A 57671-nucleotide genomic window follows, 5' to 3' on the forward strand; every position below is an offset into this window, starting at 1 on the left:
ATCAAAGAAAGGCTAGAATTATTTATCTTGTCTATCAATTCCATTATTTCTTTAAACGATATCATTCTTTAACCCCTCCATTTCTTGAAAAGCAACACAGCATTATGGCCACCAAAACCCAAAGAATTAGACATTGCGTAATTCACTTCTTTTTTAATACCTTTATTAGGAACATAATTTAAATCACATTCTTCATCTTTAACTAAATAGCTAGCCGTTGGATGTATAAAATCCTCTTCACAAGATTTTACACAAGCTATAGCTTCAACAGCCCCTGAAGCTCCTAAAAGATGTCCAGTCATAGATTTTGTTGAACTTATCTTAAGGTTATATGCATGCTCCTTAAAAACTTCCTTAATAGCAATAGTCTCAACAGCATCATTCATCTTCGTACTTGTTCCATGAGCATTTATATAATCAACCTGATCATAAGATATTCCTGCTTCATCTAAAACATTTTGCATAGCTTTAGCACTCATCTTACCATCTGGCATAGGAGCAGTAATATGATACGCATCAGTAGTAGAAGAATATCCAACTATCTCAGCATAAATATAAGCTCCTCTTTTCTGTGCACTTTCTAAAGTTTCCAATATTAATATACCTGCTCCTTCTCCCATAACAAATCCATTTCTTTCTTTATCAAAAGGTATCGATGCACGTTCTGGATTATCTGTCGTGTTTAAAGCTGTAAGTGCTGTAAAACCACCTAAAGCCAAGCTAGTTATTGCAGACTCACTCCCACCAGTTATACAAATATCCAAATATCCATGTTTTAATAATCTATACGCATCTCCAACTGAATGCGTTGATGTAGCACATGCAGTAACAACGGACTTACTTTCACCCCTAGCTCCATATTTAATAGCGATATTCCCAGCAGCCATATTTATAATTAACTTGGGTATAGTCAATGGAGATAATCTAACAGAATCAGTTTTTTTTAACTTATTTATAACTTCTTCTAAAGTATTGAATCCACCAACTCCCGATCCAACAATAACTCCAAATCTATCTCTATCAATACTTTCCAAATCTAACTTAGAATTTTGAATAGCTTCTTCTGCTGCGTATAATGCAAATGTAGAGTATGGATCCAATCTTGAACATTCTTTTGCATTAAGTCTATTAGATACATCAAAATTCTTTATTGGGGCTATTACCTTCACTTTATCATTACCAATAATTTTATCTCCTATTGCTTCTATTCCAATAACGCCTTCTTTTGCATTCTTCCAAAACTCTAATACATCATTTCCTATGGGTGTAATGGCTCCCATACCTGTAACAACAACTCTATTATCCATAAAGAACTTCCTCCTACATCACCATTCCGCCATCTACAGTTATAACTTGACCTGTTATATAATCAGACATATTACTAGCCAAAAACACTGCTAAATTTGATACATCTTCGGTTTTACCCATTTTTTTTAATGGTATATGAGATAAAATAGTTTCTTTGACATTATCACCTAATACATCTGTCATATCAGTTTCTATAAATCCTGGAGCTATAGCATTAACATTTATACCTCTTGAACCTAATTCTTTAGCTAAAGATTTAGTCATACCTATTATTCCAGCTTTAGAAGCAGCATAATTAACTTGTCCAGCATTTCCAATAATCCCTATTACTGAACTAATATTTATAATTTTACCACTCTTTTGTCTAAGCATAATACTTGATGCATGCTTAGCACAATTAAACGATCCTTTTAAATTCACATTAATTACACTATCAAAATCTTCTTCTTTCATCCTCATAACAAGTGCATCCCTTGTTATACCAGCATTATTAACCAGAATATCAATTCTCGAAAACTTTTCCTTACAGAAATTCATCAATTCCTCTGCTACATAAAAATCACTCACATCACCTTTATGTAATATTGCAACTCCACCGTTTTGTTCAATCTCTTGTTTTGTTGTTTCTGCACCATTATCATCACTTCTATAGTTTAAAACTACTTTAGATCCTTGCCTTGCAAAATTAATAGCTATAGACTTACCAATCCCTCTAGATGCTCCCGTAACAATAGCAACTTTATCTTTAAGCATGCTTACACCCCACTCAAAACTTTTAAAGATTTGTTCAAAGATGATTCATCTTCAATATTTAATACCGTTACTCTTCTATCTATTTTCTTAACAAAACTTGATAAACTTCTCCCCGGTCCTATTTCAACAAAAGTATCAATTCCCATTTCAATAATTTTCAATATACTATCTTCCCAAAGAACAGAACTCATAATCTGATTGGACAATAATTCACAAATTCTATTTCTATCCATCTTATCTGCCGTAACATTTGATATGACAGGAATATTAAACTCTATGTTAAATTCTGTGTTTTCTAATTCTTTTTTGAATTTCAATGCAGCCTCCTTAAGAAAGCTTGTATGAAATGGAGATTTAATTGGAAGTCTTACACTTCTCAAAGCTCCTCTTTTCTTAAACATCTCATCCGCTATATCAAGTGCAGAAGCCTCACCAGAAACAACGATTTGAGAAGGACAATTATAATTTGCAATTTCCAAATGTCCATAAGACTTAACATCATCTATAACTTGCAATATTTTATCCTTATTTAATCCAATGACTGCCGTCATACCATATGAATTTCCATCCAAAGAATTAACCATAAAATCTGCTCTTTTGTTAACTAATGGAATTGATTTATCGAAATCTAAGATACCAGAACATACAAGTGCTGAATACTCTCCTAGACTCAAGCCAGCAGTACAAGCTGGTCTTATATCTACTAAACCCTTCAAAGCCTCCATTATGGCAATACTAACTGCCAGTATAGATGGTTGCGTTATTTTTGTATCGCTTATTTCATCCATACTTCCATTAAATATTTTATCAGAAATAGAAAATCCTAAAATTTCGTTAGTTTTCTCAAAAACTATTCTCGATTCACTAAAATTTTCATAAAAATATTTTCCCATACCAACATATTGGGATCCTTGACCAGGAAACATAAATGCTACATTCTTCATTACCTATTTCTCCTATGTTACTAATTACCATTTAATTAATACTGAACCGTAAGTAAGTCCACCACCAAAACCAACAAGTATAACTAAATCTCCCTTAGATAAAGAACAAGAATTTCCTAATTCACTAAGTGCAATTGCAATACTTGCAGCTGAAGTATTACCATATTTACCTAAATTAGTAAAAAACTTATCTACATCAACTTTTAAACGTTTAGCAGCTGCTTCTATTATTCTTTTATTAGCCTGATGTGGAACAATAAACTTAATATCACCTATAGAAATATCATTATTTTTAAGTAATACATCAATTCCTTCAACCATAGATGAAACCGCAAATTTAAATACTTCTCTACCATCCATATGTATACTAAAATCTATGTCCAACTCTCTATCCATCATAAAATTAGATAAAGGAATAGCCTTAGATATTAAAGAATCTGATTTTTCTCCAACTGATCTCGTATATGTATCAATAATAGCAGACCCATTCTCGGAGCGCTCGATATAGATAGCACCTGCACCATCTCCAAATAATACACAGGTATTCCTGTCTTTCCAATCTATAATTTTCGATAGCACTTCACTTCCTATTACAATAGCATTTCTATATTTTCCACTGCTCAAAAGAGAATCAGTCACAACAATACCATAAATAAAACCTGTGCATGCTGCATTCAAATCAAAAGCTGTAGCATTTAAAGCACCAATACTTTTTTGAACTAAACACGCACATGAAGGTGTATTATTATCTGGAGTAATAGTACAAAAAATAATAAGGTCTATATCTTTAGGATCCTTATTTATTTTATTTAATAAATTTTCTACTGCTCTAATCCCTAATACAGATGTATTTTCTGTAGAAATACGCCTCTCTCTTATACCTGTTCTACTATATATCCATTCATCACTTGTATCAACCATTTTTTCTAAATCATTATTGGTTAAAATTTTATCAGGAACATACATACCCATACCCAAAATGCAATTACGTATATAACTCATTTAAAATCTCCTCAGATTGTAATTAGCATTTTTAGTATATTACATTATAAAATTCATGTCAACTCTCCCAAATTTTTACATTTAAAATTAATATCTAAATAGTGGAAAATGTTTTGTAATATTTTTAACACGTTTTCTAAAATTTTCAACATTATTTCCTTTGCTTTCGATTACACCATCTATTATGTCTGCTATTAATGGCATTTCATGTTCACTAAACCCTCTTGTCGTAATCGCCGCAGTACCAATTCTTATACCACTTGTAATCAATGCCCCCTGTGTGTCAAATGGTATACAATTTTTATTAACGGTAATCCCTACATTATCTAATAGTTTCTCACATTCTTTCCCTGTTATATCTTTATTTGTTAAATCAATCAAAATTAAATGATTATCTGTTCCATCAGATACTAGTTTAAAATCTCTCTCTTTTAATTCCTCAGCTAATCTTTGTGAATTCTTAATTATATTTTTTGTATATTCCTTAAAATTATCACTCATAGCCTCTTTAAAACAAACCGCTTTAGCTGCAATCACATGAATTAACGGACCTCCCTGAATTCCAGGAAATATAGACTTATCTACTTTTTCACCATATTCCTTTTTACAAAGTATTGCACCACCACGCGGACCACGTAAAGTCTTATGTGTTGTAGTTGTAACAAAATCTGCATATATTGTTGGATTTTCATGAACACCACCTGCTATAAGACCAGCTATGTGTGCCATATCAACCATCATATAAGCTCCAACAGCATCACAAATTTCTCTAAACCTTTTAAAATCAATTTTCCTAGCATAAGCACTATAACCACAAACAATCAACCTAGGTCTAACTTTTAAAGCTAAGGATTCAACTTCATCATAATCTATAACTCCTGTTCCCCTATTCACACCATAAAACTTAAAATTATAAGTTTTACCAGAAAAATTAACTGAACTTCCATGAGTTAAATGTCCACCATGACTTAAGTCCATAGATAAAATGGTATCATTATGTTTCAAAACTGAAGAATAAACAGCCATATTAGCTTGTGATCCAGAATGTGGCTGTACATTTACATGTTCAGCATCAAACAATAATTTCATTCTCTCTATAGCTAGACTTTCAATCTTATCTACAACTTCACATCCACCATAATATCTTTTATTTGGATAACCTTCAGCATATTTATTCGTTAAAATTGTTCCCATAGCATGTAAAACATCATTGCTAACAAAATTTTCAGATGCAATAAGTTCTATATTATTAATTTGCCTATCTTGTTCATCTAAAATCAAATTAGCTATTTCTCTATCTATTATCATTAATATCATCTCCCATATTTTGTTATAAAAAATAAATGCTATGCTAACATATCACTTTATTAAAGCAATTACATTAAACATAGCATTCTATTCAATAAATTTATAAACTTTATTCTTTTATATATATCCCTAGTTCATGTAGTTGAATATCGCCAACTCTACTAGGTGCATTTGATAACAAACACTCCGCTTTCTTATTCTTTGGAAAAGCCATAACATCTTTTATGTCAATAACATTAGCTAAAAACATGACAATCCTATCAAGACCAAAAGCAATTCCTCCATGTGGTGGAGTCCCATATTTCAAAGCCTCTACAAAAAAACCAAATTTTTCATTTATCTCACAATCTGACATACCCAATGCTTCAAACATTTTATTTTGAACTAAGTCATTATGTATTCTTATACTACCACCTCCAATTTCTTCACCATTTAAAACCAAATCATAAGCTTTAGCTCTAATCTTAGAATATTCTTTGGTATCAAAATATTTAATATCATCTTCATTAGGCATAGTAAACGGATGATGAGAAGCATAATATCTGCCATCTTCTTCGCTATATTCATATAATGGAAAATCTTTTACCCATAAAAACTTAAACTCCGTATTATTATTAAGTATCCCTAACATATTTGCAAGCTCAATTCTTAATGCGCCTAACGCACCTAATACAGTTTTCTTTACCCCTGGAATTATAAATAAACAATCATTATTTTTCAATTTATATTTTCCTACAATTTTAATTTTATCCTCATCACTTAAAAATTTATTTATTGAAGATATCACTTGATCTTCTTTATACCTTATATAGATTAATCCTTTAGCATTAAAATGATCTTTAACAAAACAATTAAGAGTATCTAATTGTTTCCTTGTAAAATCAACATTTTCAGCTTTTATAGCTCTAATTTCCAAATTATTTTCTATACACTCTTTAAACATTAAAAATTCTGAATTAATAAAATCATGTTTAACATCTATAATTTCCATATCAAATCTCAAATCCGGCTTATCTGTTCCATATTTTTCCATGCATTCATCATAACCTAACTCAATAAATTTATCTACAATATTTAAATTAAGTGTAGAATTAAAAACATGTTTGATAAGTAACTCCATTTTATTTTTAATATCTGTTTCATCAACAAAACTCATCTCAATATCAATTTGAATAAATTCAGGTTGCCTATTTGATCTAAGATCCTCATCCCTAAAACATGTAGCAACCTGATAATACTTATCAAATCCACTTACCATTAACAATTGTTTATATATTTGTGGAGATTGTGGCAAAGCATAAAAATTACCATTATTAATTCTACTAGGAACCAAAAAATCTCTTGCTCCCTCTGGTGTACTTTTATTTAATATTGGCGTACTCATTTCTATAAATCCATCATTATGTAAAAATTCTCTAAATGCATTAAGTGCTTCACTTCTAAGTTTAAATATTTCTTGATATTTATTATTCCTCAGGGAAATATATCTATATTTAAATTTCAAACTATCATTAACATCAAAACCATCTTCAATCATAAAGGGCAATTGTTCTGATTTTGAGTAAACTTCTATATTGTCGCATATAACCTCAATATCACCATTTTTAATCTGTGTATTTTTTGATTCCCTCTCCTTAACAATTCCTCCAACCTTTATACAATACTCCGACTTTAAAGAATCTCCAATGTCAAATATAGGACTACCTTCCTTAAATACAATCTGTACAATCCCTTCTCTATCTCTTAAATCAACAAATATAAGGGATCCTAAATTTCTCTTTCTATTTACCCATCCTTCTAATATTACTCGTTGATTTAAATATTGTTTATCAATTAATCCACAATATTCTGTGCGATGTAATTTCTCAAATTTCATAAAAGTGTAATCCCCTTATAAAAAATATTTTTGTATCTCTTTATCATTATTTAAATTTAAAATAGTTACTTCACTAGTATCCATATTCTTTATCTTAATCATACCAGTATACAATTCATCTCTACCTATAACTACTATATTTTTAGCATTTATCTTATTAGCATACTTCATCTGTTGCTTAAAACTTCTATTTAAACAATCTGTATCACATTTAATATTAAATTTTCTTAATTTATTACATATTTTTAGAGCATCAGTTTTATACTCTTCGCTATGATTAATTACAAATAAATCAATTCTATCATCTTTTACATACCTATATAAATTATCACCTAGCGATAGTAAAAGTCTCTCAATCCCCATTCCAAAACCAACAGCAGGACAATCCTTTCCACCAAGTTCTTCTATTAAATTATTATATCTTCCTCCACCGCATAGAGTTGTATTCGATTCATCTACTATCTCAAATACAGTTCTAGTATAATAATCCAATCCTCTAACAATACTACTTTTTACTTCAAAATCAACATTAAACATATTCAGGTATAGTTGAACATCATTAAAGTGTTTAGTGCAAGTTTGACATATGTAATCAAGTATACTAGGAGCATCTTCTAAAAGCATATTTTTACATTCTTCATTTTTACAATCCAATATCCTTAATGGATTTTTTTTCAATCTTTCTTGGCAAATACTACATAAATTTTCACTAATACCTTCCAAGAATTTTTTAAATTTTTGGTTATAAATACTTCTACATTCATCACACCCTAAAGAATTTATATATACCTTAATATTTTTCAAATTAAGGTCATCATATATACTATATGCCATACTTATAATCTCTGCATCAGATATAGGTGAATCAGTTCCAAATATCTCAACTCCAAATTGATGATGTTGTCTTAATCTTCCTTTTTGCACATTTTCATATCTAAATACAGGTGTTATATAAAATAACTTCGTTGGTTGAGGATTTGAATACATACCATGTTCAATAAACGATCTTATAGTAGGAGCAGTACCCTCAGCTTTTAACGTTATACTTCTATTTCCTTTATCATTAAAAGTATACATTTCCTTTTGTACTATGTCCGTTGTATCACCAACACCTCTTAAAAACAAATCTGTATATTCAAATATCGGTGTCCTTATTTCTTTAATACCATATATTCTAGCTTTATTCCTTAAAAAGTTTTCTATATATTTCCATATGTAAGTTTCCCAAGGCAAACAATCCTTTGTTCCCTTAGGTGATTTAATAATTTTATCCATCCAAATTTTCATCTCCTAATATGTCTCTTAAAAACCTATTATTAATTTTTTCTTCTCCTATGCTACTTTCCTCACCATGACCTGGATAAACTATCGTATCATCTGGTAAGCTAAATAATTTAAATCTAATGCTCTCTATAATCGTATTAAAATCTCCACCATACAAATCAGTCCTTCCTATTGTTCCCTTAAAAAGAGTATCACCAGTAAAAAGCAAATCATCAATCCTATAACTTACACTTCCGAGAGTATGCCCGGGAGTAGCTATTACTTCCACCTTAAAACTATCAAAATTTAATATCAAATTATCGTATACAGGATTTATATTATATAATTTTGTAAATAAGTATGGCTCATCATATTGAGATTGTAAATCTGGTAGAGACATAAAAAATGTTGTGTTAAAATGACGTTGTATATACTCTACTCCCATAGTATGATCAAAATGTCCATGTGTAAGTAATCCATATTTTATATTTAAATTAAAATTATTTTTCTCAATGTAGTTAACTAATTCTTTACCATCCCCACAATCAATAATGATTGTATTATTATCAGCTGTGTTATGAACCAAATAACAATTACACTCATAACTCCCTAACGGAACTCTATAAACATTAATACCACTCACAATTTGCCCTCCAAAATAGCATGATCAAAAATTTAATATTAATTATTATTATATATAATAACTAATTACTATTTGTATTCGGTCTAAAGACGTTAAATACTCCCTTAACCCCTCTTAAAGAAGCAATTAATTTGTCAAGTTTTTCTCTGGAATCAATATTAATCCTAATATCTGCCTTAGATATTTCGGAATCTACTTCTCTAAAATTAATACTTTTAATATATACATTAAAACTCTTAACAACTTTTGAAATGTCTTCAATTATAAATGATGTTACATTTCTAAAAGTCACACAAATATCTACATCATATTTTCCATTATTAATATAATACCACTCTATATTTATAATTCTTTCTTTATCTGAACATTTAATTGCATTTTGACAATCTTTTCTGTGTACAGTTATTCCCTTACCTCTAGTTATAAATCCAACTATATCATCTCCACAAACTGGAGTACAACATTTAGCAAATTTAGTTAATAAATTACTTTGCCCCTCTATTAATACTTCATTTTTATAACTAGATTTAGGTGAAGTATGGTGCTGCTTATATTCTATGTTAGAGTAATCTTTTTTATCAGTTTTCTTATCGATGAAATTTTCTGATGACAAATCAGTTATCTTAGATAAAACAGTATGAAATGTTATATTCCCTGTTCCTAAACTAAAGTATAACTCATCTAAGTTAAATACAGATAGAGACTTTAGAAGTTTATTAATATATACATCATTTAAACGTATAGACCTTTTCTTACATTCCTTTTCAAATAAATATTTACCTCTAGCTATATTGTCCTCCTTAGCTATTTTATTAAACCATTGACGTATTTTACTTTTAGCATGATTACTTTTAACAAACCCTAACCAATCTATACTAGGACCTTTCATTTGCTTAGAAGTAATAATCTCAACTATGTTTCCTGTTTCCAGTATATGATCTAAAGTAACCATTTTTTTATTAACTCTAGCCCCTTCACACCTATACCCCACATCCGTATGAATTCTAAAAGCAAAATCTACAGGAGTAGATCCAATAGGCAAAGATATAACTTTCCCTTCAGGGGTAAAAACAAATATTTCTTGGAATATCAAATCTGTTTTAAAATTTTCCATAACTTCTGTAGGATTTTTTGTCTCAGTAAGCCACTCTACAACTTCTCTAATCCATACAAATTTTTCATCAAAACTATCCTTTGTATCTGTTTGCTCCTTATATTTAAAATGTGCCGCTATTCCTAATTCTGCAACTTTATGCATTTGTTTAGTCCTAATCTGTATTTCAAAAGGTTTCCCGCTTTTAGTAAGAACTGTTGTATGAAGCGATTGGTAATTATTCGACTTAGGCATTGCTATATAATCCTTAAACTTATTAGAAATCGGATTATACTTTTCATGTGCTAAACCTAAAGCTATATAACAATTCTTTATATTATCAACAATAACTCTTATAGCTATCAAATCAAAAATTTCATCTATAGTTTTATTCTTCTGAATTAATTTTTTATATATACTATATAAATGTTTGGGCCTGCCTTCAATAATAGCATTTACATTAGATTCGCTTAAGACTTCTTTAAACTCCGTTATTATTTTATTAGTTAACTTTTCCCTATCATCCCTTTTTTCAGAAACCAATTTAGCTATTTTATAATATTCATCTGGATTCAAATATCTAAAAGATAAATCTTCTAATTCCCATTTTATTTTGCTTATTCCTAATCTATGTGCTAAGGGTACAAATATATTTAATGTTTCTTTAGACTTCTCCTGTTGTTTATGTTCAGATAAATATTTTAAAGTTCTCATATTATGAAGCCTATCAGCGAGTTTAATCAAAATAACCCTAATATCTTTTGTCATAGCCATTAACATTTTTCTAATATTCCCCGCTTGTGCTTCTTCTTTTGTCTTATAATTTATTTTATCTAATTTAGAAACACCTTCAACCAGAATAGCAACCTCCTCACCAAAAGTTGTCGCTATATCTGAATATGTGAATTCAGTATCTTCAATAACATCATGTAAAAGTCCACCTATTATAGTATTTACATCTAAATTCATTTCTGATAGAATATACGCAACTTCAAGAGGATGTACAATATAAGGCTCGCCATCTATTCTTTTTTGATTTATATGTGCATTAAAAGCAAAATTAAACGCTGTTATTATTGAATCTCTATTTTCACTGCTTAATCTACTTATTATAGATTCTAATTTCTGATACATAATAGCCCCCTTGAAAATATAGCAATTTAGGGAGATCAAATTCTATTGAAACTCCCTGAAAATATGTATTAACTTATAAACACAAACAATATTTATTTAGACAATTATAATATATATACTACAGAATTACAACTATACATCATACTTTACAAATGAATGTACATTATATCCTTTTAATATATCCCTGCCACCAATCTTCTCCAACTCTATGACAAAGTCTAACTCTACAACTTCTCCTCCAGCTTTTTCAACAAGTTCTGCCACAGCTTTAATTGTACCACCTGTTGCTAATAAATCATCAATTATAGCAACTCTAGGATTATTCTTCAACGCATCTTTGTGCATCTCTAATGTATCTTTCCCATATTCCAAGTCATAACTAACTCCTATAGTATCACCAGGTAGCTTACCCTTTTTTCTTACAGGTACAAATCCTATTCCTAAAGCATACGCAACAGGTATTCCAAATATAAATCCTCTAGCTTCTGGAGCAACTATTAAGTCTATCTTCTTATCTTTTAAATTACTTACCATTAAATCTATAACATACCTAAATATCTTACCATCCTGTATAATAGTTGTTATATCCTTAAAGCTTATTCCTTTTTTAGGAAAATCTTCGATAATTCTTATACTTTCCTTCAAATCCATGATTTTTCCTCCAATTTACAATTTACCTCTTTAATTAGATACTTACAAATTTGATTAGCCTTTAGAGAATTTGATACTGTAAGCAATTCAACTATTAATCTAGCATTTGTAACTTTATTTTTATTTATATACTCGGGGTCAATAAAATTAATTAACTCGTTAATAGTTATATTATTAGAACTAATTTTAACTAACTCACGCAATCCATAATTCTTAGTATTTTTCAAAAAATACGATCCTTCTTTTAAAAGTTTATAATTCTCACCATATACCTTAACATTGTCATTAAATAAACTTATAAAAACTAAATCCAAAAACTTAACCATACTTTTCAAATTATAAAATCTACTTATGCCCTCCAAAATTTTATAAGTTAAAGCTGGTAGTGTTAAATCCTTAAATGAATATACACAATCATCTGAATATGGGTTTATTAGTATATATTTTGAAGAATTTACTGTATCTTTCTCTTTATTGGAAATATTTATAATCTTTATAGGTGAATCTATTTCTATAATCTTATTTAATGAAAATACTATATCTACTCTCATAAGTTCGATGTGTTCATTAAATCCATCTATATCAAACTCTTGATCATCATCATAAATATAATGATACACATTCAATTTCAAATACCTCAATGCTAACATCAAAATAGATGTAGATAATACACCATCCAATGTTCCTGGAGCATAAATCAATATATTAGTATGCTTACTAATCACATCATCAATTATATCAATTACTTCTTTGATACCATTAATTTCAAAAGGATTATAATTATCACCAATATATCCCTTTTCCAAAACAAGATTACGATAATCTACCATAAATATAATCCTCCAAATCATTAGAAAAACAAATTTAATTATAGTTTACAACGTTAATTTTTACAATATATTTAACAAAAATAATAGATAGATTAATTTATTAAAATAATCTATCTATGTTACAACACTTATTTATTTAATTTATTATCTTTTTTAGAAGCTAACATCGACCACAATGGGGTAGCAATAAAAATAGATGAATATGTACCTGAAATTATTCCAATTAGTATAGGAAATGAAAACTCTCTTACATTAGGCACAAAAATATAAACGCAAAGTATAATAATAATCGTTGTAATAGATGTGTTTATACATCTAACTAAACTTTGTTTTACACTTAAATCTGCAATATACCTATTTGATTTTCCCGAATGCAATTTCTTATTTTCTCTTATCCTATCAAATATAACTATGGTGTCATTAATTGAATACCCAACTATTGTTAATATTGATGCTATAAATGGAGAATTTATAGGTACCATAAATATAGAATACGCACTTAATGTTATCAAAACATCATGTATTAATGCTACCACAGCAGCTATACCAAAATAAATTTCAAACCTAATAATTATGTATACAAGCATCACTATAGTTGCTATTAATAATGCTATTAATGCTCTTATAGTAAGTTCTTTACCAATAGATCCACTTATTTCTGTTTGAGATAATAATGCGGAATCTTCTAACGAATATTTATCTTTAAGTTCATTAAAAAAACTAGCTACCTCATCAGTTTCAAAATTCTTACCCCTCACTTCTATTTGAGTCCCATTCACTTTTTTCGAAACTGCATTTTGAGAATATTTCTTCAATATCTCATCTACTTCTAACTTATCAAATTCCTTACCAATATCTATTAATACCGTAGTTCCTCCAACAAAATCAATACCTATATTGATCCCTCTATAAAAAAATAGAGCAACCCCTATTAATATGGTAATTATAGATATAGAAAACCATACTTTATACTTTTTCGTTATGTTCATCTATAATCACTCCTTCACTTTTCTTATGTTCATTTTCATTAAATCCATAACTCCTTTTAGACCTTAATCCCATATTATAGAAAAGCTCAATCAAAAATCTAGTTATAACTATAGAACTAAACATACTTAGAACTATACCTATTAATAAAGTTGTTGCAAAACCTTTTACACTACCTGTACCAATAAAATATAAGACTAGACCAGCTATTATAGTTGTAATATTAGAATCCAAGATAGAATTCATAGCTTTATCAAAACCAATTTTGATAGATATTTTAACTGATTTTCCTTTTTTTAATTCTTCTCTTATCCTCTCAAATATCAAAATATTAGAATCAATAGCCATTCCCAAAGTTAGTAATATACCCGCTATACCTGGCAATGTTAAAACAGCACCTATAAGTGCAAATACAAATAAAAATAAAATCATGTAAATTGCTAAAGAAAATACAGAAAGAATTCCGGGAAACCTATATCTAATAAACATAATAATTAATATGAAAATGAATCCTATTAAACCAGCCTTTATTGTATTTGGGAGAGATTCTGCCCCCAACGTCGGACCAACCTTATTCACGGATATAGTCTTAAGTGTAACTGGCAATGCTCCTGATTGAATAATACTTGCAATTTTATTAGCCTCTTCGAAACTCATCGAACCTTCTATTATTGCTTCTCCATCAGTTATTTGAGTATTAACCACAGGTTTTGTTAATACTTGATCGTCCATGCTTATCTCTATAGTTTTATTTATATTATTCCCTGTAGCTTCAGCAAATTTCTTTGTTCCTTCATCCGTGAATTTTAATTGTATTATTGCTTTCCCATCCTGCGTTAAAACTGCAGTGGCATTTTTAACATCATTACCAGTAAGCAGTACATTTCCTTCTTCATTTTTAAAATTTAACTGACCTGTAGATGTAAGAGTTTTAACTATATCATTAGAATCAAATTCGCCTGCAAGATCGATTCTTATACGATTACTCCCCTCTATAGTAACAACAGGTTCACTCAATCCAAATTTATTAACTCTTAAAGATAATAACTCTCTAGTATTTTGAAGTGTTTCTTTAGTTATATTTTCATCAACTATCTCTTGTAAAACAGAAACTCCACCTTGAAGATCTAGTCCCTTTTGTATAGAATCATTAAAATTTTTAAATTTGTATCCTGAAATTTCAAATCCTTTAAATCCCCAAAATGTACAAAATAAAAATAATAATAACACTAAAATAAAAATAAATAGCGAGGATCCTTTCGAAGTAAGTTTATCTTTTTTCACAATATACCTCCTCAAATAAACTTATCTCTATAGTAATAATTTTATTAGTTAGTTACTTTTTCTTTAGATTTTTCATAGGCCTTCAATGCTATGGCCATTTCAATTCTTTTTTTCTGCAATGCACATCCTATCTTATATGGGCTTAATATTGAATTTGTAAATTCATGATTATTAGCCTGACAACCACCACTACAATAAAACCTTGCCCAACACTTATTACAATCTTCTTTTTTATATATGTTAGCATCTTTGAACTCACTTACAATCTGTGGTTCTGTTATTTTATCCTTATATAAAGAATTAATATTTCCAATAATAAACTCTTTCTTGCCAACAAATTGATGACATGGATAAATATCTCCACTTGGAGTAATAGCTATATATTCAAATCCAGCACCACATGCAGAAACTCTTTTATAAACACAAGGACCGCCTTGCAAATTTATATTATAATGATAAAAATTAACATTCTTACCTTTATCAATAGAGTCCCTTAAATATCTATAAATTTTATCATATTCATCATAAATTTGCTCTAAATCTTCAAAACGTATGGATATTTCTGTATCTTCCTTAACAACAACTGGTTCAAGAGAAATTTCTCTAAATCCCTTATCAGCTAGATGTAAAAAATCATTTGAAAAATCCAAATTTTGATGCGTATAAGTACCCCTTACGTAATACTCTTTCCCTTCCTCTCTTCCTTCCACAAGTTTCTTAATCTTATCAATTATAATATCATAAGAGCCTGTTCCTACTGCTGTTAATCTCATATTATCATTTACTTCTTTTCTACCATCTATTGACAATATTATATTTTTCATATTCTTATTTAAATATTCAATAATTTCATCATTTAATAAAATCCCATTTGTTGTTAAGGTAAATCTTATATTTTTATTGACCTTTTTCTCTATGCTTCTTGCATACTCAACTAATTGTTTTATCATATCAAATGCCATAAGCGGTTCACCACCAAATAAATCAACTTCAATATTATATCTTGGTCCACTTTGACTTATCAAAAAATCCAATGCTCTCTTGGCAACATCCAGAGTCATAATTTCCCTTTTACCCTTGTACTCTCCCTCATCAGCAAAACAGTATTTACACTTTAAATTACAATCATGAACAACATTTAAACACATGGCCTTCATATATTCTTGTTCATTATTTATTTTAACTTTTTCTTCATACATATCTTTAGTATATAATATATTATCACTAATTAACTCTTCTATCTCTGATAAAACTTCCTCTAAATCAGCTTCAGAATATTTATTTTCAAACCTTCTAACAGCCTCACTTAATGTAAGAGGCTCGTTCGCATCTAATACATCATAAGTAATCTCATCAATTTCCATAAGAGACCCTGTATTAACATCCAAAACATATCTGAAATCATCTATAAAAAATTTATGAATTAACTCCATAATACTATCTATTCCTCCATATCATATAAAAAATAAATAGACCGATCAAATCAGCCTATTAAAATAATCTCAAAAAATAATCTATATATACCTCACTTATTTTTCACAAACTATATTAGCTACTGTGCACGAAGTCTTACATGCAGATTGACAAGAATTTGCACATTCCTTACAATTTGTATCTTTTAATGTATCTTTTATTGTATTTTTAACCAAAATTTTAATATGTTTCACTAAACTTACCTCCCAAAATGAACTCCGGAAAATTATAACATATTTGTTTTCTAAAATCTAGAATTATTATTTTTTATAAAACCTCCTTATACCATAAAAAAGTTCGATAGAATTACAATTCTATCGAACTACGAACATTTATTTAAAATATCAATTCTATTATCTTACTCGATAAATTATTATTCAAATATTCGTCCTTTACTGAAAAAATCTTTGTTAAATAACTATTCACATCTTTTGGTAAATCTTTTATTATTTACCACATTCTCCTATCAATATTAGATTTAAATAATTCTTTACATCTATTGATAAATTCTTCTTCGTTAACCATTCTATTAGCAATTTGTGATAAAGATACTGATTCAGTATTTCCATTAGCAAGTAAAGAATTATACTCATCTAACCAAAATTTCAAACCTTCTTCATCAGGATTTCTTCCTAAAATTACTCCATAAAACGCTTCTATCTTTTCTTCTGCTGTATCGTATCTATCTATAAATTCTTTTTCAGTCAAAATATTCAATACAAAAGTTTGAGGAGATACAGTTTTACTTTCGATGTTTTTATACCAATATGCAAAACCCACTTCATCTGGATGTCTACCCATAGATTTTTTATACACATCTACTACAAACTCCCCAATTGAATTCCTAGGCATACCAGCTCTAAAAAATGTAATATTCACAATTTTTTTTACATTCTTATTATCTACATAAGTAAGAGACAAATTTTTATATTCCTTGTCTGGAACAAGACCTTCTAATTTAAGTATTGATCCGTCAAAAGATACGCTTATACCCTCAATACCAACTGAAAAATCTTTTCCTGTCTTAAAACTTTCTAGTAAAGATTCATCAGTAATATTAACTGCTATGCTTACATCATTCAATCTCACTACATCAGAAGATAGTATACTAATTATACGATTATTAGAACTTTCACTACCCATATCTGAAAGAGTTTCAAAAGTTTCTTTTGAAATCTCATTTCCTAAATTATCTCTTAAAGTAGCAGTATAAGTTGTATTAGGTAACAAATTATTTATCGTATAAGATTTTCTATCTCCTTCTTTTCCTTCTAATATAAGCATTTCTTTAATAATTCCTGAACCATCTTTAATCTCAAGAGTCAATGGATACTGCCTCTTCCCATTTTTATCATTACCATTTGTACCAAAAAAAACACTTAAACTTACACTATCATGCGTTAAATTTGCACGCTCTAAATTAAAAGTATTAAAATTTAAAATATTAGCATATATAATAAACTGATTTTCTTGTTCATCAGTATAGTCAATATCAGGTATTAAATTATAAGTATATCCCCCATCTAAATCGATTATTTTTCCATCTTCTACAGATTTAAATTCCATATTTCCTGATTTTTCAAGATCTAAGTTCATAGTACCCATATGTTTTTGAGTAGAAAGGAAACACTGAATAAGTAAATTCAAATTATTAGAAAAATCAACAGGTGATTTTAATACAGCAGACATATCTATATAATCTTGTCCAACAATCTTCGATGTGGATTCCACAACAAAATTATTATTACTAGATACTGGATTTAAAAAACCATTAAAAATTTTATTTGAAGTAAATACTAGCTGCACATTATCTACTCTATCAATTATAGGTTGATCTATTAAATCATTTTGAATCTCTATACCTTTAATATTAATAGGAGTATTCAAGGTTTCTGCTTTTAATAAAGATCCCTCTTTTCCCCCACCTCTAATTATTCTAAATCTATTCGGATCATTAACTATAAGATCAGCTTCTATTACTAAAATTCCTTTTCCATAAATTTCAAAATTGATATAATCTTCATTATTAATTTTTGCTTTAATAGCTTCTATAATCTTTTTAGTTAACTTAAACTGCTCGGTAACTGCAAATTCTGAATACTCACTCAAATATTTAATAAACTCTTCTTCTGTTGTAGCACTATTAATCGATATCGCACCCTCTTCACCCGGTAATGGTTTAGATTCTTCACTTTCATTACTATCTCCATCTCTTAATAGAATAGATCTAAGATTGACATTTTTAAAATCTTTTGATTCTACATTATGTGAAAAATTAGGACATAAAAACGCAATTGAAACAATAGCTAAAACTAATTTTAGAATTTTTTTAGATAACATATATCTTCTCCTTAAACTAAAATATAAATCACATAAATATTGTAATATATTTGTAAACTTTTTTCAATAACAATTTAAAACACTTATAAAATAAAAGAGGACATTAAAACAACAAACATCCTCTTTTAAACTACGAATTATCAGATTTAATATCAATCTTTTCTACAGACTCAACTACTATAGTTCCTATAGAATTTTTCAAAAAAGTCATTCTTGTCTTATCAGGAGCAGTCTCTAAAACAACCTCATTTTTATCATTATCTATAGATATAACCTTAGCAACAACTCCACCTCTAGTAATAACCTTATCATTAACTTTTATATTATCAAGCATCGATTGATACTTCTTTCGTCTTCTCGTCTCTGGAAGTATCATTATTACATACAAGATTATTAAAAATCCTATAGGTATAAGTAGATTAACAAAAGAACTCATAAAAAATCTCCTTTTAGCGTATTCCCCATTCTCTAAACTTTTGATTCTTAAATGCAGAGAATTGATTTAATTCAATAGATTTTCTAATTTCTTCTAATAGTTTATTATAAAAATTCAAATTATGCAATACACATAATCTCATAGCAAGCATTTCTTTAGCCTTAAATAAATGGCGTATATATGCTCTAGAATAATTTTTACATGCCTCACAAAAACATTTTTCATCAATAGGATTATCATCAAGTTCAAATTTTTTATTAATTAAATTAATTTTACCTGTACTAGTAAAAACTTGACCATGTCTACCATTCCTTGCCGGCAATACACAATCAAAAAAATCGACACCTCTATATACTGCCTCTAAAATATTTTCAGGTGTACCTACACCCATTAAATATATAGGCTTATTTATCGGTAAATATGGTACCACTTCTTCTATAACGTCATACATTTCTTCTTTGGTTTCGCCAACTGCTAATCCACCTATAGCATAACCAGATAGATTAAGATCAGATATCTTCTTTGCATGTTCAATTCTTATATCTTTATATATTCCACCCTGATTAATTCCAAATAACAATTGTTCACTATTAATAGTATCTTTTGTGTTATTTAATCTATTTAATTCAGTTATACATCTCTTCAACCATCTAGTAGTACGAGAAACCGAACTAACAACATAGCTTCGATCAGATGGGTTTGGTATACATTCATCAAAAGCCATAGCTATAGTTGAAGCTAAATTACTTTGTATTCTCATGCTCTCTTCTGGACCAATAAAAATCTTTTTACCATCTAAATGCGAATTAAACTCTACTCCATCTTCTGTTATTTTTCTTAAATTAGAAAGCGAAAAAATCTGAAAACCACCTGAATCAGTTAAAATCGGCTTATCCCAATTCATAAATTTATGTAAACCACCTAATTTTTTCACATTTTCATCACCAGGTCTAATATGTAAATGATAAGTATTAGATAATTCTACTTGACAATTTATTTTATTTAAATCTACTGTCGAAATAGCCCCTTTAATCACACCCAAAGTTCCTACATTCATAAAAACTGGAGTCTGTATTATACCATGTACTGTTTTAAATTCACCACGTCTAGCCCTACCATCTACATTTAACAATCTATACATAATCATCCTCCAAAGATACATCAATCAAATTATAATCATACTATCACCAAAACTAAAAAATCTATAATTATTTAATATTGCTTTTTCATATATAGTTAATATTTTTTCTCTATTATAAAATGCGCTAATTAATATGATGAGTGTAGATTTAGGTAAATGAAAATTAGTTATTAATGAATCAATAACTTTAAATTTATATCCTGGTTTTATAAATATATCTGTATATCCCTTATCCCCTATACATTTACCATTTCTAGTAAATACAGTTTCGAGAACCCTAACAGTAGTAGTTCCAACAGATATAATTTTATTTCCTCTAGACTTTGCGAAATTAATAACTTCAGCAGTATAATCACTAATTTCATAATACTCAGAATGCATAAAATGATCATTAATATTTTTAGTTTTAACATGCATAAATGTCCCTAAACCAACATGTAATGTTACATAAACGATTTTTACACCTTTATTTTTTATTCTACACAATAATTCCTTCGTAAAATGAAGACCAGCCGTAGGTGCCGCAATTGATCCCATTTTATCCGAGTATACAGTTTGATATCTTTCTTTATCATACAATACTTCTTTTATATATGGTGGTATCGGAATATCCCCATTCCTATTCAATACATCATATATATTACCATCATAAATAAGTTCAACAATCCTATTTCCATCTGGTTTTATGCCTATTACGGTAGCTTCAATTTCACCATTTCCAAAATGAAATTTTTTACCAATAGAAGCTCTTTTCCCAGGCTTACACATAACCTCCCAAATTCTTCCTTCTATATTTTTAACTAATAAAAACTCTATTTTACCTCCGTATCTACTTACCCCATAAATCCTAGCAGGTACAACCCTCGTATCATTTAAAACCAATACATCATCTTTCTCCATATAATTAACTACATTAAAAAATTCACTATGTACAACACTATCTTCTTTTCTGTTAACAACCATTAATTTAGACGATTCCCTATTTTCTAATGGTTTTTGAGCTATAAGTCTATCTGGTAAATTAAAATCAAATAAATCTATATCCATAAATCACTCCATATTTCATCTGTTAATATTAAAGTATTTATATGTCTTATCAGTTGCAATTCTACCCCTAGGTGTCCTAATTATGAAACCTTGTTGTATAAGAAATGGTTCATATACATCTTCTAATGTACTGATTTCTTCTGATAAAAAATGTGCTATAGTTTCAATCCCTGTGGGACCACCTTTAAAATTAAAAACTAAAGCCTCTAAAATTCTCTTATCTATTTTATCTAATCCAAATTCATCAATTTCTAAAAGATCTAGAGAGTGTCTAGCTAAATCTATATCAACTAAATTATTTTTCTTAACTTGTGCAAAATCACGTACTCTTTTTAAAATTCTATTAGCAACCCTCGGCGTACCTCTAGAACATTTTGCTATTTCAAGAGCTGCATCATCAGTTATTTCCATAAATAAAATTTTAGACGACCTTATTATTATTTCCTTCAACTCATCATTTGTATAATAATCCATTGGTAATAATACACCAAATCTATCTCTTAAAGGTGAAGTTAAAAGTCCTAATCTAGTAGTAGCTCCAACCAATGTAAACTTAGCCAAATCTATTCTTATAGACTTCGCTTGTGGCCCTTTACCTATAATAATATCCAAAGCGTAATCTTCCATAGCACTATATAAAATTTCTTCAACTGTTCGACTTAATCTATGTATTTCATCTATAAATAATATCTCCTTTTCCTCAAGTGATGTCAATATAGCAGCTAAATCTCCAGGCTTTTCAATTGCTGGACCCGAAGTTATTCTAATGCTACTATTCATTTCTTTGGAAATAATACTAGCAAGTGTGGTTTTCCCAAGTCCTGGTGGACCATAAAATAAAACATGATCTAATGCATCACCTCTCATATTTGCTGCTTCAATAAATACTTTTAAATTACTTTTAACTTTACTCTGACCTATATATTCATTAAAATTTACAGGTCTTAAACTATACTCCTTTGAATCATTCATAGAAAATGATGTGTTAACTAATCTACCATCCATAACATCACCTCATCAAACTTTTCAAACACTCTTTTATTATAAATTCTAATGATTTATCAGAAAACTCTTCTACCACTTGATCCAAGACTTTATTTATACTCTTTTCATCAAATCCTAAAGATAACAATGCCTCCCGTGACTCAGTTAAAATACTGCTAGATTTATAGTCAACACTAATTTGACTAACTCTATCAGGTACTGCTAGCGATATCTTATCTTTTAGTTCAAGTATTATACGTTGTGCTGTTTTTTTTCCAACACCATTTGCTTTCATCAATACAGATTCATCAGAATAATAAATTGCTTCTCTCAATGTATCCACAGTATTAATAGACAATATCGCTAATGCAGCTTTAGATCCAACTCCATTTATATTTATTAACTTTAAGAACATTTCTAATTCATATTTATTTATAAATCCATATAAACCTATAAAATCTTGTCTCACTATCTGTTCAACATAAAGTCTAACCTTACTATCTATATTTGGCATTGAATAAATACTGTTACCCGAAGTAAAAATCCTATATCCAATACCTTGATTTTCTATAATTACATAATCTTTATTTAAACCTCTATATATTCCCTCTATATATTCATACATACAACATGACCTTTTTTAATTTTAAAATTAATTATTATATACTAAATTTACCATTCGTATTAATTTTTTTCAACTAAAGTTGATCAAATTATTTAAGTTTCAAGTTCGCTTAATATATACTGCATCTCATCTCTATTGTCAGAGCTTAATTGGTAATTTAATACTAAATTTCTATCAGATACAGGTAAAGAATCCACCTTCTTACTGCTTATATCTACTTTTTCATTTTCAATAAATAATTTACCATTATTGTCTGATTTAAATACAGTTATATAACCATTTTTCTCACCTATGTAATACATATTTGGATTAAAATTATTTTCATCTTTTTCTTTTAAGACAATAGATTTATCATTAAAATCGATTATTTCATACTTTCCTAATGGATATACGTCAGTAAAAATTTTATTAATATCCATTAATTCTAGTTTCATCCTATTTTTTTCCATAAATTCACCATCATCATTTTGGCTCACTATAACTAAATCTCTAGTATTATTTTTAGATATCGATTCATAACTATTCCTATTCACAAAATTTGTATCATTTTTAAAACTAATAACTTTATAGGTAATCATATAGGCACTCAAAAAAATTAGTATAGATATACCGATTATCCCTAATATTATAAAATTATTTTTATTATTATTTAAAAATTTATTTTTCATTATCTCTCACTCCTTGTTAGGATTATGTATAAAATATTCAATTTCTATACATATTTAGATAAAAAATGAAAAGAGTGTATTGAAATCACAACACACTCTTAAAAATTTAACTATTCAAATTCATATTCTGCATTACAATAGACTTCTTGAACATCCTCATCATCTTCTAACATATCTATAAATTTCTCTATCTTTTCAATATCCTCGTCTGAAGTTAATAAAACATTCGTATCTGCTTGCAATCTTATTTCGGCTTCTAAAAAATCAATATTTTCTGAATCAAGCTCATCTTTTATCTTCTTAAAATTATCGGCATTGCTTTTAATTACATATACATTTTCCTTTTCGTGTGTTTGAAAATCATCAGCTCCATAATTAAAAGCAATTTCCATTATTTCATCTTCACTTATATCCTGAGACCTATCAACTACAATTTCACCAATTTCTTTAAACATATAACTAACACAACCACTAGATCCGAGATTACCAGAAAATTTAGAAAATATATGTCTTATATTCCCTGCAGTTCTATTTTTATTATCTGTCAAAGTTTTAACTATAACTGCAACTCCAAATGGACCATAACCTTCATAAATTAAAGTTTCATAATTATCCCCTGTTAATTCTCCTGCCCCTTTTTTTATTGCTCTCTCTATTGTTTCTCTTGGAACATTATTATGTTGAGCCTTTTCTATAGCATCTTTGAGTTTTGAATTGCCTTCAATACTTGATCCACCCATTTTAGCTGCAACAGATATCTCTTTTATAAGTTTTGTAAATATTTTTGATCTTTTTGCATCAACTTTACTTTTACGCGCTTGTATATTATGCCATTTACTATGACCTGCCATTATTTATTCTCCTTACTTTTCTTAGGATATTTTATAGAATTTTTATACAGTTTCTCCATTATATTTCCATATAAATCGATATCTAAACTGTTAGCTAAAGAAATTGAATAGATCATCACATCTGCTAATTCTTCGCAAAAATGATTAAACTTATCACTATTTTTTATGTTATATGCCTCATCAGTTGTATCCCACTGAAATATTTCCATAAGTTCTGCAGCTTCGATAGCTATACTCATACTAAGATCCTTAGGGTTTCTAAATTTATCCCATCCTCGTTCCAATTCAAAATTCTTTATTATTTTCTTAAGCTCTTTTAGATTGATATTTGAATCATTTAACTCCATAACTTAATTCTCCTAATTTTATTAAACCTCATTATTTAGAAAATACTTTCCCTCATCTTTAAAATACATAACATCATCACTAATTTCAACACTCAAATTATTTGAAGTTAAATCAGTTATATCGGATAAAAACTTGTTTACATCAATTTTCTCACATCTAACTTTAAAAATAACCCTATCTTCATATAAAGTATCTTTTATATGGATTTTATTTTCATTAAAAAAGTATTGTAATTTACCAACCAAATCATACTTAACAATTATTAAAATTTCATTTCCCAAAACTTTGTCAACTATCCTTGCATTATTAATCGCCCCATTGGCTCCATTTACATAAGCCCTAGTTAATCCTCCAACACCTAGAAGAATTCCCCCAAAATATCTTGTTACCACAATAATAACATCCGTTAATTTTCTCTTTTTTATTAGTTCTATTATTGGTATACCAGCAGTACCTTGGGGTTCACCGTCATCTGTATATCTTTGAATTAACATATTACCACCAACTATGTACCCGTAAACATTATGCTTAGAATCATAATGCTTACTATTTATGTATTCTATAAAATTTTTAGCCTCATCTTCTGATTCAATATGTTTAATATATCCAATAAAGACAGACCTCTTCTCTTCGAATTCATAATATGCATCGCCTATAATAGTTTTATAACTCAATTTCTAATTCTCCAAATCTTCAATAATATATTTTTTAAATCTATCTAATTCACTCTTCGGTATATCAAAATTAACAAATGTACCTTTATCCAAATGCTCTTCTTTTATAATTTTATAACTTTCATAAACACTATTTAATATCGAATAATCATCATATGGAATTAGCAAAGATACATTTTGGTAATTTAAACTTAGAGTTTCCTCAACTAAATTTAGTAACTTATCTATATTAATTTTTTCGATGACAGAAATAAATACTATTTTATCAGAAGGATATAATTTATATATTTTTGATTTCAATTCCTCAAGCTCACTATTTTTTAATTTATCTATTTTATTAAATATTAGTATCCTGTTTAAATTCTTAATCCCTATTTCTTTCAAAACATTATCAGTCGTATTTATTTCAACTTCAAAATTATTTGAAGAAATATCTACAACATGTAAGAGTAAACTGCTATAAATAACCTCTTCCAATGTTGACTTAAATGCATCAACCAAATCATGTGGCAACTTTTTTATAAAACCAACTGTATCTGTCAAAGAAATTAAAGTTTTTCTCGGTAACAAAATTTTTCTAACGGTTGTATCTAAAGTCGCAAATAACATATCTGCTTCAATTACAAGTTTTTTATCCAAATCCACTTCACCGACATTAGATGTTGAATAAATATAATTTCTTAATGTAGACTTCCCAGCATTTGTATAACCTACAATCGAAACCTGTGGTATATTATTTTTTATTCTTGCATCTCTTTGTACACTTCTCTCTAACTTTATTTTCTCAATTTCTTTCTTCAAATAATCAATCTTACTTCTTACATATCTCCTATCAGTTTCAAGTTTAGTTTCTCCTGATCCTCCTCTTAAACCAATTCCCCCAGATGTTCTGTTTAAGTAACTACTCAATCCTCTCAATTTTGAATATTTATATTTCAACATAGCCAATTCAACTTGATATTTAGAAACTTTAGATTTTGCCCTCCTATTAAATATTTCTAAAATCAATGTTGTCCTATCTATAACTCTAATTCCTGACATTTCTTCAAGAACGCGTATTTGAGATCCTGACAAATCATCATCAAAAATTAATAGTGTTATGTTCCTATGATAAATAGAGTTTAATATTTCTTTAATTTTTCCCTTACCTATGTAATACACAGAATCAGCCTTATCTCTATTTTGAAAAAACATATCTTTAACATTTATGTTGCAAGCATAAGCTAACTCTCTTAATTCTTCAAGACTTTCAAGAGTATCACACCCTATTAAAACACAATTATCACTAATTTCATTTTCATATATTTCAACTTTAAAATTCTTCTCTATGTCTTGAATCTTAGAGAAAATATTAAAATCTAAATAATCTTTTAAATTATAAAAAACATACTCTTCATACTCATTATCACCATTATTTAACATTCCTATTGAAAACCCATTGAATAAATTTTCATCAGTAACATTAACTGCTGATATTGCATCCAATCTTAAATTCTTTAAACTTGCAATATCAACATCCGACAACTTAGGGGATGAATTTAAATGTGTATGAATTACCCTGCATCCACTTAACTTCTTTTTATCCTTTAAATCAATATGAATCTTTGCATCAGCATTTGTTCCAATCGAAATACTATGAACATTTCCATTTCTTAATAAAACAATACATATTTCCTTGTTAATCTTAAAACTTATTTCACATATCTTATATAAAATTTCTTCGCTAATAATTAAATTCTTATCAAGTCTAATATCATATATATCTTCAAGTTCATTAAGATAACTTCTTTTAATACCATTCGTATCACCGTATATCATAGAATCACTCCTAAATCATAATTATAATTTTTCAAAAACTACTCACTCTGAAAGTATAGATTATTAATTTCATGAAAGAATTAAAAATATAAGTCAAATAAAAAATAATTACAAGTATCCTTGAATTTTATATTTGTTTCGATATTGCCATATTTACATTTTTTTTTGATAGTTATATAATTTAATGGATTACCTAATTAAACAAGGAGCAAGAATTTACTAGGAGGAATATATGTCAAATAATAATTCTAGCAATAGTTCAAACTTAAATAACGAAGACAAAAATAGTGAAACTATTCAGAATAATATTAATAATAAAAGCAGTAAAAAAACAAAAAAAATTATTACAACGTTTCTAATTTTCTTATTAGCTATATTTTTAATTGGTGCTATTACTGTTTTTGGATTTACTTTTGCAATAATTAAGACTTCTCCTCCATTAACTATAGAGGCCGTTACTGATCTTGATCAAGCATCACAACTCTTTGATGCTGATGGCGAGTTTATGGATGAAGTATTAAAAGCTGAAAAAAGGTATGTAATTTCATTAGATGAAATGCCTCTTCAATTACGGAATGCATTTATCGCTATAGAAGACGAAAGATTTTATCAACATTCAGGGATAGATATACAACGTATAATAAGTGCGGTAATAACTGATATTAAGAAAATTTTAAATAAACAATCAGGATTGCATGGAGCTTCTACATTAACCCAACAAGTTATTAAAAATAATATTCTCACTAATGAAGTATCTGTGGTTAGGAAAATACGTGAAATTTATTTAGCCTTGGAATTAGAAAAACAAATGTCAAAAGATCAGATATTAGAAATATATTTGAACACAATATTTGTTGGTGGTAATGCTTATGGCGTTGAAGCTGGCGCATTACAGTATTTTTCGAAAAATGCAAAAGATCTTACACTTGCACAATCTGCATTCTTAGCTGGATCAACACAACATCCTACAAAATATTATTCGAGTGCTGTAAACTCTGAAGATAGTCAATTTTATAAAAATAGAGCGATAACAGTCTTGAATAAAATGCTCGAGCTTGGATACATTGGTCAAGAAGATTATAATAAAGCGGTTGAAGAAATAAATACTGATAAAATAGGCTTTGATATTAAAAAAGTTAATGATAGTTACAATTATGAATGGTTCGCAAGACCTGTGGTTGAAGAATTAACTAAAGATTTAAAGGAAGTTTACGGATATACTGATGAAGAAGTAAAACTTCACTTGAGAAATGATGGACTTAAAATTTACACTACAATGGATAAAAGTTTACAAGACCATGCTCAATATGTACTTGATAATGCAACAAGTTATATAAATTTAGCTGAATGGACAGATGAGAATGGTATAATTCAACCCCAAATGTCTGCCGTCGTTATTGATTTTAAAACTGGTCATACTAAGGCAATTATTGGTGGACGTGGAGATCAAGATGCTAACTCATATAATAGAGCTGCTTCTGATAAATTTTTGCGTTCCATCGGATCAACAACAAAACCATTAACAGCTTACACTCCTCTTATTGACTTAAAATTAGGTCATGCTGGAACAGGAGTTGAGGATTCACCTCTATCTAAAGAATTATCTTCAAAATATGGTGGCTGGAATCCAACAAACGAAGTTAAAAATAATTTTATAGGATACACAAATGTTAGATACTCTCTTGAAAGATCTATTAATTTATCAGCCATAAAAATAGTTGATAAAGTTGGAACAAAAAATGCACTAGAGTATGGTCAAAAATTCGGTTTACATTATAATGAAAATTCAAAAGATAGCATTGCAACATTAGCTTTAGGTCAATTTAATAATGATCCTAATAATTTAGATGGCGGTAACCCGTTAATTTTAGCTTCAGCATTTAGTGTTTTTGCAAATGGTGGTATTTTGACTGAACCTATAACTTATACCCACGTTGTAGATAAAAATGGTAAAGTAATATTAGAAAATAAACCAGAAAAAACCCAAGTCGTTTCTCCTGAAACTGCATATATAATGTACGATTTATTAAAAGGTCCTGTTGAAAGATATTCTTCTAGACCTGCTAAATTCGGTGATATACCTGTGGTTGGTAAAACTGGTACAACTGAAAATATCAAAGATTTATGGTTTGCAGGTACAACTCCTTATATGGCTGCCGCTATATGGATTGGAGCAGATAAACCTACAGAACTTACGGATAAATATGGTAAAAAACCTTTTAGTGGATCTACAGCCAGTGCATTATTCGGTAAGATCATGGAGAAAGCACATGAATCTCTTCCACCTGTAGAGATTCCAAGACCTGAAAATATAGTATCAGCAAACATTTGCAGTGTATCTGGACTATTGACTACTCAATATTGTGCCTCTGATCCTAGGGGAAGTAAAGTTTATACAGAGTTATTTATAAAAGGTACTGTTCCAACTCATACTTGTGACGTACACGTTCCTGTAACTATTAACTCTTTAACAGGAGCAATAGCTACAGCAAATACTCCTGAGTATCTAAAAGAAACTCGTGTGTTCCTAAATAGAAAATACACTCCTAGCGTATATTTGAGTGACCAAAAGTACGTTGCACCCAAAGTATACGATAATGGATCATATGAATTACCTGACAACGACGACAATTTAAATCAAGACGGAGTAGATCCAGATGAAGAATGGTTTGAAGATGAAAATAACACTCCAACCACTCCAGATGACAGTAATACATCAAATCCAGATAATAGTGATGCATCTGACAATAATACAATACCACCTATAGATAATAAGCCTCCTATAAATGATACAGAAACAGACATAGATGATCCACCATTAATTGAAGATATTCCTATCCTTCCTGATTTTGAAAATTCGAATAATGGTAGTTCTACGATAACTCCTTCTCCTCCTGGAGATGGAAATGGTTCTGGTTCTAATAACAGCACAGAAGTGCCACCAAATAATGATAATAATAATGAAAATACAGATAATACTAACAATGGTAATGGCAATACAAACAACAATGAAACTACTATTCAACCTCCATCTACACCAGATAACAATGATACTTCAAATGGGACTGAGATAGATAATGTTGAAAATGAAAGTCTAGATTCAGCTGATTTTGATTTCGGTTAAAATTTAAATTAAGGAGATTAAACAAATGAAGATAACTATAAAATATTGTACTGTTTGAAATCATCTTCCTAGAGTAGTTACTCTATTGAATAAAATACTAGATGAATACAAAACTAATATTTCTAATTTTGAACTACTTCCATCTGTCAATGGTGTATTCGATGTATTTATAGATGGTGCGTTAGTTTTCTCCCGTAAAGCTATTAATAGGATGCCTAATGAAAATGAAATTGAAGATTTAATCGCATCAAAGATGTAAAAAATTAAAAAGACCACATAACAGATTACAACCTCTGCTATGCGGTCTTTTTTATGTTTATTAAAGCAATATTTAATTTTATTATATCTGAAAAAATTTAACTTGTATTTTATTTTCAATATTTATAACTGCTAAACTTATTGGAAGGGAAAATCTCTTTGGACCAAAACTTCCTGGATTTAAAATCAATGTATTGTTTATATATTTTTCTGATGGATTATGAGTATGACCATGTATAACTATATCATAATTTATGTATTCCTCATTCATATAACTTAAATCATGTATAACATAAACATTAAGACTATCATTTATATTTAATTTTTTATTATCTGGGTATTTATTATGATCTAAATTAAAATCGTTATTTCCACTAACTGCCTCAACTTTACATATAGTTTCAAGCTCATATATTGTGCTTTCCTTCACTATATCTCCTGCATGAATAATAAGATCACAATCTCTAAAAAATTCATAAACTTCTGAGCGTATTAAACCATGTGTATCAGAAATAACCCCAATATTTTTTACCATAATATCTATATCCTCCTAAAAACAAAAAACTCCCATATTAACTTATAGGGAGTTTTTTGTGCAAATATTAATTTTTCTTCCACCATTTTTTTGAATTCTTCTTAGCATCCAACTTACTTCTTAAATATGGAATATTTTCATCAAATTTTGATGCTCTTTCTTCAAGCATTTCTAAAGTTTTATAATACATTGTTTCTTGTAACAATTGTTCCCTATCTTTCTCCATAAGAAATTGACTATTTTCGATTATAGACATCAATTTTTTAATCTGATTATCTTTCTCCTTAATCTGTTCTGTAAGAAGATTTATTGACTCATCTGGATTTTTTTTATCTAATAAAGATTCTTCATTAATATGTAAAGTCTCATCATCAATTTTAGAAGAATCAGTTGTAATTTCTATCTGTTCAATCTCAGGTTCATCTCTATCAATAATATCATTTGATGTTTCAATATCTTTGCACATTATATCAGTTAATATTTGTAATCCTGACTCATCTAAATATGTTTTTTTACTCTTGTAAATGATGCTTTCATTAAGTTCCTTTGTTTTCCTTAATTCTTCATAGATGTGTTTTTCTGACACATTAAATTTTTGTGATAATTCCTTAATGCTATACAATTTTTCCAAAGCCATTCCCCTTTTGTCCCATTTTTTTCCATAACTATATGTTCAATTATATAATATCCAAAAAATTTTTCAAATAATAATAATAAATATTTACATTATTTTAACTGTTTTAGATGAATATTTTTATTGTGTTTGTATCGAATATGCTTTTACAACGTTACTCAATAAATTAGTTACTGTTAATAATCCAACTCCACCTGGTACCGTTGTTATTTTTGAACACTTCTCTATGCAATCAAAAAAATCTACATCCCCACATAATTTATCATCTACAAAATTTATACCAACGTCTAAAATAACTGCATCATCTTTAATAAAATCACTTTTCAAAAAATTAGGCTGTCCTATACCAATAACCACAATATCTGATCTTAAACATATCTCTTTCAAATTATCAGTATAAGAATGACACACTGTTACAGTTGCATTATTTTGTAAAAATAAATGCATTAATGGTTTACCTACCAAATCACTTCTATTAATTACTGCTACATTTTTACCAGAAATCTCTATATTATTATGCTTTAATATTTCTATAACTCCTTGAGCAGTACATGGAACTAAACAATCTTGATTATTATAAAGTTTTCCTTTATTAACAATTGAAAATCCATCAACATCTTTCATATACAATATAGAATCATTTATAACTTGTGAATCAATATGTGATGGTAATGGAGATTGAACAATAATACCTGTTACATTATCACTTTCATTCAATCTATGTATAATTTTTAGCAATTCATCTTGACTCACTTTTTCATCTAGCTTTATCAATTCTGATTCAATTCTACATCTCTCACATGCCTTTAATTTGTTGTTAATATATGAATTACTTGCAAAATCATCACCAACTTGTATAATAACCAATCTTAATTTTAAGGAATTTTCCAATATAAACTTTGCTATACCTACTTCTTTAAGATCTCTATATTCCTTGCAATTAAGAATCTTATAAGAATAATCCTTCATGAACATCACCTCTTAATAATCATATAAAAATATTTTTCTAAACTCAAGTTTAAATAAATATAAAATCATACAAATCATTCTTTCCTTGGGTAATCAAACTATCTCTAATATGCTCATAATTACATTTGTCCACTATAAAAATATAACTTTTTCCCAAATCAGCAAACTTATCGTTAGTATATTCATAAATAATTGAATCTCCAATCTTAATATTGTTATTTTTTAAAATTTTGTACAATGTATTTGAATATTTACTCTTACCAACTATACATACCTCTCTATTTTTTATATAAGATTGTAAAAATTTAAGTTTAGATTTTAAAATCTCCTCATTATATTTTTCATTTAAATATTTTTGTTTATGAACAAATTCCGAATCAACCCTATTTAAATAAAATCTCTTTTCTATTATACCCACTTTAAAATTTTTACTTATCAAATTAAATATAAAATCTAAATCTTCAGAAGAATTGAGATTAATATTATACTTAACCTCTTCAAATATTTTTGCCCTACACATGAAAGTTCCATGACATATCCTGTGACCATTCAAAAACTTTATTGAAGGATTTTTATCATCAATCTTAAAATTAAATATATCTTCACACAATTTGACATCATCTTTATTCTTATAATCTGTTAACTCAACTTCAACAAAAGATCCAACCAATCCAACATCACTGTTTTCTTTTAAATATTTAAGTTGCTTTTCAATACGATCTGGAAATGAATAATCATCTCCATCCATCCTAGCTATATAATCACCTTTTACATATTTAAGTAACTCATCAATTGAGTTTGCAACTCCTTTATTATCTCTAGAAACCAATCTTATATTTTTATTATGCATAGCATAATTTTCAATAATTGAAAGAGAACTATCAGTAGATCCATCATCCAAAATCAGTAATTCAATATTTTTATGAGTTTGATTTAAAACACTTTCAATTGCACCAGATAAATATTTTTCATTGTTATATACAGGCATTATTATAGAAACCAAAATATTTTTCAACTTTTATACCACCCTTTTATTAAACGAATTATTATAGAACATTATTATTATTTATCAATAAAATATTTATATACTAAATTTAAATATCAAGAAGGAGCAACTAAATGAATTTTTCAATTGATATAAGGGGATCTCATTTATATCATGGTACTGGAATAGGAACTTACACGAAGAATTTAATAACTCATTTACTTAAAATAGATAAAGAAAATTTCTATAATCTAATGTATTGCGGAAATAATTCTACTCAATTTAAACAATTAAACTCACAAATACATTTCATATCAAGAAAACATAGCTCGTATTTTGAAAAAACTTATATACCAAATTTGCTATACAAAAATAATTTATCGCTCTTTCATATGCCACAAAATGGGATTGGATATAAAGATCTCATCTTGTCAAAAAATTTTAAATCTATAGTAACTATTCACGATCTAATTCCTTACGTTCTTCCTCAAACAGTCGGAAAATCATATTTAAAAAACTTTCTAAAACAAATGCCATATATAATAGATGAAGCATCTGCAATAATAACTGTATCAGAATACTCAAAGCAGGAAATCATAAGATTTTTTTCAGTTGATCCTAATAAAATTTTTGTTACTCCTCTTGCTACAAACAAAAATTTTAGACCTCTAGATATTTCATATTGCAAAAATTTCTTAAAAAATAAGTTTGGTATTGATTATGATTTTATTTTATATATTGGTGGATTTAGTAAGAGAAAGAATATATATAATCTAATCTCAGCTTTTAAAAAAGCTTATAAAAATTTTAATAAACCACTAAAGCTCGTACTACTCGGAAAAATAAGAGAAGAGTTCAGAAATTTAACAAAGATAATTAGGAAAGAAAATCTTGAAAATGATATTATATTTACAGGATTTGTTGATGAAAATGATTTACCAATATTTTATAATGCATCGCAATTTTTTGTGTATATTTCTTTGTATGAAGGATTTGGATTACCACTTCTAGAAGCAATGAGTTGTAGAAAAGCAATACTTAGCTCTAATGTAACTTCTATACCAGAAGTAGTTTGCAATACTTCATATCAAGTTGATCCACATGATACTTTAAAAATTTCAGAATCCCTATGTAAATTATCAAACGATGATAATCTAAAAATTAAACTTGGGGAAAAGGCATATGCACGATCGAAAATTTTTTCATGGGAAAAATGTAGTTATTCAACTCTAAAAATTTATAAAAGTTTATATAAAATATAAATTAATTTATGTATAAAAAAGTGAAATGCTCTTAAACATTTTGCTTTTTTAATTTAAATATTTTTCATTACAGTGGATATAATATTCTTCAAACAAATTTCAAAGGAGCTTAAGTAATGAAATTATTAAACAAAATTTTTATAATGTTATCTATACTATTTATTCTAAGTCCAATTCCATCAAAAGCTTTAGAAGATTCCCCAAAAAAATATGTGTACTTAACATTTGATGATGGTCCAACAAAAGGAAATACTCCTAGATTACTCGATGAACTTGAACGTTTAAATCTACCTGCTACATTTTTCGTCGTTGGAAGTTTGGTTAAAGAAAATCCAGAAGCAATGAAAAAAATGGTCGATAATAATCATTCGATAGGACTTCACACAATGTCACATAATAGAAACAAATGTTATGGATCACATGAAAGTTTCATTAAAGAGAACTCAGAATTGAGAGATTTGCTTAGAGAAAGATACAATATTGAATGCAATATTATAAGATTCCCATTTGGATCACAGAATTCATATCTAAGAATGGATAAAGTATTCGTGGACAAATTACATAATAATAATTTTAAAATATTTGATTGGCATATAGATACAACTGATGCACTAAATCCCAATAAAGGACCTCAAGAACTCTTAAACATATGTAAAAGGCAGTACGAAAAATTTTACAAAGATAATTCGAACATAATTATCTTAATGCACACAAACTCAAATAATGATAACACAATAAAATCTCTTGAAGGTATCAAAAATTATTTTGTGGAGCTTGGCTATGAATTTAAATCCTTAGATGATAATTCAAAAGAACTATATCATATAAAATAAAAAATCGAAACGTAGCATAGTTGATAAAAATATCGACTATACTACGTTTTTTATTATTTAAATTATTAAATATTGAAACATGTTAAACAGATAACCAACAGTAATAATTCCTATAATACAAATTATAACAAATACTCCTAACAACTTTGGTTTTATAATTTTTTTCAACATTATAAGTGAAGGTAAACTCAAAGTAGTTACAGCCATCATAAAACTAATAACCGTACCAAGCTGTGCTCCTTTTGCAATCAAAGCTTCTGCAAGTGGTATCATACCAAAAATATCTGCATACATAGGAACACCCACTAAAGTTGCAAGAAATACCCCAAATGGATTATTATTCCCAAGAATCATCTGAATCCAAGTTTCTGGAATCCAATTGTGTATAATTGCTCCAATAGCAACGCCTATCAAAATATATACAAAAACCTTTTTAAGACTTTCAGCAACTTGCCTCTTAGCAAAAATCAAACGATCTTTTAAGGTAAAAACATATGATCCAATATCTAAACTCTTTGAGTTATGAATAAATTCTTCTATATAATTTTCCATATGCATTTTATCAATGATTGTACCTCCAACTACAGCTATGATAAGTCCAACTACTACATATAAAATAGCAATTTTAACTCCAAAAATACTTGTTAATAAAACTAGACTTGCCAAATCAACCATTGGAGATGAAATAAGAAATGAAAAAGTTACACCAATTGGTAATCCAGAACTAGTAAACCCAATAAATAATGGAATAGATGAACATGAACAAAATGGAGTTACAGTTCCTAAAAGTGCTGCAATAATATTTGCTCCAATACCACGAAAACGTCCAAGAATTCGTTTAGTTCGTTCTGGTGGAAAATAACTTTGAATATATGAAATTATAAAAACTAAAAAGCATAATAAAATAGTAATCTTAATCACATCATAAATAAAAAACTGAACACTACTACCCAAACGTGATTCTATATTTATTCCTAAAATATTCATGCCCTTACCTATAAAATCATTCAACCATTTCATTCCAAGTAATTGATCTTGAATAAAAATCCAAATAGAATTTAAAATATTCATAAATAATCCTCCAATTAAATTGATATATTTAAAAATATCGAAATATTATACAAAAAAGTAATTCTTATATATGAATTACTTATCATTAAAATAATTAGCGTTAGTAACATTTAACTGTTGCTCTAACAATTTTTTCACACGTTTTATTCCATCAAAATTAAGAGAATAATAAACCCATTTTCCCTCCTTACGTCCTTTTACAATATCAGCATCACAAAGTAACTTCATATGATGTGAAAGTGTTGATTGTGTAACACGTAAATAATCTAGTAAATCACAAGCACATTTTTCTCCTACCCTAAGTTGTTCCAAAATTTTTAAACGATTTTCATCGCAAAAAGCTTTAAATACCCTAACAATATCATTGTATGAATTTGCCATTTAATACCATCTCACACTCATCTATTAAATTTATATACTCATTATATTTATATATTTAAATTTGTCAATATGTTCTATAAAATTTTATAACAAATAAATAAAAACAACCACACAAAACCAAAGTATGATTGTTTGTATTTATTAAAATTTATGTATTAAACAAACTAACTAAATTTCTATATTCATTCTCTTGTTTCATTCGATAAACCACTTCATCTATTGAACTTTCAGTACTCTTTCCCTCTTTTTGGAGTTTGTCTATCACAGATACCCAATACTTTTTACCCTCTTCATCTGAATCTCTCAAAAGAACCATTTCATAAATACTCGATACAATATCATTATTTGATCCTTTTAGAGTTAAAAGTTTAATATTTTGAAAAGATTCTAAGTCTAAAGAAATTTCATTCAAAACATCAATTCTATCTTTCAAATCACATTTAGAAAGATCTATTTGAGCTATTGACCAAATTAAATTTACACTTTCTCTAATTTTATCTTCATTAAAATCATTATGTTCTTTTCTTACATATTTCTCAATCTTATCATAAATTATCTTATCTTCATCACTTAATCGTGATCGCTCAACTAGTAATACACTTAAAGATAATTTAAATAATTCTGCATCCGCTCCAACTAATTTTGGATTTGCTGTAGTCAAAATACTTACTATTTCGTCTGGTGTTAAATCAAATACTTCAGACCCTCAATTAAACTTTCTCCATCTTCATGTGAACTTGTAATAAAAGCCCAATATATATTTATCCTAATTCTTAATTCTTCATCAGAATAATTTTTATTTTTTGAGTTATATATCTCAGATATTTTTTTCAAACTTTCATTATAAATATTTCTAGACTCACTATCCATAGAATCTAAATCTATTTTATCTATATCATCTAAAAAATCTTTAAAACTTTTAACTGATATAAAAATTTTTGGTTCTATATTCTTATTAGCTTGTACAATAACGCCACTAGTATTAACTAAAGATGATAGAGATAATAAAACAGCAATAATAAAATTCAAAACTTTATTCTTCATATTTCCTCCTAAACATTATATATAACAGAAAGTATATCATATTAAATCAAAAAATTCTTTAAATAAGATCTTAAAAACTAGATTATACACCTTCAATAGCTTGTTACCAACGGAACTCACAATAAAACAACCTAGTGAACTTAAGCTCACCAGGTTGTTTTAGAATCGATCTGTTTAAATTAAATGTGGAGGCACCAGCGGGATTCGAACTCGCGAATAAAGGTTTTGCAGACCTCTGCCTTACCACTTGGCTATGGTGCCATATATTTATATCATATTACAAAATCTAAAAATGGTGACAAGCACCATTTAATTTTTTTTGGTGGCTAGAGCAGGAATCGAACCAGCGACACGAGGATTTTCAGTCCTCTGCTCTACCAACTGAGCTATCCAGCCACAGCATAACTACAGTAATTTGGCGACCCAGAAGGGGCTCGAACCCTCGACCTCCGGCGTGACAGGCCGGCACTCTAACCAGCTGAGCTACTGGGCCAACTACTAAGTAAGTTTTAACTAACACTTACTGGTTAATTATATAATTAATTTGTTTAGTTGTCAACTGTTTAATACATTTTATTATATAAATTTTCCAAATCACCTTTATTAAATTTATATTCGCGCTTACAATAATCACAAATTATAGATTCATCCTTACCTTCATCTATTATATTTCTAAGTTCAAGCTTTCCTAAACTTATCAAAGCTCTCTCAACCCTATCAATCGAACAATCACATTTATAATCTATAGCATATTCATCTAAAATTTTAAGCCCCATATCATCAAACATAAAATTCAAAATATCATAAATCGTTTCTCCATTTTGAACACGATTTAACGCATTTCCTAAATCATCAAATCTATACGCTATTACATCAGCGAGCATATCCTCAGCTCCAGGTAACATCTGAACCATCAATCCCAATGAATTTTTAACACGTCCATTCATCTCCAAGTCTATATCAACAGAAATTGCTGTAGGTGTCTGTTCAGATAAAGTATAATAATACGCCAAATCATTACAAACATCAGATCTATACAAAGGAACTTTGCTTATATATGGGTTTTTAAGCCCTAAATCTTTTGTAATCACTAAAGATCCACTTCCAATTAAATCACTTATTTTTAAACTTTCACAAAAAGCATCAGAATTTGAAATATATCCCTTAAGTGTTCCATCTCCTCGTGTGACCGCTGTCATATTCTTCAAAGGTCCATTTCCATCAAATTTAATTGTGATGGTATCATTTAATGCTTTATTTGTTGATGAAATCATAGCAGATGATAACATTAATTTTCCAAATGCTATCATAGTAAGTTCATTTAAATTATGTATTTTCTTCACTGTATTTAATAAATCTGTAGAAGTAATCGCAATTATTCTTACAGTTCCATTCTTAGCAACAGCCTTAATAATTTTATCTTCCATAAAAATACCTCATGATAATATTAATCATTTTCTATTCTACAATGTATCAAAAATATTTCAATAAATACAATAAAAAAACACCTGTATATAAACAGATGTTTAATAAATTAATGCAAATCCATTTGAATCAGCTGCCATTTGTCTTTCAACCATGGCTCTTGTCTCTGGTTCTAACTTTTTAAGATCTTCTTCTGTAACCTTTTTAAATATAAGCACAGTTCCTTCACCTTTTTCTATTATTTCATGATTTCCATCTGCACTATATTTAAGTTTAGTTCCTTCCGCTAAAGTAATAATTTCACCATCTTTATAAACACTCTCTTCAGTTGTATTATTATTACCCATATTAACTTGCGGTTTCCTATTTCCTGTTTCTCTCTCAGGTTTAGTTGTATTTGAATCCCCAACAGCACTATTATTATTATTATTTTGATTACCACAAGCTGTGAATGATGTTGATAACCCTACAAATACTGCTAATGACAACAAAATATTTTTAATTAATTTACTCATATGTATTCTCCTCACGTTTTTAAAAAAATAGAACCATCCAAACTAAGAGTTAGATGATTCTATGTTTTGAGTTTTTATATAAATTTATTCATTAATTTTAAGTTGGAGCAGTATTTGCTTATTATTTCTTACAACCAAAACAGTCATAGTATCTTGTACACTTTTCTTAAGCTCATTTATTTGTTCAATAGAAGTTATCTTTGTCCCATTAAACTCAACGATAACATCTCCAGGCATTATTCCAATTTTATCTGATAAGGATCCTCTTTCAACTTCAACAACAAATACTCCAGATGAAACTCCAAATTTAACTGATGCTTGATCAGTTATATTAACACCAGAAAGCCCAAGAGTTATAACTGGTGTGCTTAATTCTTCGAGTTTAAGTTTTGCAATATTTATTGGAATTGCAAATCCAATCCCTTCAACACCTTCAACTGCAATTTTTGCACTATTAATGCCTACTACCTCTCCTTTTAAATTAAGTAGTGGACCTCCACTATTTCCAGGATTAATTGCTGCATCTGTCTGAATAAACGTTGAAATCCCATTACTTGTTTCAACTTTTCGTGATAATCCACTTACAATACCAACAGTTGCACTTCCACTAAATGTCAAATTAAGTGGGCTTCCTATAGCAATTACCCATTCACCAACTCTTGTATTATCTGAAGATCCAAGTTGAAGAACTGTTGAACTTTCAAATCCTGGTGTCGTAACCTCTAAGAGAGCAATGTCATTAACCTTATCTGTATTTATTACTTTTGCAGTAACTTTTTGACCATCATGAAGTATTATATTAACATTTGATGCATTAAGAACAACATGTTGATTTGTTAAAATCTTAGTAGGAGTTATAAAAAATCCACTTCCTATACCGTTAACCTGATTAATTCCATTATAAGAATTTACAATAGAATTAATACTTACTGTAACAACTCCTGGACTAACTGCATCTATAACATCTGCGATACTACCATAACTAGGTATCATTCTTTCTTCTAAACTTGATGTATTAGATAAAAGTTCAGTATTATTCGAAACTTGAAGTTTACTATATACGCTTGTACTAAAAATAAACGTACCAAATAATACAACAAATGCCACTATTAAAGACATAAATGATCTAAAATTTCTCTTTTTCAAATTCCGTACACCCCTTTTTCTCAAAAGTTAAAAAATTCTCATAATTATTAAGTATTAACTAAAACTAATAAAAAAATCTATCTATTTAAAATAATTTTTAACTATTGTTTTAATGAGATGATTAAACAAACTACATACTACTTTTTAATATTTCTCTAACATCATCACGAACTAATTCAACATATTCGCCTATTTTATCATTTATTGGGAATGTATTCTCTACCAAAATTTCCAAACTATCTTCTGTAATGCCACATTCTTTTAAAGATGTTTGTACTCCAATGCTTTTAAAAAATTCTTTAAACTTATTTGCAACCATATGACAAAATTCAATATCTGTTAGTTCATCTTGATCAAGATTAAATAATTTTTTGCCTAATTTAATAATTTTATCTGGCTTTTTAGTTGCTACATACTTCATCCAATTTGGAGTAATTATAGCAAGTCCAACTCCGTGAGGAATATCAAATATCCCACTAATAGAATGTTCAATCTCATGAGTTGCCCAATCTCCACCCGCAACAGATAAAGTTCCATTCAATCCAACAAATGAAGTATACATCATAGCTTCTCTCAATTTATAATCATCTAAATTGTCTAAAAGCTTAGGTGCTATCTCCATCATATATGAAATAGATGATTCACAAAATCTATCAACAAGTTCTGCATTTTCTTCAGCATTAAAATATTGTTCTAACAAATGAGATATAGTATCAACGATACCATTTATTGTTTGATTACATGGAACACTAATTGTATATGTTGGGTCTAATATTGAAAAAACTGGAAAAGTAAATGGCCTATGAGCAAATCCTACTTTTTGATTATTCTCATCATTTGTTATAACGCTGTTAGGATTCATTTCTGTACCCGTGGCAGACAAAGTTAAAATAGATCCCAAAGGTATTCTATCTACAGGAAACTCTTTTTTTATTATTAAATTCCATACATCTGTATCACTTTTTGCTCCAATAGAAATAGCTTTGGATGCATCAATTACACTTCCACCTCCAACAGCCAAAATAAATTCAACATTTTTATCTCTGCATATTTTAATACCATTTCTTACGCTAGAAAGTTTTGGATTAGGTTCAATCCCACTTAACTCATGTATTTCACAATCTAACTTTTCTAATATAGCTCTAACCTCATCATATAAACCATTTTTCTTTATACTTAAAGAGCCATAAGTCAATAATACCTTAGTTCCTTTCTTGATTTCATCATTTAGAAATCCTATCTTCCCACGTCCAAAATAAACTTTAGTTGGATTATGAAATGTAAAATTCATTTAATCACCTCTTTTTAATACTCATAAGTAAATTATAACCTATAGTAAAGCAAAAAAACAGATTGAATAAATCAATCTGTTTTTTTATAATATGTAATTACTTATTCCACTCTAAAATGGATTTCTTATTATCCTTATTTTCTTCATTTTTCGAAGTCAATTCGATGTTGAAAGGAACAAATACATATATACCTTTTTCAATTTCTTGTAGCTCGGCATTTAAAACATAACTTGCCCCACATAAAAAATCCAACATCCTATATGATATTTTATTATCTAATGAAGTTGTATTAATTAAAACAATTTTTCTTTCTTTTAAATCTTCACAAATACCTAAAACATCACTATAAACGACAGGCTTAATAATCTTCATTTTTGTGTCACTATAAAATCCATCATTCCCCCCTTTATTTACTATAGATTTAAAATTAGTAACCTTTCCGTAGTCATTATTTATATCGCCCTTAACATCTACATCTTCATCAGAATCGTCATCAAATTCAAACTCGCCATCTTTAAGTCCAAAGAAACCCCAAACCTTATCAGCAGCATTCTTTAATCCCATAAATACTCCTCCTTAATTACAAAACTAACTATACAAAACTAAAAATTACTATAAGTTCTTAATTTATTGTTATCCAATCATGTGAAATATATTTTAAATTAAACAATAACATTTTTTTAAGGTATTTTCTGTGATTCCTGTAGTATTATGGAAATACTTGATTTTTAACTTAACATAAACTTTTAATCACATTTTTAAAATGTTTAGGAAGACTCGACTTAAATTCAATATATTTATTTGACGTAGGATGAATAAAACCAATGAGCCTAGCATGAAGCAACTGACCATTTCTATAAATATTTTCATTCTTAATTCCATAAATAGGATCTCCAACCAAAGGAAAACCCAAATGACTCATATGAAGTCGAATTTGATGAGTCCTGCCAGTGTGCAATTTACATTTAACAAGAGTGCATCGTCTATATCTTCTCAAAACTTTATACTCAGTTATTGCCTCTTTTCCTTTTTGTACTACAGCCATCTTAATCCTATTTTGGGGATTTCTACCAATATTTGTTTTAATCAGACCTTCTGATTTTTTTATAACACCGTGAACAAGTGCCACATATTCACGTCTAATTGAATGAATCTTAAACTGCTCGCTCAAAAATTTATGCGATAAATCATTTTTTGCTACAACTAAAAGTCCTGAAGTATCTTTATCAATTCTATGTATTATTCCTGGTCGCTCAACTCCATTTATAGAAGACAAATCTTTACAATAATACATAAGAGCATTAACTAATGTATCTTTATAAATATTTTGTGCAGGATGGACAATCATTCCTTGTTCTTTATTAACAATAATAACATCACTATCTTCATAAACAATATCAAGAAATATATCTTGTGCTAATATATCAAGACGCTTAATATCAAAATCTAAAATTGAAACTACATCACCAATTTTCACTTTATATCCAGACTTAATGACCTTTTTATTAACAAGTATCTTTTCATCGCTAATAAGTCTCTGAATAAAACTTCTAGTATAAGATTCACCTAAATAATCTAAAACAAATTTATCAATTCTTTCATTTAAATTATTTTCATTATCAATAATAATTTCTTTCATACATATCTTCCTAATTTTTATATAAACAAAAAGCACCTAATGAAATAATCACCTAGGTGCCAACTAAATAAAATCAACTCTCACTTATAAAAAATTTCTTAATATTCTCAAGATCGGAATCAACATCTTGCGATGTTTTAAGTCTTGACGATACATTTTCATGTTCAAAAGAATTATCATCAAGATTTGTTTGTACAGTAACATCATTTTCATTAGATATTATTTCTGTATTATCTTGCTCTATTTCTTTATCCTTAAAAGCTATCCCATCATCTTCAGAATTTGCTTTATCCCTAACATTATTCAAATTATAATTCTTAATAAAATCTTTCTCCAAATCTTCAAAAGTATCCATTTGAACAGTAATAAAGTTTCTAAACTTCGCTCTAAATTTTACAAATTCCTGCTTAAGCCTATCATATTCTTGAGTTATAGAAACAACATCTGTATGAGCTTTATCCAAAATTTTCTTAGCAGAATCATTTGCATGCTTAATAACCATATCAGCTTCTTTTTGAGAAGAAATTTTCGCCTGCTCAGCAGCATTTTGTGCTAATAATAAAGTATTTTGAATAGTTGACTCAATTTTTGAATAATGCTCAATTTTTTCATTCATAGCATTAATCTTCTCTTTAAGAAGAGAATTCTCCTTAAAAAGCTCCTCATAATCTTCAACAATCTGATCTAGAAACTCATCTACTTCTTCAGGGTCATACCCCCTAAGCATTTTTCTGAATTCTTTATTTGTAATATCAACCGGAGTTATCTTCACGCTCTTCACCTCAAATAATAAATTTAAATAAACTTGTCTACAATTATCTTATTTTTATTTTTAGATGTACTTCCTAAACTCTCTTTAAATTTAAATTTACCAAATCCAGCTATAACGATTATATCATTTTCACAAACTTTCCTATCTGGATTTGATTCAAAAATTCCATTTATCTTAACTTTACCTTCTTTTACAATAGCCTTTGCTTTATCCCTAGAAAGATTTATCAAAGACGATACTATATTATCAATACGAAGTGACGATACAATTTTATATAGAATTTCGAATCTTTTCTGAGGTAACCTATTAAATAACTCGACTGTAACATTAACTGGAGAATGTCTAACTTTTGTTAAATTTTGAACTATATAATTCACAAAATCACTAACTACCGGCGTATAAACACAATTACCTTCTATAACTAAATCACCTATTTTTTCTCTAGAAAATCCTAATGACATAATGCTTCCTAAAAAATCCCTATGTGATAATTTGCTAAATTTATCATTGTAAGATATCTTTACCACCTTCGCAGCATTATCAAAAATCGAAACGTCAATACTTGCTAACGAAAAAGCAATTAAACATCTCTCAGCATCATCAGAAAAACCATAACCCGAAACATTAAGCTCTTTGCTAGATAAAAAATTTTTAAGAGTGTTGCAAACATTAATTGTATAAAATTCATTTGTAACAATCGTTCTTCCACTTTTCAGTGCCGATACATACAACGAAAACAGCTTGTCTGCATCTTCAATAGAATTACCACAATTTTTTATAAAATCATTCTTAGATAACAATTTTTACTTCGCCCAACTAAACAAACTACTCTTAGTTTGTATTTCTTTTTTAAGCTCATTAGTAACTTCAACATTTGAAGGAGCCAATATGTAAATTGATTTTTCAACCTCTTGAAATTCAGCATCAAGAGCATAGCTTGCCCCACATAAGAAGTCAACTGTTCGTTGAGCAACCTTAGGTTCTAAAATTGTTGCATTAACGATAACTATTTTTCTATTTTTTAAGTCATCACAAATGCCTAACACTTCTTCATAAGCAACAGGTTTTATGATAGTCATTCTAGCCAAACTATTTCCTGTGTGTAAGTTAACAACCTTACCATTCAAATTTTGTGATTCCATTGTATTATTTTGTTTATTCATTGAAAAAATCTCATCATCATTATTTTGTTTAATTTCCTTTTCTAAGGAATCCTCATATTCATCTTTCAAACCAAAAAAGCCCCATACCTTTTCAGCTGCATTTTTTAATGCCATACTATCTCTTACCTTCCCCCATAAATTTTCACATTGTTTAGTTAAAATATTCTATAAAAGTTCATAAAATCCTTCTTAAAAATATAGAAAATTTTTATATTATTGAAGCGAAACAACAGGATGACTTTTAGTTCTAACATCAATATATCCTGTCATTTTATTATATCCTTCATTAGAATTAATAGTATTTATAGCAATATTTAATTTTTGTCTAAGATCTGAATTATTTCCTATCTTAATTATTATATTTTTATATCCTATAACAACGTTATAAATATCTGTTAAATCAATATAATCAAATTTTATATTCGTTTTATTTAGCTTAAGTAAACTGCTCATGTTTTTAATCCAATCTAATTCTCTACTACCATCTTCAAACAATTGATCTCCAATATTTAAGTTTCCTGAAAATTCAATTCCCTTTATTTCTAAAATTTCAAAATCTTCTTTATAATCCAACACATCAACTAGCACTGAATTTGAATCAAATATGTAAAATGAACCATTAAAATAAACATAATAATCTATAACTTTTTCCTCAAGAATAATGTTTAATTTATTTGGAAACTTTTTCTTGTATGTAACACTCTCAACATATTTATTTTGCCTTAAAGTTGTAAGATTCTGCTCTATAGAATGAAATAGAAGATTTTTATTATATAACATATTTAGTTCTTGCTTTACATACTCCGGAGATAAAAGCTTATTTCCACTAACATCTATATACTTTATATTAAACAACGGTGAATTAATTAAAACTAATAAAAATATCACAAATATTAAAAATAATAAGATAATTCTTCTAATTAAAAATATTCTTCGTCTTCTTATCAATCTATTCTTATTTATTATTTTCTTATCCATATAATATAAGTTTACCTCGTATCGCTACCATTTGACCCTATTTCTAGATACATTTAAAAGAATTCCAACGGCTGTCATATTAAACAACAATGATGACCCTCCATAACTTATAAATGGAAGTGGAACTCCAGTAACAGGCATAGTACCAGTAACAACAGCTAAATTTATAATTGCCTGTATTGCAATAACAGATGTTATTCCCATTGCAAGTAATGTTCCAAAATTATCTTTACATTTTATAGCAATAACAATTCCTCTCCATATCAAAATTGCAAATAAAAATATAATTATTAACCCTCCTAAAAATCCTGTTTCTTCTGCTATAACTGAAAATATAAAATCATTATGTGGTTCAGGCAAATAATAAGCCTTTTGTCTAGACATTCCAAATCCTAAACCTAAAAATCCTCCAGAACCTAATGCTAATAATGACTGAATCAATTGATATCCATCTCCCCTAGGATCTGCCCATGGATCCATAAAACTCATAAGTCTCTTCAATCTATAAGGAGCTGCAAGTATAAGAGTCATACCAGCTGCAAGACCAATACCACCTAACGTAAAAAGATGCTTCTTTTTAGCCCCCGATACTGTTATAAGAATAAATGCAACAAACATTATAACAGATGTTATGCTGAGATTCTTTTCGGCAAGAACAAGTCCTGCAAAAATTCCGGCTACCATAAGTGTTGGAAACACTCCTGACCAAAATTTCTTTATTTCATCCCCTTTCTTATCCAAACTCCTCGCAAGATATATAACTACAACATACTTTGCCATTTCAGATGGTTGAAGCGACAAAGGTCCTAACTGTATCCATCTTTGAGCTCCATTTATTGGAGGAAATAAGAAAACCAACAATAAAAGTATTATTGTTATTATCATCAACGTTACAACAAGTCTTGGATTTCTAAATTTATGGTAATCCCACCTTATAAAGAAAACTATAGATACAGCACCCGCAAATACAAATATCAATTGTCTTTTTAAATAATACATACTATCTTGAAGTTCATTGGCAGCCCTATAAGAACTTGCACTATATATCATTATCGCCCCAATAGCAACAAGAAGTATTACGGTATAAAATAAAATGTAATCAATCTCACCATCTGCCTTGTTTAATTTAAAAAGTCTAGATATTCTAGTACTTTTAGGATTCAATTCATTTTCGTTATTTTCCATACAAGCGTCATTCCTTTCACAGCATTAAAAAAGACAAAATGCATGCTATTAATGTAATTGTACCGAACACATAAACAATTTTGTTTTCGCTCCAACCCAAATGTTCAAAATGGTGATGTATAGGTGCCATCTTAAACACTCTCTTCTTCGTTAACTTGTATACTAAAACTTGAATGATAACGGATAATGTTTCAATAACATAAATAATTCCTACAAAAATCATTATAACTTCAATTTTAAATATAAATGCGATTGCTGCAATCGCTCCACCCAGAGCAAGAGATCCTGTATCACCCATAAAAACCTTGGCAGGATTGACATTAAATATTAAAAATGCCATTAATGCTCCAACAAGTATGAATGCAAAAATGCTTAAATCAATTTTCCCAATCATAAATCCAACTACAAACAAAAACAACAATACAATTATTGATACAACTGTAGCTAGTCCATCTAATCCATCTGTTAAATTAACAGCATTAGTTACACCAGTAAAATAAACAAACAAAAACGGTAAATAAAAAAATGATAAATTTATAGTACTATTTAAAAATGGAATATATATCATCCTAAAGTCTTGATAATCTTTAGTGGTAAAATATATAGCCAAACTTATAATAATCAATAATGCCATCTTTTGATATGCTCTTAAACCCAAATTATTTTTTCGTAAAATCTTTAGATAATCATCCAAAAATCCAACAAATCCAAAAGATAAAAATATACCTAAAGCTATAATAACTTCATTAGAAAATGTCCCAACATAAATTATTGAATATAAGATCGTAACTATTGTTGTAGCAACTATAAAAATTAAACCACCTATTGTTGGTGTTCCTTGTTTTTTTAAATGGGATTGTGGTCCCTCTTCTCTTATACTTTGTCCATATTTCATACGATGTAAAATTGGAATTAAAATTTTGCCTAATATGTACGCTAAAACAAATGAACAAATCAAAGGAAGAACTAATAATACTAATATTTCCATAAATACGCCTAAACTTATACAGCCATATAAGTTTAGTCCCTCCCTTTCATTTCTTAAAATATATTTTTTATACTCTCAACAACTCGCTCGAGTTTAGCTGATCGAGAAGCTTTAACAAGCACAGTTTCATTCCCATTTAAGATGCTCTTTATATTTTTTTCAAACTCTTCTACATCCTCAAATAAAAAGCAATTTTCTTTGCTATTAAAATTAATACAATACTCATTTCTATATTTCCCAATGGCTATCAGTTTATCTGATCTACCATTAACATACTCAGAAATTTCTCTGTAATATTTATCTGCAAACTCTCCGATCTCTGCCATATCACCTAAAATACATACTTTTTCATTTTGGTATAAAGAAAGTATATCTAATGCACTCTTAATAGAAGTTGGACTCGCATTATAACAATCATTTATAATCGTAATATCTTTATATTTAATTATCTCCTGCCTCATACTAGCTGGAGTTAATGAATCAAATTTATTTCTAACAACATCCATGGGAATATTAAAGATTTCACATAATTTAAACGCGATAAGAGAATTTAGTACATTATGTTTACCATTGATTGGCAATGCAACTGTTTCATTCTTTCCATTATATAAAACATCGAATTTAATCTTATTTAATGATATTTCCTCATTACTCGCATACATATCACATTCTTCAGAAAATCCGATCCTACTGACTATAAAATCTGACGACTGAACTGTCTTTAATAAATCATCCTCATTATTTACAATTAAAATATCATCTTGATCAAAATAATTTACTATCTCCATTTTAGCTTTGAATATATTTTCCTTCGTTTTCAAAAACTCTATATGACTTACTCCAATGTTTGTTATAACCCCAATATGTGGCCTTAAAATACTCACTAAATGATCAATCTCACCCATCTTGTTCATTCCAACTTCAAATACACCAATTTCAGCATCATCATCGATATTAACAAGGGACATAGGCATCCCCAAATGATTATTAAGATTTCCAAAACTTTTATAAACTTTATAATTTGAAGATAAAAAATCATAAATCAAATCTTTTGTAGTCGTCTTACCCACTGATCCTGTTACAGCTATCAAATCTATATCTAATTTTGACCTTACATAAATAGCAAGATTATTAAGTGCCTCAAGTGTATTGTCAACTAATATAATGGAAACATCATAAGGATCAAATTCTTTATCAACAAAATAATTTCTATCAATAATACAGAGCTTAACTCCTTTCTTTATTGCATCAAAAATATACTTATTACCATCAAAATTTTCTCCTCTTATTGCCAAAAATATATCTTGATCATTTATAGTTCTAGTGTCGATCGATATCTTATTAAATTCACGATATGTACCTTTAATTAGCAAATCCCCAAAGACACATTTAACAATTTCCTCAATATTAAGAGTCATTCTTATCACACCTTCAAAATAAAATATTGTCAAATTATTTCTGTTTTAATATTTCATCAATGACTTCTCTTTCATCAAAATGTATAACCTTATCTTTCAATATTTGATAATCCTCATGTCCTTTGCCTGCTATCAAAATTATATCATTAGTTTTTCTGTTTTTTATAGATTTTTTTATCGCATCAAATCGACTTATTACAACTTCATAATTCGACTTATTAACACCTGCAACAATATCATTTATTATGGATTCAGGATCTTCACTTCTCGGATTATCAGAAGTTATATAAACATAATCACTAAGCTCTGATGCAATTTTCCCAATTTGTGGTCGTTTCTCTTTATCTCTGTCTCCACCACATCCAACTACACAAATAATTCTTCCTTTGGAAATATTTCTTAAGGTAGAAAGACAATTTTTAAGACCATCTGGCGTATGTGCATAATCCAAATAAATGTCACAATCTAATCCATATTTTTTAGAAACATTTTCGAGTCTTCCGACTACAAAAATATTTTTTAAACTTTCATTAATCACATTTACCGAAATTCCCTCATTAAGTGCTATAGCAATGCAAGGTATAGCATTATATACATTAAACTTTCCTACAAGGTTGTAATCAAATTCATATCTATTACCAAATTTATCACAGACAGTAAACTTTGTTGAGTTATCATTAAACACAATATCCTTCGCAACAAAATCATTCATATTTTCATCAAGACCATATGTAATAACATTCGAAGAAATCATATCAATTATTTTTCTTCCATATTCATCGTCTTTGTTTATAATAATTCTCTCACTATTTTCAAATAATTTAAATTTAGCATTAAAATATTCTGAAAAATTCTTATGAAAATCTAAGTGATCTTGAGTTAAATTCGTAAAAATTCCATAATCAAATTTAATCCCATAAACCCTATCCAATTCCAAAGCATGTGAAGATACCTCTATAAAACAATACTCAACACCTTCTTTATCCATTTCATTCAACAAAGAGTTTAACTGTAAAGCTCCTGGTGTTGTACCTTCAGACTTTATTTTCTTATCATTGATAAAGTTACTTATAGTACCTATAACTCCCGTTTTAAAACCAGCATTCCTAAAAATCTCTCTAAGAATAAATGTCGTTGTAGTTTTACCATTTGTCCCTGTAACACCAATAATCTTAAATTTTTCATGTGGTCTTCCATAAAAATTTATGGACGCTACTGATAAAGCTTTTCGTGTATCCTCAACACAAATCAAAGTAACACTACCTACAAAATCAAACCTGCTTCCATAATTACTATCAACAACAATAGCTTTAACTCCCTTTGATAAAGCTAAATCAATAAAATTATGACCGTCAAAATTATATCCTCTTATACAAAAAAACAAATCTCCATCCAAAATATCATTTGTATTATCCGTTATTTTATTAATATCTACATCATCACTTCCAGAAATAATTTCATAATCAAATGACTTAAACAATTCTGATACTCTCATATTCCCTCCAGTATTATAATTAAAGAAGGATAAAAATCCTTCTTTAATTATTTTTTATTAATGAATATCTTTAACACTAAAGATTAATTCTACTACATCGCCCTTTTCTATTATTTTTCCTGCTTCAATGCTCTGACTGACAAGAAGTCCTTCACCACTTATATTATACTTAAGACCAATACTCTCAAGTATCTCAATGGCCCCCTGCTTGCTATAACCGTACAGATCGGGCATCAAAACCTGTTTATCTATCTGCGAAGAATCACCTCTATATATAACTATCTTAGTTCCTTCTTTAACTGAATAACCTGGTTTTGGTGTAATATCTACAATCTTATCACCCTCGCCAACAGTTTCATAATCTAAATTTAATTCTTTTAATAATTGTTGTCCATCTTTAACACCAAATTCTCTAATCTCAGGAACTATTACATCTTTAAGTAAGCTTTTTCTAACCTCTTCATCTGTAGACTTAACGTCTATAGCTAAATAATTAAATATATCTGAGAATAATTGTCTAGCAACAGGCGTTGTAATTACACCAGCATAATACTCGCCAGCTGAAGGCTCATCAATTGAAATAAATATACTAACCTTTGGATCACTTGCTGGTGCAAAACCAACGAATGATGAAATATATTTCCCTGCTCCATAAGTTCCTGTTTCAGTATCAACCTTTTGGGCTGTACCAGTCTTACCAGCTATTTCATAGCCTTCAATAAAAGCTCTTGAACCAGAACCCTCAGATACAACTGACTCAAGTATATCTCTCATGAGAGCTGAACTTTCTTCACTTACAACACGTTTCTCCCCATAATCATCAAATTTTTCATCAACAATATAATTAAATTCATCATCATAATGAGAAACTTCTTTCATAAAATGCGGTCTAACCCAAACTCCATCATTCGCAACGGCATTAACAGCTGCTAAAAATTGAATAGGAGTAGTTGTATTTGTTTGACCGAATGAAATTGTTGCAAGATCAACAGTTGATATATTTTCAACCTTCTTTATAATTCCTTTAGCTTCTCCAGATAAATCTAGTCCTGTCTTCTGACCAAATCCAAATTTTTCTATATATTTACTTAACTTCTCTGCTCCAAGTCTTTCCCCAATCTCCATAGTTCCAACATTACATGAATTTTGAAGAACTCCTTTAAAATCTAAAGTTCCATGACCTGTTCTCTTCCAGCAGTGTATAATCCTTCCTCCAACTTCCTTGTGTCCATTACAAACAAAAGTATCTGATTCAGATACAAGTCCTTCTTCAATGGCCGCAATAGCAGTAATAATTTTAAATATAGATCCAGGTTCATATATGTCATTAACCGCTTTATTCCTCCAAAGTTTTTGAAGTTCATCATAAGTAGCAACTTCATCTCTTACGGTATTAGGATTAAAATCTGGCTTATTAACCATTGCTAAAATTTCACCATTTTCAGGATTCATAACAATAACCGAAACTGCCTTTGCTTTATTATCATCAAGTGCTTGCTTTGCAACTTTTTCAGCAAAGAACTGTATCTTTTCATCAATTGTCAAAACAACATTTTTACCATCAATAGGTTCTATGTACTCACTTATTGAATATGGAAGATCTCTTGATTTTGCATCAAGCTCAACTATTCTAAAACCATCTACACCTGTAAGTTGTTCATCATACATAAGCTCAATTCCTGTAAGACCTCTTCCATCAATGTCTGTTGACCCAAGCACATGAGCTAAATAAGCATTATTTGGATAATACCTCTTTGTATCAGGAGAAATAATTATACCAGATATATTAAGTTCTTGAACTTTATCTACCTTTTGCTTTTCAACTCTTCTTATCAAATAAGCTGATCCTGCTGGATTGCCTTTACTATCCTTAGTATTTAAAACTTTCAATACTTTCTGTTCATCCATCTCCAAAGCTTCAGATATTTTAGGAGCAATGTCTTCATATGTCAAAGAATTATTCTCTAAATATTCACGTATCGTCTTCAAATCTAAATCAACACGATAAACATTAGCACTAACAGCTAATTCTTTTAAATTTCTATCTAAAATCGATCCCCTTCTCGCTTGAATTTTAACAGAACTAGTCCATTGATCTTCTGCTATAGCGTAATACTCATCTCCCTTTATAATCATAACCCTAAAAAGATTAGCTAAAATGACTAATATCAAAAAATAAAATATAAACATAGTCACTATAGCTCTTTTCTTCATCAAAAATCTATCGGTAAACTTATGTTTCATGATTCACCTCTTTAAATAATAAAGAATCTAGATATATAATCTCCTCTATTCCTTTCCCATTATTTTATCATATATCCTAATAATAAACGGTCTATTGGGCTCTTCCTTTACTTCAACATCAAAATTATCTTTACTTAAATCAACAAATACAGAGTCACCAAGCTTAGCTGGAGTCATTCCTAAAAATTCTGCATATTCCATAACTTTATCAAACCCTTTTAGATTCAAAATCTCAAGTTGTAAACTTTCAAGTTCCTCTGTCAATCTACTAATTTGGGATTTCAAAACATTAACTTCCCTTTGCTTTTTATAGACCTTAGAACTGCTACTAATAAGAAATGCACTACAAATAATAAAAAATATAAACGTACAAAAAAAACTGCGTCTAACATAAATGTTAAAGGAACGTTTTTTTATAGACATCACCTCTTCTTCTTGGCCATTAAAAATTTTTTTATTTTCTTCCATGTTTACTCACCTTTTAAGAATTTTATTACTTAATTAATAAATTAATTTTTCTGCAACTCTTAATTTAGCCGAAGCTGATCGTGAATTTTTAGAAAGCTCTGTTCCTGATGGCAAAACAGGTTTCTTATTTATGATTGATATTTCTTTTTTCTTTTCACATCTACAAACAGGAAAATCTTTTGGACAAACACATTCAGTCGCTAGATAATTAAAAGTATTTTTAACTATTCTATCTTCTAATGAATGAAAAGTTATAATTGAAATGCGTCCACCTACATTTAAATGATTAATAGCATCAATTATCGCTTTCTCCAATATTTCAAGTTCTCCATTAACTTCTATTCTCAATGCTTGAAAAACTTTTTTAGATAAATGTCCTCTCTTTTTTATCTCAAATTTTGGTATGACATCATCTATTAACTTAACTAAATCATGTGTTGTTGATATTTTATTTAGTTTTCGTGATTCAACAATTTTATTTGCTATTCTTCTATGATACTTTTCTTCACCATAAACCTTAAATATGTAACTAAGTTTTTCTTCATCATATCCATTTATGATATCATAAGCTGAAAAACTTTGGGATGTATCCATTCTCATATCAAGCTTACCATTTCTTATGTAACTGAATCCTCTATCATCAGTGTCAATTTGATATGAAGAAACACCCAGATCCATTAAGATACCATCGACTTTTTCTATTCCAATCATTTTGAGTATTAAATCAATATTTTTAAAATTATCTTGTACGAAACTTATATTATCATATCCCGAAAATTTTTGTCTGCAATAATCAATCGAATATTGATCTTGATCTATTCCTATTAGTCTTCCTGTATTATTTAAACCATCCAAAATTTTTGATGAATGTCCTCCTCCTCCAAGGGTACAATCAACATATATTCCTTCTTGTTTTATATTAAGTGAATCTATACTTTCATCTAACATTACAGAAAAGTGATTAAATTGCAAAATTTTTCCCCATTTCTATTTAACTAATTTAAGTATATATTTTACTTAATTATATAAAAACCTTTTATAATCTTCAAAGTTTTTAATTAATAAAATGAAAGCTGAGCCTTTTATAGACTCAGCCAATCCTAAACTACTCTAGAATACATCATATTAAATTCATTAAACATATTTTTAAACTCAAATACGATATCATCAAGAGTAACTTTATTTAATTCATTGAAATAATCAAAAATATTTAAATTGTTATTGATCAATTTAATCATCAATTGTGAAATATAGTCAATATTATTAAACAAGTTGATATAATTTCCATACATGGCTTTCTTAACTCGCTCAAAAACATGCTTATCTTTTGAAAAATCATAGTTATTGTAATGACTAAATAAAATCTCAGGAAGTTTTTTAAATGAATCACCATCACCACCGAATAAATAATATCCATAATCATTTTCATTAATATAATCAGTGTAATAACTTCCATTTATTATTCCATCTTTATAAATCTTTTCATAAAAGTTTGATGTCGCTCTAAAAAACATCCTATGTATCATTTCAAAAACTATAAGTTTTCTTATGTAATTTGTAGATCTAGTTACATCCTTAAATCCTATTAAGTTTGTTGGTACACTCATTTTCATATCTTGTTCTATATAATGAGTATTAATCTTATCAAGTGCATCAAAATTTTCTCTAATTACATTTCCACTAAATTTATTTACAACAAATCTCTCTAGCATAGTTTTACACTCTTCAGCTTTAACATTACCAACCAAAACCAGAAACATATTATTATTTGAGTAAAAGGTATTATAACAATCTTCCAGATGGCTTTTTTCAATAAATTTAATTGTGTTTACATCTCCACCAATATCAAATCTAACAGGATGATAGTTATACATTACAGAAAGTAAATTTCTATGAACTCTGTTATATGGATCATCATCATACATTCTAAGCTCTTGTTCAATAATTGGTTTCTCTTTCTCCACTCTTTCATTTGTCAAATTAAGATTATAAATCATATCACAAAGGTATTCGAGTGATTTTTCAAAATTATTAATTGTACTAAAATAATAATTAGTTATATTGTTTGAGGTATAGGCATTAACATCCGCACCAATCTCTGAAAATTTCTTAAAAACTTCATCATCACCTACACCGTCAAACATTTTATGTTCCAAAAAGTGGGCAATACCTAGTGGATATTTCTTAAATCTATCTTCACTGTCAAGTTTAAAAGAAATATCATTCGATCCATATTTTATGACAAATGAAGCTGACGCAGTAGAAAATTGATTTTTCTCCATAACATAAACTTTAAGTCCATTGACTTCAAAACTTTTAACAGACTCACCTAAAAGATCATTTTTTAAAATATTCATCTATTCCAC

Annotated in this window: 57 protein-coding genes, 3 tRNA genes and 1 pseudogene (2 of these 61 only partly in view); 4 read left to right on the forward strand and 57 right to left on the reverse strand. The window is 28.4% G+C overall.

The window, feature by feature from the left end; genetic code table 11:
• The 27 genes from accB to hflX all read right to left on the reverse strand — a co-directional run.
• A protein-coding gene (gene accB, locus SFBMNL_RS04480; RefSeq protein WP_042294668.1) for an acetyl-CoA carboxylase biotin carboxyl carrier protein crosses the window boundary here: on the reverse strand, window positions 1-65 show its 5' portion. Its footprint begins 433 nt before the window's first position; the window shows 65 of its 498 coding nt (coding positions 1-65); the start codon lies at window positions 63-65; its stop codon lies off the left edge, out of view.
• A 3-nt stretch (window positions 66-68) separates the two neighbouring features.
• On the reverse strand, window positions 69-1307 hold the full coding sequence (gene fabF, locus SFBMNL_RS04485; RefSeq protein WP_042294669.1) for a beta-ketoacyl-ACP synthase II: 1239 nt from the start codon (window positions 1305-1307) through the stop codon (window positions 69-71).
• Between the two features lie 13 nt (window positions 1308-1320).
• Window positions 1321-2061 (reverse strand): 3-oxoacyl-[acyl-carrier-protein] reductase, encoded by a 741-nt coding sequence (gene fabG / locus SFBMNL_RS04490; RefSeq protein ID WP_042294670.1) that lies wholly within the window; start codon window positions 2059-2061, stop codon window positions 1321-1323.
• 2 nt (window positions 2062-2063) lie between these two features.
• Window positions 2064-3005: an ACP S-malonyltransferase gene (gene fabD, locus SFBMNL_RS04495; RefSeq protein WP_042294671.1), complete on the reverse strand. Its 942-nt coding sequence runs from the start codon at window positions 3003-3005 to the stop codon at window positions 2064-2066.
• Between the two features lie 24 nt (window positions 3006-3029).
• On the reverse strand, window positions 3030-4007 hold the full coding sequence (locus SFBMNL_RS04500) for a beta-ketoacyl-ACP synthase III (protein ID WP_005806114.1): 978 nt from the start codon (window positions 4005-4007) through the stop codon (window positions 3030-3032).
• An 87-nt stretch (window positions 4008-4094) separates the two neighbouring features.
• On the reverse strand, window positions 4095-5315 hold the full coding sequence (gene glyA, locus SFBMNL_RS04505; protein ID WP_042294672.1) for a serine hydroxymethyltransferase: 1221 nt from the start codon (window positions 5313-5315) through the stop codon (window positions 4095-4097).
• 109 nt (window positions 5316-5424) lie between these two features.
• A complete protein-coding gene (gene aspS, locus SFBMNL_RS04510; protein WP_005806111.1) occupies window positions 5425-7191 on the reverse strand; it encodes an aspartate--tRNA ligase in 1767 nt (588 codons plus the stop codon).
• A 15-nt stretch (window positions 7192-7206) separates the two neighbouring features.
• A complete protein-coding gene (hisS, locus tag SFBMNL_RS04515; RefSeq protein WP_007439860.1) occupies window positions 7207-8466 on the reverse strand; it encodes a histidine--tRNA ligase in 1260 nt (419 codons plus the stop codon).
• Window positions 8459-9097, reverse strand: a complete 639-nt coding sequence (locus SFBMNL_RS04520) for an MBL fold metallo-hydrolase (protein ID WP_052341897.1) — start codon at window positions 9095-9097, stop codon at window positions 8459-8461. The genes hisS and SFBMNL_RS04520 overlap by 8 nt, the downstream gene beginning before the upstream one ends.
• A gap of 61 nt (window positions 9098-9158) precedes the next feature.
• Window positions 9159-11324, reverse strand: coding sequence for a RelA/SpoT family protein (locus tag SFBMNL_RS04525; RefSeq protein ID WP_042294673.1), 2166 nt, complete (start codon window positions 11322-11324; stop codon window positions 9159-9161).
• A 132-nt stretch (window positions 11325-11456) separates the two neighbouring features.
• On the reverse strand, window positions 11457-11975 hold the full coding sequence (locus SFBMNL_RS04530; RefSeq protein WP_005806105.1) for an adenine phosphoribosyltransferase: 519 nt from the start codon (window positions 11973-11975) through the stop codon (window positions 11457-11459).
• Window positions 11966-12805, reverse strand: coding sequence for a DHH family phosphoesterase (locus SFBMNL_RS04535; protein WP_005806103.1), 840 nt, complete (start codon window positions 12803-12805; stop codon window positions 11966-11968). Before SFBMNL_RS04535 ends, SFBMNL_RS04530 begins: the two co-directional genes overlap by 10 nt.
• A 128-nt stretch (window positions 12806-12933) precedes the next feature.
• Window positions 12934-13794: a protein translocase subunit SecF gene (secF, locus tag SFBMNL_RS04540; RefSeq protein WP_005806102.1), complete on the reverse strand. Its 861-nt coding sequence runs from the start codon at window positions 13792-13794 to the stop codon at window positions 12934-12936.
• Entirely contained in the window at window positions 13772-15076 is a 1305-nt protein-coding gene (secD, locus tag SFBMNL_RS04545) for a protein translocase subunit SecD (RefSeq protein ID WP_042294674.1), read from the reverse strand. Before secD ends, secF begins: the two co-directional genes overlap by 23 nt.
• 44 nt (window positions 15077-15120) lie before the next feature.
• A complete protein-coding gene (gene scfB / locus SFBMNL_RS04550) occupies window positions 15121-16509 on the reverse strand; it encodes a thioether cross-link-forming SCIFF peptide maturase (protein ID WP_042294675.1) in 1389 nt (462 codons plus the stop codon).
• Between the two features lie 96 nt (window positions 16510-16605).
• Complete coding sequence (gene scfA / locus SFBMNL_RS04555; protein WP_005806098.1) at window positions 16606-16743, reverse strand: six-cysteine ranthipeptide SCIFF; 138 nt, start codon at window positions 16741-16743, stop codon at window positions 16606-16608.
• A gap of 256 nt (window positions 16744-16999) precedes the next feature.
• Complete coding sequence (locus SFBMNL_RS04560) at window positions 17000-18889, reverse strand: DUF4214 domain-containing protein (RefSeq protein WP_042294676.1); 1890 nt, start codon at window positions 18887-18889, stop codon at window positions 17000-17002.
• Between the two features lie 130 nt (window positions 18890-19019).
• On the reverse strand, window positions 19020-19325 hold the full coding sequence (gene yajC, locus SFBMNL_RS04565) for a preprotein translocase subunit YajC (RefSeq protein ID WP_042294677.1): 306 nt from the start codon (window positions 19323-19325) through the stop codon (window positions 19020-19022).
• 13 nt (window positions 19326-19338) lie between these two features.
• The gene (gene tgt / locus SFBMNL_RS04570; RefSeq protein WP_042294678.1) at window positions 19339-20466 is read right to left on the reverse strand and encodes a tRNA guanosine(34) transglycosylase Tgt; all 1128 of its coding nucleotides are present in this window, start codon (window positions 20464-20466) and stop codon (window positions 19339-19341) included.
• Window positions 20467-20490: 24 nt separating this feature from the next.
• Window positions 20491-21513: a tRNA preQ1(34) S-adenosylmethionine ribosyltransferase-isomerase QueA gene (queA, locus tag SFBMNL_RS04575; protein ID WP_042294679.1), complete on the reverse strand. Its 1023-nt coding sequence runs from the start codon at window positions 21511-21513 to the stop codon at window positions 20491-20493.
• A 15-nt stretch (window positions 21514-21528) separates the two neighbouring features.
• Complete coding sequence (gene ruvB, locus SFBMNL_RS04580) at window positions 21529-22518, reverse strand: Holliday junction branch migration DNA helicase RuvB (RefSeq protein WP_042294680.1); 990 nt, start codon at window positions 22516-22518, stop codon at window positions 21529-21531.
• A gap of 4 nt (window positions 22519-22522) precedes the next feature.
• Window positions 22523-23122: a Holliday junction branch migration protein RuvA gene (gene ruvA / locus SFBMNL_RS04585; protein ID WP_042294681.1), complete on the reverse strand. Its 600-nt coding sequence runs from the start codon at window positions 23120-23122 to the stop codon at window positions 22523-22525.
• Window positions 23123-23214: 92 nt separating this feature from the next.
• Window positions 23215-23790: a hypothetical protein gene (locus tag SFBMNL_RS04590; RefSeq protein WP_042294682.1), complete on the reverse strand. Its 576-nt coding sequence runs from the start codon at window positions 23788-23790 to the stop codon at window positions 23215-23217.
• Between the two features lie 110 nt (window positions 23791-23900).
• Window positions 23901-24641 (reverse strand): YebC/PmpR family DNA-binding transcriptional regulator, encoded by a 741-nt coding sequence (locus tag SFBMNL_RS04595; protein ID WP_005806087.1) that lies wholly within the window; start codon window positions 24639-24641, stop codon window positions 23901-23903.
• Window positions 24641-24988: a nucleotide pyrophosphohydrolase gene (locus SFBMNL_RS04600; RefSeq protein ID WP_005806085.1), complete on the reverse strand. Its 348-nt coding sequence runs from the start codon at window positions 24986-24988 to the stop codon at window positions 24641-24643. The genes SFBMNL_RS04595 and SFBMNL_RS04600 overlap by 1 nt, the downstream gene beginning before the upstream one ends.
• 21 nt (window positions 24989-25009) lie before the next feature.
• A complete protein-coding gene (locus tag SFBMNL_RS04605; RefSeq protein ID WP_042294683.1) occupies window positions 25010-25663 on the reverse strand; it encodes a YigZ family protein in 654 nt (217 codons plus the stop codon).
• Between the two features lie 3 nt (window positions 25664-25666).
• Window positions 25667-27481, reverse strand: coding sequence for a GTPase HflX (gene hflX, locus SFBMNL_RS04610; protein WP_042294684.1), 1815 nt, complete (start codon window positions 27479-27481; stop codon window positions 25667-25669).
• 232 nt (window positions 27482-27713) lie between these two features.
• On the opposite strand from hflX, the gene SFBMNL_RS04615 reads away from it, so the two are divergent.
• Entirely contained in the window at window positions 27714-30605 is a 2892-nt protein-coding gene (locus SFBMNL_RS04615) for a transglycosylase domain-containing protein (protein ID WP_005806079.1), read from the forward strand.
• 76 nt (window positions 30606-30681) lie between these two features.
• A pseudogene (locus tag SFBMNL_RS08210) lies at window positions 30682-30864 on the forward strand (Rdx family protein); the annotation flags it as partial.
• A gap of 81 nt (window positions 30865-30945) precedes the next feature.
• Here the strand turns inward: SFBMNL_RS08210 and SFBMNL_RS04620 are convergent.
• The 4 genes from SFBMNL_RS04620 to SFBMNL_RS04635 form a co-directional block, all read right to left on the reverse strand.
• Complete coding sequence (locus SFBMNL_RS04620) at window positions 30946-31398, reverse strand: metallophosphoesterase family protein (RefSeq protein ID WP_005806075.1); 453 nt, start codon at window positions 31396-31398, stop codon at window positions 30946-30948.
• 67 nt (window positions 31399-31465) lie between these two features.
• Window positions 31466-32035, reverse strand: a complete 570-nt coding sequence (locus SFBMNL_RS04625) for a hypothetical protein (protein WP_005806073.1) — start codon at window positions 32033-32035, stop codon at window positions 31466-31468.
• 117 nt (window positions 32036-32152) lie between these two features.
• Window positions 32153-33001 carry a bifunctional 5,10-methylenetetrahydrofolate dehydrogenase/5,10-methenyltetrahydrofolate cyclohydrolase gene (locus SFBMNL_RS04630; protein WP_005806071.1) on the reverse strand — a complete coding sequence of 283 codons (849 nt, stop codon included), beginning with the start codon at window positions 32999-33001 and terminating at the stop codon, window positions 32153-32155.
• 49 nt (window positions 33002-33050) lie between these two features.
• Window positions 33051-34016 (reverse strand): glycosyltransferase family 2 protein, encoded by a 966-nt coding sequence (locus SFBMNL_RS04635; protein ID WP_042294685.1) that lies wholly within the window; start codon window positions 34014-34016, stop codon window positions 33051-33053.
• 104 nt (window positions 34017-34120) lie between these two features.
• Between SFBMNL_RS04635 and SFBMNL_RS04640 the strand changes: the two genes are divergently transcribed.
• Together SFBMNL_RS04640 and SFBMNL_RS04645 are read left to right on the forward strand one after the other, a co-directional pair.
• Window positions 34121-35248, forward strand: a complete 1128-nt coding sequence (locus tag SFBMNL_RS04640) for a glycosyltransferase family 4 protein (RefSeq protein ID WP_005806067.1) — start codon at window positions 34121-34123, stop codon at window positions 35246-35248.
• Window positions 35249-35364: 116 nt separating this feature from the next.
• Entirely contained in the window at window positions 35365-36081 is a 717-nt protein-coding gene (locus SFBMNL_RS04645) for a polysaccharide deacetylase family protein (protein ID WP_042294686.1), read from the forward strand.
• Between the two features lie 57 nt (window positions 36082-36138).
• On the opposite strand, the gene SFBMNL_RS04650 is transcribed toward SFBMNL_RS04645, so the two are convergent.
• From SFBMNL_RS04650 to yfmF, 26 genes are all read right to left on the reverse strand, one after another.
• Window positions 36139-37152, reverse strand: coding sequence for a permease (locus SFBMNL_RS04650; protein WP_042294687.1), 1014 nt, complete (start codon window positions 37150-37152; stop codon window positions 36139-36141).
• A 75-nt stretch (window positions 37153-37227) separates the two neighbouring features.
• Window positions 37228-37533, reverse strand: coding sequence for an ArsR/SmtB family transcription factor (locus SFBMNL_RS04655; RefSeq protein ID WP_042294688.1), 306 nt, complete (start codon window positions 37531-37533; stop codon window positions 37228-37230).
• A 148-nt stretch (window positions 37534-37681) separates the two neighbouring features.
• A complete protein-coding gene (locus SFBMNL_RS08470; RefSeq protein WP_242838735.1) occupies window positions 37682-38194 on the reverse strand; it encodes a hypothetical protein in 513 nt (170 codons plus the stop codon).
• Window positions 38195-38217: 23 nt separating this feature from the next.
• The gene (locus SFBMNL_RS08475) at window positions 38218-38577 is read right to left on the reverse strand and encodes a hypothetical protein (protein ID WP_242838736.1); all 360 of its coding nucleotides are present in this window, start codon (window positions 38575-38577) and stop codon (window positions 38218-38220) included.
• Window positions 38578-38763: 186 nt separating this feature from the next.
• Window positions 38764-38838: transfer RNA gene (locus SFBMNL_RS04665), tRNA-Cys, on the reverse strand.
• A 59-nt stretch (window positions 38839-38897) separates the two neighbouring features.
• Window positions 38898-38973, reverse strand: a tRNA-Phe gene (locus SFBMNL_RS04670).
• A 20-nt stretch (window positions 38974-38993) separates the two neighbouring features.
• Window positions 38994-39070: transfer RNA gene (locus SFBMNL_RS04675), tRNA-Asp, on the reverse strand.
• A 70-nt stretch (window positions 39071-39140) separates the two neighbouring features.
• Window positions 39141-40004 carry an Hsp33 family molecular chaperone HslO gene (gene hslO / locus SFBMNL_RS04680; protein WP_005806059.1) on the reverse strand — a complete coding sequence of 288 codons (864 nt, stop codon included), beginning with the start codon at window positions 40002-40004 and terminating at the stop codon, window positions 39141-39143.
• Between the two features lie 99 nt (window positions 40005-40103).
• Complete coding sequence (locus SFBMNL_RS04685; RefSeq protein ID WP_005806057.1) at window positions 40104-40517, reverse strand: hypothetical protein; 414 nt, start codon at window positions 40515-40517, stop codon at window positions 40104-40106.
• 84 nt (window positions 40518-40601) lie between these two features.
• On the reverse strand, window positions 40602-41663 hold the full coding sequence (locus tag SFBMNL_RS04690; RefSeq protein WP_005806055.1) for a S1C family serine protease: 1062 nt from the start codon (window positions 41661-41663) through the stop codon (window positions 40602-40604).
• Window positions 41664-41793: 130 nt separating this feature from the next.
• A complete protein-coding gene (locus SFBMNL_RS04695; RefSeq protein ID WP_042294689.1) occupies window positions 41794-42954 on the reverse strand; it encodes an iron-containing alcohol dehydrogenase in 1161 nt (386 codons plus the stop codon).
• A 97-nt stretch (window positions 42955-43051) separates the two neighbouring features.
• Entirely contained in the window at window positions 43052-43519 is a 468-nt protein-coding gene (locus tag SFBMNL_RS04700; RefSeq protein ID WP_005806052.1) for a cell division protein SepF, read from the reverse strand.
• A 169-nt stretch (window positions 43520-43688) separates the two neighbouring features.
• Window positions 43689-44594, reverse strand: a complete 906-nt coding sequence (locus SFBMNL_RS04705; protein WP_042294690.1) for an RluA family pseudouridine synthase — start codon at window positions 44592-44594, stop codon at window positions 43689-43691.
• 73 nt (window positions 44595-44667) lie between these two features.
• Entirely contained in the window at window positions 44668-45366 is a 699-nt protein-coding gene (locus SFBMNL_RS04710; protein ID WP_042294691.1) for a DivIVA domain-containing protein, read from the reverse strand.
• A 23-nt stretch (window positions 45367-45389) separates the two neighbouring features.
• Window positions 45390-46166, reverse strand: a complete 777-nt coding sequence (locus SFBMNL_RS04715; protein WP_042294692.1) for a YlmH/Sll1252 family protein — start codon at window positions 46164-46166, stop codon at window positions 45390-45392.
• Window positions 46167-46169: 3 nt separating this feature from the next.
• The gene (locus SFBMNL_RS04720; RefSeq protein ID WP_005806045.1) at window positions 46170-46643 is read right to left on the reverse strand and encodes a cell division protein SepF; all 474 of its coding nucleotides are present in this window, start codon (window positions 46641-46643) and stop codon (window positions 46170-46172) included.
• A gap of 99 nt (window positions 46644-46742) precedes the next feature.
• On the reverse strand, window positions 46743-47507 hold the full coding sequence (locus SFBMNL_RS04725; protein WP_007440456.1) for a cell division protein FtsQ/DivIB: 765 nt from the start codon (window positions 47505-47507) through the stop codon (window positions 46743-46745).
• Window positions 47508-47531: 24 nt separating this feature from the next.
• Window positions 47532-48692 carry a stage V sporulation protein E gene (gene spoVE / locus SFBMNL_RS04730; protein WP_005806041.1) on the reverse strand — a complete coding sequence of 387 codons (1161 nt, stop codon included), beginning with the start codon at window positions 48690-48692 and terminating at the stop codon, window positions 47532-47534.
• Between the two features lie 16 nt (window positions 48693-48708).
• A complete protein-coding gene (gene mraY / locus SFBMNL_RS04735; RefSeq protein WP_005806040.1) occupies window positions 48709-49680 on the reverse strand; it encodes a phospho-N-acetylmuramoyl-pentapeptide-transferase in 972 nt (323 codons plus the stop codon).
• 53 nt (window positions 49681-49733) lie between these two features.
• Window positions 49734-51098, reverse strand: coding sequence for a UDP-N-acetylmuramoyl-tripeptide--D-alanyl-D-alanine ligase (locus SFBMNL_RS04740; protein ID WP_005806038.1), 1365 nt, complete (start codon window positions 51096-51098; stop codon window positions 49734-49736).
• Window positions 51099-51132: 34 nt separating this feature from the next.
• Window positions 51133-52593 (reverse strand): UDP-N-acetylmuramoyl-L-alanyl-D-glutamate--2,6-diaminopimelate ligase, encoded by a 1461-nt coding sequence (locus SFBMNL_RS04745; RefSeq protein WP_042294693.1) that lies wholly within the window; start codon window positions 52591-52593, stop codon window positions 51133-51135.
• 57 nt (window positions 52594-52650) lie between these two features.
• Window positions 52651-54837, reverse strand: a complete 2187-nt coding sequence (locus SFBMNL_RS04750) for a stage V sporulation protein D (RefSeq protein WP_042294694.1) — start codon at window positions 54835-54837, stop codon at window positions 52651-52653.
• A 45-nt stretch (window positions 54838-54882) separates the two neighbouring features.
• Window positions 54883-55305 carry a hypothetical protein gene (locus SFBMNL_RS04755; RefSeq protein WP_007442421.1) on the reverse strand — a complete coding sequence of 141 codons (423 nt, stop codon included), beginning with the start codon at window positions 55303-55305 and terminating at the stop codon, window positions 54883-54885.
• A 33-nt stretch (window positions 55306-55338) separates the two neighbouring features.
• Window positions 55339-56277 carry a 16S rRNA (cytosine(1402)-N(4))-methyltransferase RsmH gene (gene rsmH, locus SFBMNL_RS04760; protein ID WP_042294695.1) on the reverse strand — a complete coding sequence of 313 codons (939 nt, stop codon included), beginning with the start codon at window positions 56275-56277 and terminating at the stop codon, window positions 55339-55341.
• Between the two features lie 128 nt (window positions 56278-56405).
• On the reverse strand, window positions 56406-57662 hold the full coding sequence (gene yfmH, locus SFBMNL_RS04765) for an EF-P 5-aminopentanol modification-associated protein YfmH (RefSeq protein WP_042294696.1): 1257 nt from the start codon (window positions 57660-57662) through the stop codon (window positions 56406-56408).
• A protein-coding gene (yfmF, locus tag SFBMNL_RS04770; RefSeq protein ID WP_042294697.1) for an EF-P 5-aminopentanol modification-associated protein YfmF crosses the window boundary here: on the reverse strand, window positions 57663-57671 show its end. Its footprint extends 1221 nt past the window's final position; the window shows 9 of its 1230 coding nt (coding positions 1222-1230); the start codon falls outside the window, past its right edge; its stop codon occupies window positions 57663-57665.

The sequence above is a fragment of the Candidatus Arthromitus sp. SFB-mouse-NL genome (assembly GCF_000709435.1).
GTDB lineage: Bacteria > Bacillota > Clostridia > Clostridiales > Clostridiaceae > Dwaynesavagella.

Bases quoted from the DNA above. Each gene is read 5' to 3' on its own strand.
- scfB (WP_042294675.1), bottom strand. From the start codon at position 16,509: ATGGAGTTAATTCATAAATTTTTTATAGATGATTTCAGATATGTTTTG.
- SFBMNL_RS04600 (WP_005806085.1), bottom strand. From the start codon at position 24,988: ATGGAGTTAAATGATTCAAATATCAATCTAAAAGAGCTTAAGAAAATA.
- hslO (WP_005806059.1), bottom strand. From the start codon at position 40,004: ATGGAAGATAAAATTATTAAGGCTGTTGCTAAGAATGGAACTGTAAGA.
- hisS (WP_007439860.1), bottom strand. From the start codon at position 8,466: ATGGATAAAATTATTAAATCACCTAAGGGAACAAAGGATTGTTTGCCT.
- yajC (WP_042294677.1), bottom strand. From the start codon at position 19,325: ATGAGTTCTTTTGTTAATCTACTTATACCTATAGGATTTTTAATAATC.
- SFBMNL_RS04595 (WP_005806087.1), bottom strand. From the start codon at position 24,641: ATGGCAGGTCATAGTAAATGGCATAATATACAAGCGCGTAAAAGTAAA.
- ruvB (WP_042294680.1), bottom strand. From the start codon at position 22,518: ATGGATGGTAGATTAGTTAACACATCATTTTCTATGAATGATTCAAAG.
- SFBMNL_RS04535 (WP_005806103.1), bottom strand. From the start codon at position 12,805: ATGGTAGATTATCGTAATCTTGTTTTGGAAAAGGGATATATTGGTGAT.
- mraY (WP_005806040.1), bottom strand. From the start codon at position 49,680: ATGGAAATATTAGTATTATTAGTTCTTCCTTTGATTTGTTCATTTGTT.
- SFBMNL_RS04525 (WP_042294673.1), bottom strand. From the start codon at position 11,324: ATGTATCAGAAATTAGAATCTATAATAAGTAGATTAAGCAGTGAAAAT.
- SFBMNL_RS04500 (WP_005806114.1), bottom strand. From the start codon at position 4,007: ATGAGTTATATACGTAATTGCATTTTGGGTATGGGTATGTATGTTCCT.
- SFBMNL_RS04645 (WP_042294686.1), top strand. From the start codon at position 35,365: ATGAAATTATTAAACAAAATTTTTATAATGTTATCTATACTATTTATT.
- SFBMNL_RS04615 (WP_005806079.1), top strand. From the start codon at position 27,714: ATGTCAAATAATAATTCTAGCAATAGTTCAAACTTAAATAACGAAGAC.
- secF (WP_005806102.1), bottom strand. From the start codon at position 13,794: ATGAACATAACGAAAAAGTATAAAGTATGGTTTTCTATATCTATAATT.
- SFBMNL_RS04560 (WP_042294676.1), bottom strand. From the start codon at position 18,889: ATGTTATCTAAAAAAATTCTAAAATTAGTTTTAGCTATTGTTTCAATT.
- ruvA (WP_042294681.1), bottom strand. From the start codon at position 23,122: ATGTATGAATATATAGAGGGAATATATAGAGGTTTAAATAAAGATTAT.
- SFBMNL_RS04740 (WP_005806038.1), bottom strand. From the start codon at position 51,098: ATGACTCTTAATATTGAGGAAATTGTTAAATGTGTCTTTGGGGATTTG.
- yfmH (WP_042294696.1), bottom strand. From the start codon at position 57,662: ATGAATATTTTAAAAAATGATCTTTTAGGTGAGTCTGTTAAAAGTTTT.
- SFBMNL_RS08475 (WP_242838736.1), bottom strand. From the start codon at position 38,577: ATGAAGAATAAAGTTTTGAATTTTATTATTGCTGTTTTATTATCTCTA.
- aspS (WP_005806111.1), bottom strand. From the start codon at position 7,191: ATGAAATTTGAGAAATTACATCGCACAGAATATTGTGGATTAATTGAT.
- hflX (WP_042294684.1), bottom strand. From the start codon at position 27,481: ATGATATACGGTGATACGAATGGTATTAAAAGAAGTTATCTTAATGAA.
- fabG (WP_042294670.1), bottom strand. From the start codon at position 2,061: ATGCTTAAAGATAAAGTTGCTATTGTTACGGGAGCATCTAGAGGGATT.
- SFBMNL_RS04755 (WP_007442421.1), bottom strand. From the start codon at position 55,305: ATGGAAGAAAATAAAAAAATTTTTAATGGCCAAGAAGAAGAGGTGATG.
- queA (WP_042294679.1), bottom strand. From the start codon at position 21,513: ATGGATATAGATTTATTTGATTTTAATTTACCAGATAGACTTATAGCT.
- SFBMNL_RS04705 (WP_042294690.1), bottom strand. From the start codon at position 44,594: ATGAAAGAAATTATTATTGATAATGAAAATAATTTAAATGAAAGAATT.
- spoVE (WP_005806041.1), bottom strand. From the start codon at position 48,692: ATGGAAAATAACGAAAATGAATTGAATCCTAAAAGTACTAGAATATCT.
- fabD (WP_042294671.1), bottom strand. From the start codon at position 3,005: ATGAAGAATGTAGCATTTATGTTTCCTGGTCAAGGATCCCAATATGTT.
- fabF (WP_042294669.1), bottom strand. From the start codon at position 1,307: ATGGATAATAGAGTTGTTGTTACAGGTATGGGAGCCATTACACCCATA.
- SFBMNL_RS04695 (WP_042294689.1), bottom strand. From the start codon at position 42,954: ATGAATTTTACATTTCATAATCCAACTAAAGTTTATTTTGGACGTGGG.
- SFBMNL_RS04650 (WP_042294687.1), bottom strand. From the start codon at position 37,152: ATGAATATTTTAAATTCTATTTGGATTTTTATTCAAGATCAATTACTT.
- SFBMNL_RS04640 (WP_005806067.1), top strand. From the start codon at position 34,121: ATGAATTTTTCAATTGATATAAGGGGATCTCATTTATATCATGGTACT.
- SFBMNL_RS04590 (WP_042294682.1), bottom strand. From the start codon at position 23,790: ATGAAAAATAAATTTTTAAATAATAATAAAAATAATTTTATAATATTA.
- SFBMNL_RS04655 (WP_042294688.1), bottom strand. From the start codon at position 37,533: ATGGCAAATTCATACAATGATATTGTTAGGGTATTTAAAGCTTTTTGC.
- SFBMNL_RS04720 (WP_005806045.1), bottom strand. From the start codon at position 46,643: ATGGCATTAAAAAATGCAGCTGAAAAGGTATGGGGCTTTTTTGGTTTG.
- SFBMNL_RS04700 (WP_005806052.1), bottom strand. From the start codon at position 43,519: ATGGGATTAAAGAATGCTGCTGATAAGGTTTGGGGTTTCTTTGGACTT.
- SFBMNL_RS04630 (WP_005806071.1), bottom strand. From the start codon at position 33,001: ATGAAGGATTATTCTTATAAGATTCTTAATTGCAAGGAATATAGAGAT.
- SFBMNL_RS04530 (WP_005806105.1), bottom strand. From the start codon at position 11,975: ATGGATTTGAAGGAAAGTATAAGAATTATCGAAGATTTTCCTAAAAAA.
- SFBMNL_RS04620 (WP_005806075.1), bottom strand. From the start codon at position 31,398: ATGGTAAAAAATATTGGGGTTATTTCTGATACACATGGTTTAATACGC.
- SFBMNL_RS04745 (WP_042294693.1), bottom strand. From the start codon at position 52,593: ATGAGAGTATCAGAATTGTTTAAGTCATTTGATTATGAAATTATTTCT.
- SFBMNL_RS04625 (WP_005806073.1), bottom strand. From the start codon at position 32,035: ATGGCTTTGGAAAAATTGTATAGCATTAAGGAATTATCACAAAAATTT.
- tgt (WP_042294678.1), bottom strand. From the start codon at position 20,466: ATGTATAGATTGTTAAATGTAGATGGTAGGGCTAGACGTGGTGAATTT.
- SFBMNL_RS04750 (WP_042294694.1), bottom strand. From the start codon at position 54,837: ATGAAACATAAGTTTACCGATAGATTTTTGATGAAGAAAAGAGCTATA.
- glyA (WP_042294672.1), bottom strand. From the start codon at position 5,315: ATGATAATAGATAGAGAAATAGCTAATTTGATTTTAGATGAACAAGAT.
- SFBMNL_RS04725 (WP_007440456.1), bottom strand. From the start codon at position 47,507: ATGGATAAGAAAATAATAAATAAGAATAGATTGATAAGAAGACGAAGA.
- SFBMNL_RS04685 (WP_005806057.1), bottom strand. From the start codon at position 40,517: ATGAGTAAATTAATTAAAAATATTTTGTTGTCATTAGCAGTATTTGTA.